The 57,671-nt window shown below is 44.3% G+C and carries 50 protein-coding genes, 5 tRNA genes, 4 rRNA genes and 1 other RNA gene (2 of these 60 running past the window's edge); 39 read left to right on the top strand and 21 right to left on the bottom strand.

What is annotated here, in order from left to right:
• From IX91_RS12850 to luxS, 4 genes are all read left to right on the top strand, one after another.
• Nucleotides 1-1,777: the 3' portion of a M16 family metallopeptidase gene (locus IX91_RS12850; RefSeq protein ID WP_004748155.1), read on the top strand. It extends 1,082 nt beyond the left edge of the window; 1,777 of the gene's 2,859 nt are visible here — the last part of the coding sequence; its start codon lies beyond the left edge, outside the window; the stop codon is at nucleotides 1,775-1,777.
• Nucleotides 1,778-1,885: 108 nt separating this feature from the next.
• Complete coding sequence (gshA, locus tag IX91_RS12845; protein WP_004748157.1) at nucleotides 1,886-3,454, top strand: glutamate--cysteine ligase; 1,569 nt, start codon at nucleotides 1,886-1,888, stop codon at nucleotides 3,452-3,454.
• A gap of 9 nt (nucleotides 3,455-3,463) precedes the next feature.
• Nucleotides 3,464-4,063, top strand: a complete 600-nt coding sequence (locus IX91_RS12840; protein ID WP_038197165.1) for a transglycosylase SLT domain-containing protein — start codon at nucleotides 3,464-3,466, stop codon at nucleotides 4,061-4,063.
• Nucleotides 4,064-4,087: 24 nt separating this feature from the next.
• Nucleotides 4,088-4,606, top strand: coding sequence for an S-ribosylhomocysteine lyase (gene luxS, locus IX91_RS12835; RefSeq protein WP_004748160.1), 519 nt, complete (start codon nucleotides 4,088-4,090; stop codon nucleotides 4,604-4,606).
• 64 nt (nucleotides 4,607-4,670) lie between these two features.
• Here the strand turns inward: luxS and IX91_RS12830 are convergent, their stop codons facing one another.
• Entirely contained in the window at nucleotides 4,671-5,147 is a 477-nt protein-coding gene (locus IX91_RS12830) for an RDD family protein (RefSeq protein WP_004748162.1), read from the bottom strand.
• Nucleotides 5,148-5,270: 123 nt separating this feature from the next.
• The gene (locus IX91_RS25850; RefSeq protein WP_004748164.1) at nucleotides 5,271-6,026 is read right to left on the bottom strand and encodes a substrate-binding periplasmic protein; all 756 of its coding nucleotides are present in this window, start codon (nucleotides 6,024-6,026) and stop codon (nucleotides 5,271-5,273) included.
• A 258-nt stretch (nucleotides 6,027-6,284) separates the two neighbouring features.
• Here IX91_RS25850 and IX91_RS12815 point away from each other — a divergent pair.
• The 4 genes from IX91_RS12815 to IX91_RS12805 all read left to right on the top strand — a co-directional run bounded on the left by IX91_RS12815 (nucleotide 6,285) and on the right by IX91_RS12805 (nucleotide 8,035).
• Nucleotides 6,285-6,369: transfer RNA gene (locus IX91_RS12815), tRNA-Leu, on the top strand.
• 117 nt (nucleotides 6,370-6,486) lie between these two features.
• Nucleotides 6,487-7,098: a tyrosine-type recombinase/integrase gene (locus IX91_RS26830; RefSeq protein ID WP_236642815.1), complete on the top strand. Its 612-nt coding sequence runs from the start codon at nucleotides 6,487-6,489 to the stop codon at nucleotides 7,096-7,098.
• 24 nt (nucleotides 7,099-7,122) lie between these two features.
• Entirely contained in the window at nucleotides 7,123-7,527 is a 405-nt protein-coding gene (locus tag IX91_RS26825; RefSeq protein WP_236642813.1) for a site-specific integrase, read from the top strand.
• The gene (locus tag IX91_RS12805; RefSeq protein WP_100225189.1) at nucleotides 7,493-8,035 is read left to right on the top strand and encodes a helix-turn-helix domain-containing protein; all 543 of its coding nucleotides are present in this window, start codon (nucleotides 7,493-7,495) and stop codon (nucleotides 8,033-8,035) included. Before IX91_RS26825 ends, IX91_RS12805 begins: the two co-directional genes overlap by 35 nt.
• Nucleotides 8,036-8,092: 57 nt before the next feature.
• On the opposite strand, the gene IX91_RS12800 is transcribed toward IX91_RS12805, so the two are convergent.
• The 3 genes from IX91_RS12800 to IX91_RS12790 are packed head-to-tail and all read right to left on the bottom strand — an operon-like array spanning nucleotide 8,093 to nucleotide 10,944.
• Nucleotides 8,093-8,797, bottom strand: a complete 705-nt coding sequence (locus IX91_RS12800) for a hypothetical protein (RefSeq protein WP_004748167.1) — start codon at nucleotides 8,795-8,797, stop codon at nucleotides 8,093-8,095.
• Nucleotides 8,748-9,878, bottom strand: coding sequence for a hypothetical protein (locus IX91_RS12795; protein WP_004748170.1), 1,131 nt, complete (start codon nucleotides 9,876-9,878; stop codon nucleotides 8,748-8,750). The genes IX91_RS12800 and IX91_RS12795 overlap by 50 nt, the downstream gene beginning before the upstream one ends.
• Complete coding sequence (locus IX91_RS12790) at nucleotides 9,871-10,944, bottom strand: hypothetical protein (RefSeq protein ID WP_004748171.1); 1,074 nt, start codon at nucleotides 10,942-10,944, stop codon at nucleotides 9,871-9,873. The genes IX91_RS12795 and IX91_RS12790 overlap by 8 nt, the downstream gene beginning before the upstream one ends.
• Nucleotides 10,945-11,231: 287 nt before the next feature.
• Here IX91_RS12790 and IX91_RS12785 point away from each other — a divergent pair, with 287 nt between their 5' ends.
• Together IX91_RS12785 and IX91_RS12780 are read left to right on the top strand one after the other, a co-directional pair.
• The gene (locus IX91_RS12785; RefSeq protein ID WP_004748173.1) at nucleotides 11,232-11,465 is read left to right on the top strand and encodes a hypothetical protein; all 234 of its coding nucleotides are present in this window, start codon (nucleotides 11,232-11,234) and stop codon (nucleotides 11,463-11,465) included.
• Between the two features lie 299 nt (nucleotides 11,466-11,764).
• Complete coding sequence (locus IX91_RS12780; RefSeq protein ID WP_004748174.1) at nucleotides 11,765-12,340, top strand: YagK/YfjJ domain-containing protein; 576 nt, start codon at nucleotides 11,765-11,767, stop codon at nucleotides 12,338-12,340.
• Between the two features lie 496 nt (nucleotides 12,341-12,836).
• On the opposite strand, the gene IX91_RS12770 is transcribed toward IX91_RS12780, so the two are convergent.
• A complete protein-coding gene (locus IX91_RS12770) occupies nucleotides 12,837-15,338 on the bottom strand; it encodes a hypothetical protein (RefSeq protein ID WP_004748177.1) in 2,502 nt (833 codons plus the stop codon).
• Between the two features lie 978 nt (nucleotides 15,339-16,316).
• Between IX91_RS12770 and IX91_RS12765 the strand changes: the two genes are divergently transcribed.
• From IX91_RS12765 to IX91_RS12720, 10 genes are all read left to right on the top strand, one after another.
• Nucleotides 16,317-16,724 carry a VOC family protein gene (locus tag IX91_RS12765; RefSeq protein ID WP_004748178.1) on the top strand — a complete coding sequence of 136 codons (408 nt, stop codon included), beginning with the start codon at nucleotides 16,317-16,319 and terminating at the stop codon, nucleotides 16,722-16,724.
• A gap of 119 nt (nucleotides 16,725-16,843) precedes the next feature.
• Complete coding sequence (locus IX91_RS12760) at nucleotides 16,844-18,106, top strand: HD-GYP domain-containing protein (RefSeq protein WP_004748180.1); 1,263 nt, start codon at nucleotides 16,844-16,846, stop codon at nucleotides 18,104-18,106.
• A 486-nt stretch (nucleotides 18,107-18,592) separates the two neighbouring features.
• Nucleotides 18,593-20,145: ribosomal RNA gene (locus tag IX91_RS12755) — 16S ribosomal RNA — on the top strand.
• 66 nt (nucleotides 20,146-20,211) lie between these two features.
• Nucleotides 20,212-20,288 (top strand) — tRNA-Ile (locus IX91_RS12750).
• Nucleotides 20,289-20,331: 43 nt separating this feature from the next.
• A tRNA-Ala gene (locus IX91_RS12745) sits at nucleotides 20,332-20,407 on the top strand.
• 294 nt (nucleotides 20,408-20,701) lie between these two features.
• Nucleotides 20,702-23,591, top strand: a 23S ribosomal RNA gene (locus IX91_RS12740).
• Nucleotides 23,592-23,682: 91 nt separating this feature from the next.
• Nucleotides 23,683-23,799: ribosomal RNA gene (gene rrf, locus IX91_RS12735) — 5S ribosomal RNA — on the top strand.
• 65 nt (nucleotides 23,800-23,864) lie between these two features.
• Nucleotides 23,865-23,940: transfer RNA gene (locus IX91_RS12730), tRNA-Thr, on the top strand.
• Nucleotides 23,941-23,997: 57 nt separating this feature from the next.
• A 5S ribosomal RNA gene (gene rrf, locus IX91_RS12725) occupies nucleotides 23,998-24,113 on the top strand.
• The 16S, 23S and 5S rRNA genes sit together here with 4 tRNA genes alongside, the layout of an rRNA operon.
• Nucleotides 24,114-24,143: 30 nt before the next feature.
• Nucleotides 24,144-24,220: transfer RNA gene (locus tag IX91_RS12720), tRNA-Asp, on the top strand.
• Between the two features lie 219 nt (nucleotides 24,221-24,439).
• Here IX91_RS12720 and IX91_RS12715 read toward each other — a convergent pair.
• The 6 genes from IX91_RS12715 to leuA all read right to left on the bottom strand — a co-directional run bounded on the left by IX91_RS12715 (nucleotide 24,440) and on the right by leuA (nucleotide 30,542).
• Nucleotides 24,440-24,661, bottom strand: coding sequence for a hypothetical protein (locus tag IX91_RS12715; protein ID WP_052123153.1), 222 nt, complete (start codon nucleotides 24,659-24,661; stop codon nucleotides 24,440-24,442).
• 16 nt (nucleotides 24,662-24,677) lie between these two features.
• Nucleotides 24,678-25,460: a DUF547 domain-containing protein gene (locus IX91_RS12710; RefSeq protein WP_004743515.1), complete on the bottom strand. Its 783-nt coding sequence runs from the start codon at nucleotides 25,458-25,460 to the stop codon at nucleotides 24,678-24,680.
• A gap of 287 nt (nucleotides 25,461-25,747) precedes the next feature.
• A complete protein-coding gene (gene leuD / locus IX91_RS12705) occupies nucleotides 25,748-26,350 on the bottom strand; it encodes a 3-isopropylmalate dehydratase small subunit (protein ID WP_004743516.1) in 603 nt (200 codons plus the stop codon).
• Nucleotides 26,351-26,361: 11 nt separating this feature from the next.
• Entirely contained in the window at nucleotides 26,362-27,762 is a 1,401-nt protein-coding gene (leuC, locus tag IX91_RS12700) for a 3-isopropylmalate dehydratase large subunit (protein WP_004743517.1), read from the bottom strand.
• Nucleotides 27,763-27,833: 71 nt separating this feature from the next.
• Nucleotides 27,834-28,925, bottom strand: a complete 1,092-nt coding sequence (leuB, locus tag IX91_RS12695; RefSeq protein WP_004743518.1) for a 3-isopropylmalate dehydrogenase — start codon at nucleotides 28,923-28,925, stop codon at nucleotides 27,834-27,836.
• 69 nt (nucleotides 28,926-28,994) lie between these two features.
• Nucleotides 28,995-30,542 (bottom strand): 2-isopropylmalate synthase, encoded by a 1,548-nt coding sequence (gene leuA / locus IX91_RS12690; RefSeq protein ID WP_004743519.1) that lies wholly within the window; start codon nucleotides 30,540-30,542, stop codon nucleotides 28,995-28,997.
• Nucleotides 30,543-31,041: 499 nt separating this feature from the next.
• Here leuA and IX91_RS12685 point away from each other — a divergent pair, with 499 nt between their 5' ends.
• The 6 genes from IX91_RS12685 (at nucleotide 31,042) to ilvN (ending at nucleotide 38,888) form a co-directional block, all read left to right on the top strand.
• Nucleotides 31,042-31,569: a phosphatase PAP2 family protein gene (locus IX91_RS12685; RefSeq protein WP_004749890.1), complete on the top strand. Its 528-nt coding sequence runs from the start codon at nucleotides 31,042-31,044 to the stop codon at nucleotides 31,567-31,569.
• Nucleotides 31,570-31,572: 3 nt separating this feature from the next.
• Complete coding sequence (locus IX91_RS12680; RefSeq protein ID WP_004744067.1) at nucleotides 31,573-32,619, top strand: MJ1255/VC2487 family glycosyltransferase; 1,047 nt, start codon at nucleotides 31,573-31,575, stop codon at nucleotides 32,617-32,619.
• Between the two features lie 398 nt (nucleotides 32,620-33,017).
• The gene (leuO, locus tag IX91_RS12675; protein WP_004744780.1) at nucleotides 33,018-33,977 is read left to right on the top strand and encodes a transcriptional regulator LeuO; all 960 of its coding nucleotides are present in this window, start codon (nucleotides 33,018-33,020) and stop codon (nucleotides 33,975-33,977) included.
• 444 nt (nucleotides 33,978-34,421) lie between these two features.
• Nucleotides 34,422-36,230 carry an AMP-dependent synthetase/ligase gene (locus IX91_RS12670; protein WP_004744779.1) on the top strand — a complete coding sequence of 603 codons (1,809 nt, stop codon included), beginning with the start codon at nucleotides 34,422-34,424 and terminating at the stop codon, nucleotides 36,228-36,230.
• Between the two features lie 437 nt (nucleotides 36,231-36,667).
• Entirely contained in the window at nucleotides 36,668-38,392 is a 1,725-nt protein-coding gene (locus IX91_RS12665; protein ID WP_004744778.1) for an acetolactate synthase 3 large subunit, read from the top strand.
• A 1-nt stretch (nucleotide 38,393) separates the two neighbouring features.
• Nucleotides 38,394-38,888 carry an acetolactate synthase small subunit gene (gene ilvN / locus IX91_RS12660; protein ID WP_004744777.1) on the top strand — a complete coding sequence of 165 codons (495 nt, stop codon included), beginning with the start codon at nucleotides 38,394-38,396 and terminating at the stop codon, nucleotides 38,886-38,888.
• Nucleotides 38,889-38,952: 64 nt separating this feature from the next.
• On the opposite strand, the gene serA is transcribed toward ilvN, so the two are convergent.
• The 5 genes from serA to zapA all read right to left on the bottom strand — a co-directional run bounded on the left by serA (nucleotide 38,953) and on the right by zapA (nucleotide 42,323).
• Complete coding sequence (gene serA / locus IX91_RS12655; RefSeq protein ID WP_004744776.1) at nucleotides 38,953-40,182, bottom strand: phosphoglycerate dehydrogenase; 1,230 nt, start codon at nucleotides 40,180-40,182, stop codon at nucleotides 38,953-38,955.
• Nucleotides 40,183-40,434: 252 nt separating this feature from the next.
• Entirely contained in the window at nucleotides 40,435-41,091 is a 657-nt protein-coding gene (gene rpiA, locus IX91_RS12650) for a ribose-5-phosphate isomerase RpiA (RefSeq protein ID WP_004744775.1), read from the bottom strand.
• Nucleotides 41,092-41,191: 100 nt separating this feature from the next.
• Nucleotides 41,192-41,779: a 5-formyltetrahydrofolate cyclo-ligase gene (locus IX91_RS12645; protein ID WP_004744774.1), complete on the bottom strand. Its 588-nt coding sequence runs from the start codon at nucleotides 41,777-41,779 to the stop codon at nucleotides 41,192-41,194.
• Nucleotides 41,780-41,812: 33 nt separating this feature from the next.
• Nucleotides 41,813-41,995, bottom strand: a non-coding RNA gene (gene ssrS, locus IX91_RS25645) — 6S RNA.
• Between the two features lie 19 nt (nucleotides 41,996-42,014).
• Nucleotides 42,015-42,323 carry a cell division protein ZapA gene (gene zapA / locus IX91_RS12640; protein ID WP_004744772.1) on the bottom strand — a complete coding sequence of 103 codons (309 nt, stop codon included), beginning with the start codon at nucleotides 42,321-42,323 and terminating at the stop codon, nucleotides 42,015-42,017.
• A gap of 236 nt (nucleotides 42,324-42,559) precedes the next feature.
• Here zapA and IX91_RS12635 point away from each other — a divergent pair, with 236 nt between their 5' ends.
• The 3 genes from IX91_RS12635 to IX91_RS12625 are packed head-to-tail and all read left to right on the top strand — an operon-like array spanning nucleotide 42,560 to nucleotide 45,582.
• A complete protein-coding gene (locus IX91_RS12635; RefSeq protein ID WP_004744771.1) occupies nucleotides 42,560-43,138 on the top strand; it encodes a YecA/YgfB family protein in 579 nt (192 codons plus the stop codon).
• A gap of 11 nt (nucleotides 43,139-43,149) precedes the next feature.
• Nucleotides 43,150-44,325 carry a 2-octaprenyl-6-methoxyphenyl hydroxylase gene (gene ubiH / locus IX91_RS12630; RefSeq protein ID WP_004744770.1) on the top strand — a complete coding sequence of 392 codons (1,176 nt, stop codon included), beginning with the start codon at nucleotides 43,150-43,152 and terminating at the stop codon, nucleotides 44,323-44,325.
• Between the two features lie 24 nt (nucleotides 44,326-44,349).
• A complete protein-coding gene (locus IX91_RS12625; protein WP_004744769.1) occupies nucleotides 44,350-45,582 on the top strand; it encodes an FAD-dependent 2-octaprenylphenol hydroxylase in 1,233 nt (410 codons plus the stop codon).
• 39 nt (nucleotides 45,583-45,621) lie between these two features.
• Here the strand turns inward: IX91_RS12625 and IX91_RS12620 are convergent, their stop codons facing one another.
• From IX91_RS12620 to ygfZ, 3 genes are all read right to left on the bottom strand, one after another.
• Nucleotides 45,622-45,828, bottom strand: a complete 207-nt coding sequence (locus IX91_RS12620) for a DUF1107 domain-containing protein (RefSeq protein ID WP_004744768.1) — start codon at nucleotides 45,826-45,828, stop codon at nucleotides 45,622-45,624.
• Nucleotides 45,829-46,470: 642 nt separating this feature from the next.
• Nucleotides 46,471-46,947 (bottom strand): aminoacyl-tRNA deacylase, encoded by a 477-nt coding sequence (locus IX91_RS12615; protein WP_004744767.1) that lies wholly within the window; start codon nucleotides 46,945-46,947, stop codon nucleotides 46,471-46,473.
• Complete coding sequence (gene ygfZ, locus IX91_RS12610) at nucleotides 46,940-47,908, bottom strand: tRNA-modifying protein YgfZ (RefSeq protein ID WP_004744766.1); 969 nt, start codon at nucleotides 47,906-47,908, stop codon at nucleotides 46,940-46,942. The genes IX91_RS12615 and ygfZ overlap by 8 nt, the downstream gene beginning before the upstream one ends.
• A gap of 200 nt (nucleotides 47,909-48,108) precedes the next feature.
• Between ygfZ and IX91_RS12605 the strand changes: the two genes are divergently transcribed.
• Complete coding sequence (locus tag IX91_RS12605) at nucleotides 48,109-48,369, top strand: FAD assembly factor SdhE (protein WP_004744765.1); 261 nt, start codon at nucleotides 48,109-48,111, stop codon at nucleotides 48,367-48,369.
• A 49-nt stretch (nucleotides 48,370-48,418) separates the two neighbouring features.
• Entirely contained in the window at nucleotides 48,419-48,736 is a 318-nt protein-coding gene (locus IX91_RS12600) for a protein YgfX (protein WP_004744764.1), read from the top strand.
• A 10-nt stretch (nucleotides 48,737-48,746) separates the two neighbouring features.
• On the opposite strand, the gene nadB is transcribed toward IX91_RS12600, so the two are convergent.
• Nucleotides 48,747-50,360: an L-aspartate oxidase gene (gene nadB / locus IX91_RS12595; protein WP_004744763.1), complete on the bottom strand. Its 1,614-nt coding sequence runs from the start codon at nucleotides 50,358-50,360 to the stop codon at nucleotides 48,747-48,749.
• A 414-nt stretch (nucleotides 50,361-50,774) separates the two neighbouring features.
• On the opposite strand from nadB, the gene rpoE reads away from it, so the two are divergent.
• The 8 genes from rpoE to era form a co-directional block, all read left to right on the top strand.
• Complete coding sequence (rpoE, locus tag IX91_RS12590; RefSeq protein ID WP_004744762.1) at nucleotides 50,775-51,353, top strand: RNA polymerase sigma factor RpoE; 579 nt, start codon at nucleotides 50,775-50,777, stop codon at nucleotides 51,351-51,353.
• A 25-nt stretch (nucleotides 51,354-51,378) separates the two neighbouring features.
• Complete coding sequence (locus IX91_RS12585) at nucleotides 51,379-51,993, top strand: RseA family anti-sigma factor (RefSeq protein ID WP_004744761.1); 615 nt, start codon at nucleotides 51,379-51,381, stop codon at nucleotides 51,991-51,993.
• The gene (gene rseB, locus IX91_RS12580) at nucleotides 51,990-52,955 is read left to right on the top strand and encodes a sigma-E factor regulatory protein RseB (RefSeq protein ID WP_004744760.1); all 966 of its coding nucleotides are present in this window, start codon (nucleotides 51,990-51,992) and stop codon (nucleotides 52,953-52,955) included. The genes IX91_RS12585 and rseB overlap by 4 nt, the downstream gene beginning before the upstream one ends.
• Nucleotides 52,952-53,422, top strand: a complete 471-nt coding sequence (locus IX91_RS12575; RefSeq protein ID WP_004744759.1) for a SoxR reducing system RseC family protein — start codon at nucleotides 52,952-52,954, stop codon at nucleotides 53,420-53,422. The genes rseB and IX91_RS12575 overlap by 4 nt, the downstream gene beginning before the upstream one ends.
• Before the next feature lie 127 nt (nucleotides 53,423-53,549).
• A complete protein-coding gene (gene lepA, locus IX91_RS12570) occupies nucleotides 53,550-55,343 on the top strand; it encodes a translation elongation factor 4 (RefSeq protein WP_004744758.1) in 1,794 nt (597 codons plus the stop codon).
• A gap of 104 nt (nucleotides 55,344-55,447) precedes the next feature.
• A complete protein-coding gene (lepB, locus tag IX91_RS12565; protein WP_004744757.1) occupies nucleotides 55,448-56,344 on the top strand; it encodes a signal peptidase I in 897 nt (298 codons plus the stop codon).
• 75 nt (nucleotides 56,345-56,419) lie between these two features.
• Nucleotides 56,420-57,097 carry a ribonuclease III gene (rnc, locus tag IX91_RS12560; protein ID WP_004744756.1) on the top strand — a complete coding sequence of 226 codons (678 nt, stop codon included), beginning with the start codon at nucleotides 56,420-56,422 and terminating at the stop codon, nucleotides 57,095-57,097.
• Nucleotides 57,090-57,671 carry the 5' portion of a GTPase Era gene (gene era, locus IX91_RS12555; RefSeq protein WP_004744755.1) on the top strand. 396 nt of this gene lie beyond the right edge of the window, so 582 of the gene's 978 nt are visible here — the first part of the coding sequence; it begins with the start codon at nucleotides 57,090-57,092; the stop codon falls past the right edge of the window. The genes rnc and era overlap by 8 nt, the downstream gene beginning before the upstream one ends.

The raw sequence follows: 57,671 nt of genomic DNA, 5'->3' as shown, positions 1-57,671 counted from the left end.
TGGAGAAAAAGGAGCGCTCAAGCCGCTGTATCAGGAGTTGATGCAAACTTTAGATGAATTTGAAGCGAAAGGTGTCGATGATGCGCGATTAGAGCAGATTACCGGTATGGCAGAAGCTAACGCAGTATTTGCACTGCAAAGTGTTCGTGGCAAGGTAACTCAACTTGCTTCCAACGAAACCTTCTTCGATACGCCTGATCGGATTCAAACCCAACTAGAGCAAATTCGAGCGGTGACGCCAGAGTCTGTCATGGCGGCATACAAAACCTATGTAAACGGTCACCATAAAGTGGCACTCAGTGTCGTTCCGCGTGGAAAAACTGAATTAGCGGCTAAACCGGCTACCTTTGTTACGCCACCGAGAACTCTGCCAGAGTATCAAAAAGTGACCGAAGAGCAGCTAGCTTATCGTCGTGCGACAGATACCTTTGACCGCTCTGTGATGCCTGAAGTCGCTCAAGGGGTGAAAGCTCAAATGCCAGAGCTGTATCACCTTTACTTCGACAATGGCGCAGAGCTACTTGGTACGGTCAGCTCAGAAACGCCAACCGTTCAATTGGATATTAGCTTCCCTGCCGGAGAGCGCTATGTGGTGAAAGGGAAAGAAGGGCTGGCGAATCTAACTGCGGCAATGATGCAAGAGGCGACACTCGACTCTAGCTTGGAAGAGCTCCAAGCTCGGTTAGATACCTTAGGTAGTACAGTTTCTATTGATGCGGGTAACTATACCACTGGCATTTCTGTTTCAAGTCTGGAAAAAAACCTTACCGAAACGCTAAAGATCGTCGAGGAAGTGTTATTCAAACCGGCTTTCCGTCAAGAGGACTTCGACCGCTTGAAGAAACAGATGTTAGAAGGTTTGGTTTATCAGCATCAAAAGCCAAGCTGGATGGCTTCTCAGGCGACGCGACAAGTGCTTTTCGCTGGTTCGATTTATCAACGCTCCAATGATGGTACAGAAGCTTCTGTATCTAGCTTAACCTTAGATGATGTTAAAGATTTCTATAAACGGCATTACACGCCACAAGGTGCGCAAATTGTGGTGGTAGGCGACATCAATAAGCGCCAAGTGAAAAAAGAGCTGGCCTTTATCGACAACTGGCAAGGTGAATTTGCTCCCTTGTTAAGACCGCAATTGGTGAAACCGCTCGATCAGCAGAAGATTTATCTCATCGACAAGCCGAGCGCTCCGCAAAGTGTGGTACGTATGGTTCGTCAAGGATTACCGTTTGATGCGACAGGAGAAGTGTATTTAACTCAGTTAGCTAACTTTAATTTAGCGGGTAACTTCAATAGCCGTGTTAACCAGAATTTGCGTGAAGATAAAGGCTACACTTATGGTGCAAGCGGTTATCTCGCGGCAAACCGAGAAGTCGGTGCGATAATTTTCTCAGCGCAAGTTCGCGCAGACTCAACGGTGCCATCAATTGTCGAAATGCAAAAAGAGCTCGAAGAGTACAGTAAAAATGGCATGACCGAAGATGAAATGAAATTTTTGCGCTTAGCGGTCGGTCAACAAGATGCGTTAAAGTATGAAACGCCTTCACAGAAAACAGGACTACTTAATAGTATTCTGGCGTACAGCTTAGATGAAGATTACCTAAAGCAGAGAAACGAGATCGTAGAAACCGTTAATAAGAAGACCTTAGATGGGCTAGCGAACAAATGGTTTGCCCCTGATGAGTACCAGATTATTGTCGTTGGTGATGCGAAAACGTTAAAACCTCAGCTAGAAAGTTTACAGATTCCGATAGAAGAGCTTGAAATCATCCGCTAGAGTACACATAACATAGTGCATAGCTAAAGGGTGATTTTGGTCACCCTTTATAATTTGTTTAGCCAGTTTGGTATCACAACCGAACTACAGATATAAGCGAACCTCATTTTGACTGAATTTGCTGCGCGACTGGAGCGAGTTGCACAAAACCAAGAAGTATTTAAGAGTTTTGGACGTGGTGTGGAGCGTGAGACGCTGCGATACCACCAAGATGGTCACCTCGCAACAACCCCTCATCCGGTGGAGCTAGGCTCGGCTTATGCCAATAACTGGATAACCACTGACTTTTCTGAGTCGCTGCTGGAGTTTATTACGCCTGTATCAAGCAACATCTCCACCTTAACTGCTCAGCTAGAGGACATTCATCACTTTACTCAAACTAAATTGGGTGAAGAGAAAATGTGGCCACTGTCTATGCCTTGTTACGTTGGCAGTGAAGATGACATCAATCTAGCGCAGTACGGTTCTTCTAACTCTGGAAAAATGAAAACCTTGTATCGTGAAGGTCTCAAGCATCGCTACGGCAGCTTGATGCAAATTATCTCCGGTGTTCATTTCAATTTTTCATTCCCTGAATCTTTTTGGGATCAGTTGTTTGGGGAGCAAAGCGATGAAGACAGACAAGATAGTAAGTCAGAGGCTTATTTCGGTCTGATCCGAAACTACTACCGTTTCGGCTGGTTAATTCCTTACTTTTTTGGTGCTTCTCCGGCTCTGTGTGGTTCATTTATCCAAGGGCGCGAAACCAAACTACCATTTGAAAGTATTGGCGGCACGCTGTACCTGCCTCATGCCACCTCATTACGCCTGAGCGATCTGGGTTACACCAACAGTGCGCAAAGTGCTCTGAAAATTGGGTTCAACAGCCTCGACGAGTATTTAGAAGGGTTGAACAAAGCGATTCGTACCCCTTCACCAGAGTTTGCGGAAATTGGTGTGAAGGTTGAAGGTGAGTATCGTCAACTTAATAGCAATGTACTCCAGATCGAAAATGAGCTTTATGCGCCAATTCGTCCTAAGCGTGTGGCTAAGTCAGGCGAAAAACCATCAGAAGCATTAGCTCGTGGTGGCGTGGAATATATCGAAGTTCGCTCTCTTGATGTAAACCCATATAGCGCAATTGGTATCAATGAGGATCAAGTTCGCTTCTTAGACCTATTTTTAACATGGGCAGCCTTAACAGAATCAGAACCGATGGATCACTGCGAACAGGCTTGTTGGCGCGAGAACTGGAATAAAGTCATCGTAGAAGGCCGTAAACACGGTTTAGAGCTGCAAATCGGTTGTAAAGGTGAGATTTTAACGCTACAAGATTGGGCAAAACGTGTATTTGTTGAGTTGACCCAAATCGCTGAGAAAATGGACGCGGCGAATGGTGGTAACGAATATCAGGCGGTTTGCTATAAACTGCTTTCGTGGATTGATAATCCAGAGCAAACCATTTCTGGTCAGTTACTTGAAGATACCAAGCGCTTTGGTGGTTTAGGTAAAGTTGGTTGTGAATTTGGTAAAGAGTACCGCCAACAGCATCTAGGTCATCAATATCGTCTCTATAGTGAGTCTGAGATGGAGCAAGAAGTAGAGCGTTCTCGTGTTGCTCAGACAGAAGTAGAAGCAGCAGACAAACAGAGCTTTGATGAATTCCTCGAAGAGTATTTCGCTTACTTAAAAGCTTAAGGTAGCAAAGTGATAAGGACGTTAGTTGTCATCCTTAGTTTGGTGGTGTTAGGTGGTTGTGCCACTGCGCCACCAAAAAATCAGACCAACCTGTGCGAAATATTTCGTGAAAAACCAGATTGGTATGACGATGCGCTAGACATGCAAGAAGAGTGGGGAACTCCTATTCAGGTCGCCATGGCGTTTATCAAGCAAGAAAGCAGCTATCGCCATGATGCCAGACCGCCGAAGGACTATATTCTAGGTATCATTCCTTGGGGGCGAGTGAGCAGTGCTTATGGTTATGCGCAGGCTCAAGACCCTGCATGGGAAGATTTTCAGAAGGCAACCAATCATGGTGGTTCGAGAACCGATTTTTCAGACGCGATGATGTTTGTGGGTTGGTATACGGATGCCACGCAAAAGCAGTTGGGCGTATCTAAGTGGGATGCCTATAATCAGTATCTCGCTTATCATGAAGGGCGCGGAGGCTTTAAAAGAAAAAGCTACCAAAGTAAGCCCTCATTGGTGAAAGTTGCTCGTAAAGTGGAGCAGCAAGCAAAGGACTATGGTTGGCAACTCAAGCAGTGCCGACAAGAATTAGAAGACAATAGAAGCTGGTTCTTTTAAGAGCAGTAAACATGGAGAAGTACAATGCCGTTATTAGATAGTTTTACCGTAGACCACACACGCATGAATGCGCCTGCTGTTCGTGTGGCAAAAACCATGACGACACCAAAAGGTGACACCATTACGGTATTTGACCTACGCTTTACCGCGCCAAATAAAGATATCTTGTCAGAGAAAGGAATTCATACTCTAGAGCACCTCTACGCAGGCTTTATGCGTAATCACCTGAATGGTGAAGCTGTAGAAATTATTGATATTTCTCCAATGGGCTGTCGTACAGGTTTTTACATGAGCCTGATTGGTACGCCACAAGAGCAGCAAGTTGCCGAAGCTTGGCTATCTGCAATGCAAGATGTGTTAAAAGTCGAGAGCCAGAACAAAATCCCAGAGCTGAATGAGTACCAATGTGGTACAGCGGCTATGCACTCGTTAGATGAAGCGAAACAGATTGCTGAAGCTATTCTTGCAGCTGGAGTTTCGGTTAACAAAAATGATGAGCTAGCACTGCCAGAAGAGATGCTAAAAGAGCTTAAAATAGACTAGCGATCGATTTAAAGCGAAAGGGAAAGCATTTAGCTTTCCCTTTTTGTATGTTCTTAACTTGACGCTAGTTAGCTTTTGGTAGGACAACTACTTGGGTCTTTGCCCAAATATCATGAAAACCACGTTTTTTAGGGTCGATTGGTACAGTCAAATTAGCTAGGCCAAAACCTGAAGTGCCAATGCGAATCAACGCCTGAGTCACAGTCACTGGAGAGCCATCATTACTGCACATGTGCAATTTCCATGCTCGCATCCCCAACGTTTGGCCTGCGCGAGTCCAGAAAAAGACAAAGAAGTAGATCCAAACAAAGGCTAAGTAAGCAGTATAAACAGGGCTCCAAATTGGATGGTTAGTTAGAAAGTCACTTACATCCTCAAATCCACCAAGGCCAAATAGTCCCATTGCCATCAATGCATGTAAAATTGCGACGACAACACCCGCCGCCATCATTTCTACAGCAATGATAATTAATCCATCATATAAAAGCGCACCAAGGCGGCGAAAAAGCCCTGCTGGTGGCAATGCCTCTGTTGCAGACATAACACTCACTTACTTAAAACAAAATAAGCCGACAGAATATAGTGTCCCTAAAGCGCTGAAAAGAGAGTTTGTCCACAGACTTTTCAATTCGTGAAGTGAGAGCAATGGATAATCATCATAACATCAGTATTTGTCATTTTTCTCTGATATCACCTTATCTCTGATTGCACTGATGACTAGCCATATTTGATTCACTAAGTCCTGATTAGAACGAGCAAAATTCTGGTTAAAGATAAGGAAGTAATCTTTCGTCGTAATCGCTGGCAGAACTTGTTCGATTTCATCAGACCATGGCTTATCTCTAAGGTATTCTTGAGCGATGGTGTTTTGGATCGCAATTGCCTCTATTCGACGTGATCTCAGCATCGCAAAAAGCTGCTCTGTGGTTTTAGCTTCATGCACTTTGATATTGTTTTGTTTGAGTTTACTCGTGATGGAAAAACCAAGATGTGCTGCGATGAAATTGTTTTCAAGTTTTGAGAAATTTGCACCGTCCCACTCTAGAGGTTGTCCTTTAAGCTTATAAAAATAGTACCCAAGTGTTGCGATACGCTTTTCACCATCTGGCATTGTGCCTTTCATCGGGTACTGTGCGAATTGGGCTCTAGTAGAGTTGTAGGAAAATATAAATCCACCATCGACTTCACCGCTCTCGATGTACTCAAGTACTCTTTTCCCTGGTAATCGGAAGTACTTTATTTTTATGTTTAATTGCGTGGCGACTTGATTGAGGATATCTAAAGATAAGCCAGGAGGCTCTGGAGTATTGTTGCCGTTACCAAGTTGATACGGATAAGACTCAATGTCTGAATACGCTAGGGTTATCGTGGTAGAGTAGAGCAAACTAAAAACAAATAATTGGGCATTCAACAATCTCATGGGTTACGCCTCTTGTGAGAATCATACTTGAGGATACTGTGCTTTTCGCCTTTTACAGAAGCTCAATAATACTTACCTTCAGTCATACAGCTGCCTTGAAGAGGAGCTGCTAAATCACCTACTAACGCAACGAACAAGACAAAAATTGCAGAAACGTGGCGAAATTATCAGCAAACAACGGTTATCTAAGGTTTTTCTCCTTGCAGAGCTAAAATGCATACGTATAATGCGAAGCATCAAAGGACAAAGTCCTCAGATGCCGGTGTGGTGAAATTGGTATACACGACGGATTCAAAATCCGTTGCCTTCGGGCGTGGCGGTTCAAGTCCGCCCACCGGTACCATATTTAGAAAGCTCTGCTTATAGCAGGGCTTTCGTCGTATTTGGGCAAAGAAAAACTCTCTCTCACAAAGCTGCGGTTGTATCCATCGTGTGTAATTATGCGTAATAGGTACAATTTATGGCTATTCAAGTTCTACAACGTAAATCCGGTAAAAGATACCGAGTCCATATGATGCGTAACGGAAAGCGCATATCCAAAGTGTTTGATCGAAAGAAAGAGGCGGAGAAGTTTAATGCTCAGCTTATTGCTAACGATGACTTATCCAATTTGCTCACGCAGCACGTTACAGCTGTCTTATCACTTCAAGATGCTTGTAGTGACTATTTAGCCCAACACTCGGGTAAGGATGTCTCAATAGCCCAACGTCTTGCTTGGTGGTGTCAACAGTATGGTGATAAGCCAACAGGCCAAATAACCAAAAGGCACGTGAAAGACTCTTTGAAACAATTAAAGAACATAGGTAGGGCTCCTGCAACTATCAATCGTTATAAAGCTGCTCTTAGTGCGATTTATACCTACCTTGCAGATGAATATGATATCCAACACAATCCGGCACGAGAAGTGAAACAGTTAAAGGAAGACAACGCTAGGACCCGCTTTCTAAGTGATTTAGAGTTAAATAGACTTTTGACAGTGTCCCGTGCTTCCAACTGGGACAGGCTTTACCTTCTGGTTTTAATGGCAGTTACCACGGGTGCTAGAAGAACTGAATTGCTTACCCTTCGTTGATCTGACATCGACTTTAAAGAGCGAGTGGGGCTTCTTAAAGAGACAAAAAACGGTGAGCCTAGAATCTTGCCTCTTACTGATAACGTGCTCGAAGAGCTTATGAAGTTTCGCAGAATAGGGGAGTGTTATGTATTTCCTCACCCTAACCACCAGCATGATTATTTTCGTAACTTCGATAAGCACTGGATTAGAGCCTTGGAAAAGGCGGCTATTGCTAACTTTCGTTTTCATGATTTAAGGCATACAGCAGCCTCAATCTTAGCCAAAAATGGGGCTTCTCTACTTCAGATTGCTGAAGTCTTGGGGCATAAATCAATTCAAATGACTCAAAGGTATGCTCACCTGTGTGTAAAACACAAGGCGGCTTTGATAGATGATGTAATGGGAGGTATTAGTGAGCGAACAAGAAATTCCAGAATCAGTGTATGAAATGGATACTGATGAGATGATTGAATGGTTATCATCAGAAGAAGTAACAGAAGAGACGGAACCATCAATTATTAGTCCAGTTGAGGTCAACGATATTTCTGATGTAAGGCACTTAATCTCTAAGTACGAATCTGCAAGAAGGCAAGGGGAACCAGTTGACCCTGTTTTAGAGGAATACATTTTGGGTAACTTGCATTTACTTTCGTTGGGTCAGCGCGCTTGGAATGTTGGGAGAAGTGGACAAAGTATCTCTTGGGAAGATAAGCGCTGGAGACTATGTGCAATGCAGTTGCTTTGTGAGGCTGGAGCTACTCATTTACACTTATCGGAAATAATAGGCGTCTCTGAACGGACAATATTTAACTGGTTAAATGAGTGGCGCAATGAGCAGTTCTTTGGTCTGAGGGACGTTAAGGAATACATGTTAGAACTTGTTGAACTCCCCTTAGTTAATAAAGATTACAAAGAAGCATGTAAGGTAATTAATAGCATAAGACCTCTTATATAAAACGCCGTTAACTTCCGGATGAGCTAGCCACGTGACGAGCGTAGCTAGCAATTGCTTCTATACGTGGCTATTTATTCTAGCTGCCATATAGTCTTTAAGTATGGATGTAAACATTTGAATGTATTGGTCCCGTATGGCTAATGAACCTGCTTTAGATAGTTCGAATTTTATAGCGGAACCATGGTGCAAAGCCAGAGCTCTTACCCTATCTAGTGTGTAGTGTTTACCCTCAGTAAAGTTGGATATCTCTTTGCTAGCATCAGAACTAGAGGTTATCTCAATGTTCGCTTTACTTGAATTGTTTAGCACCAAGCCACTCATTTTCAATTTCTCAATTTGAATAGAGGTTGCGTTGTGTTGATCTTTGAAGACCCTCAAGAACAAATCAATATCAAGCTTTAAGCCACTAACTACGGCATTGAAATCAAATATCTCCCCCAGCTTTCGGGTTAGAGGTTTCAATGATTTAGGAGGTGCATACACGGAAAGCAAAACTAAACCATCTGCTAGAGATTCAATGCAGAAATCAAAATATGAGTAGGAGACAAGTTCTTGCTCAGTAATGTTACCAAACGGGTCTTCTATCTCCGAATAAGTTTTCTTGCATTCAGTAAATGTAGCTTCTATTCGTCCATCATTGTTACCCACCCCAACAAACCCCAGACTTTCAGATTCGCTATAAGGGTATTGCGTTAGTAGTAAATATATATCATCAAGAGATTTGGGAGTCTTGATCGTTAGCCACTTTATCTTTACTGTCATGTCCTCCACCTCCCTGAGACGTTTCGTTGATATCTGCTACTATTTTTTTAGCAGTCTGTTCAATCAATCGTGTAAATTTAGTTTCTTCATCTTCTGATAATTGAGAATTAGTTTTGTTGTAAACTCCTTTGCCTCGATATCTAATAGCCCCTCGAGAAATGAAAGAAAAGCCACTACAGTTTTTAGGATCACTAAACTGAGCCTCAAAATCAAAGTAGTCTGGGTCTACAAGGTCTTCGGCAACTCGCCATCTAATTTTCCAAATGTAAAACGAACGCTCGTAGAGTGAGTCAAGCTCAGGAGAAATAAGAACGCCTTCTCCTTTCAGAGATACCTTTGTTATGTGGACCCCTTCTTCTGGATCATCTTCGTGATCCATAAAAGCAGATTCAACTTTAGGTTTGTATACATAGACGTCACTTACATCTTTTAGTTTGTACCCTGACATTTCTTTCACTAAAGATGTGAAGAACTTGGTCCTAAGGCTTTCTTTTTCTATGTTCATGAGATTGATATGGGTTCTATCTAGTTCAGTCCCAGGACTTTCTTCTTCGATAAATGAAAGAAGGCTCTCTTCATACTCTTTGATGTGGTCGTTATCAGGGCGTCTAATAGTTAAGCCACTTGGAGCTTTTTCAATTTCTATTGTTGATGTTTTCTGAACTACTTGCTTGAAATCACTTTTATTGTAATCAATCACCTCGTAGGTAACTTCTACTACAAAAGTACCATCACTTTTTTGATAGATGTGGCAAAGGTTGTTTTCTTCTGTGATCTTTTCTTTCAGCTTTTCCGCTGCACTTTCAAGAGTTTGGGTGTCTAGTTCATTTGAGATAAATGAGGATGTTATCTTTTCTCTCCTCGGGGTTGTCCCTAAGGCTGAGGCTATTCTTTGATGATCATAGTAGTCGTGCACGTACTTAGAAAAGTTTTTAGCTAGCTCTTCTCTGTCAGTGTTTTTAGATGTAAGAACACCTCTGGTGAGAAATAGGTCCCTGAGTTCATTGTTTGTAATCTTTGACTGATTTAGAGCATCAAAAAGAGCCTTGTCAGTAACACTATATAGATAGTTTTTAGTCATAGTCACGACTCCATGAGATCTCTTCCGTACAATAGAACTGCTTTACGAGTGGAACAGTAGTTAACTGAATACTATCTAAATACTCCTTGGCTTCTTCGTCATACCCCCAGTCATGAGCGTACTTTTCGACGGCTCTCCTGAAGTTAGTTCGGATAGATTTATCTCTATTAGGGTGTGCGACTCTAATTTGAATACGATTTGAACCATCGAGAATCTGGAATTTAGATAATGTATCTAATAGGTACAAAAATTCTAAGTCTTTTGAACCTTCTCGGTTGTAGTACACGATGAAACCTTCGGGACTAACTTCACACAAGCAACCTTTTCTTTTGTCATATTCTTCGACTGGTCCATGCTTGATTATCAGGAATGGTGAAGCGAGCAATTCTATTGTTGCAGGTAAATTGTGTTTAGTATTGGTTACCTTATGATACGTAAGCTGAGGGTAGTAAAAACCATAATCGTCTTTAGGGAAAGTTGATTCACTAATCAACTCATTCATGTCAGAGACTAATGTCATCATGTAATCTATTAGTCGAGGTTCAATGATGTGAATTTGCTTGTTCTTGGGAAGCTTAATTTTGTCCAACTTTACAGACTTGGGACGTTTGCGATTACCAGAGGGTTTTGGCGGATAAAAGAATTCATAGAAATCTTTTTTTGAAAGATTGTCATGGTTATATACAAACAGCATTCCTCGGACTTCGAAGTTTGAGTTGCATACTCTGTACTTATCTTGCCAGTCGGTACTATTTTGCGCGCAGTCTATGGTGTTTGCCAAAGATGTAAGGGCGCCTTCAATCATTCCTACATTTATTGAAGCTTTAGCGTAGCTTTTAAGATCTGTATTCAGATAGATAGTTTTGTTCAGGTATGGGTCTTTGTAGCTGAACACCACATCGACAGGGTGTGTATGCTTTTGTTGTTTATCTTTGGGTTTATGTTCGTTTTCTTTTCTACAAGGAAAGTCTTGGTCGTATGGACCATATTGACTCCATTTAAATCGTTCAAATAGCTTAGAAGAGACAATCTTTGCGACTTCTTCTATTGGCCCATTTTCAGCCATAAAAACCCCTACTAATGTTGTTGGTATGATTTTAGATATGCGTGATATTACTATTCAACATGTTGCTTTTCATGCTGATTTACTAAGGGGTGAGAAATAGGTCGTATCATTTTTATCGAAATGTAAGTGGAGTCTCTTAGATATGAAAATAGAATGTCTTTCCGTTTTCATAACGATTCAACGGCTATCTTGTTTAATCTACCTCCATCGGAATTGACTGCACTTGTGAGAGAGAAGCTGTCTTTATCTTGTCCCAATCAGCTTAGTTATAGTTAGTGGAGGTATATATGAATCAATCGGAACTAGATCTTAATCAATGGGTAACAATTCAGGAACTTGCCAAACGTTACAGACAGTTTTCACTGTCGCAGCTAAAGCATTTGATTTGGAAGAGAAGAGAGCACCATGGTTTAGCTAGGTGCTATCGCATCATTGGCAAAAAGGGTTACATCAACTTGAACCTTTTCACTATGTGGATGAATGGAGAATTGCCTGAGCAAAATGGGGCGACGGATAAATAATCTCTTGTGATGTTAAGCCATTAGTGGCTTAGCAGAATGTAGTGTGTAATTCGGTGTGTAAATCACTTTGCAGAGAGTCACCAGTCTTTAGCTGGTGGCTTTTTTTAAGCTCTACGACCTAGGACAGTTCAAATTAAACCATTTTTGGACATTTTAAAATGAACTGATTTTAGTTATTGGCAGTGAGTAGAACACTGTGTCTATCTAGCCTTGAGCACCTAGTGGTTAATTGAGGACAGTTTAAAAAACACCGATTTATGACAGGTTTTAATAATATCTAGGATTTATAGTTATCAGGTATGAAAGGTGTTAGTACGAAACAAGTTTGGAAGTTTAAAGGGCATTTCCTTAAGGTTTGTAGTGGTCATCTTGGCTGGCATCCGAAAATAATAAAGATGTTCGCTCAACAGGTAGATTTAGCATTGCAATCGTTGAAGAGTATCGTTGCTATTAGGTTTGAAGTGTTTGTTGCAGAGTTTACTAAGGACAATGCGGTCATTAGTTATTTAAGAAGGACTATAGTAAGACATTTAAGGCGCTCGTTTGAAAACCTAGTAATAGGTTACCTATGGGTAAGAGAACAGGGGGTGGGGCCAAAACAACATTATCATTGGGTACTGTTTGTAGACGGCAAGCGAGTATCGAAGCAAAGGTTGAAGGGAATGCTTAAGGAGTTGTTCAGTCGATTGCCTTTTTATACCCTCAGACTCACTAAGAATGGCAGCTTCTTAGTTAAGAATGTAGGAGATAAGCAGTTTAAAAAGCTGATATACAGGACATCATATCTGGCTAAAACTAGAACTAAAGAAACATGTCCAGAAGGAGTGCACGATTATGGGGTTAGCCGATTAACTAGTAGTATTCGTGAGAGGTGACGCTGAGCAATTGATATCGCCACCAGCCCACAAATCCATATCTAGATGTGCGCGAGAGTGTTTGGAGGTGAGGTTAATATGATTTGTACTTCCACTGTTGGACTAGCCTTGGAAAGCTAACAAGAACAGAACAGGTAATCCAGTCAACCAAACATTGATCAATAGAGTAGAAAACCGATATACAGGGTAGTTAGAGCCATAAATATACCTAATGCTTTTATGCCATTCTTGGAGATCATGTTTCGGTATTCGCCAGCCAAACCTTAACATGAGATATGAATACCAAATGTGTCCAGCAGAGCTCGCGAATACCCATGAGATATTGCTGTCCATAAGAAATTTAGCCCTTTCCTTGAATGAGGAGGGGGCGCTATCGACAATAGCTTGGATCATTTCATACTTTCTTTTTCGAAGTTTAATGGAAAGATAAAGATTCGTGATTAAGTAGGGAAAGCCCCCAGCAACAATTAGTAAAACACCGATTTTGATAATTAGATCAATCAAAAACCATCTCCTCTATAACTTGGCCTGCTTTATTCGAAATGTCTCCACCATACATCCCCCAGATGAAAGAACCACCAGCTACAAGTGCAATTGATAGGCCTCCGGTTACAGGGATGAGAGCAATACTCCAACCAATAGCAAGACCACCAAGCACATTTGTTACACCAGCAGAAGTATTGCGAACAACACTGCGGTTGCAAGTCTCTTCGAACCAACCGCTGGTATTGCAAGTTTGAGCGACGTCCATTGCGTTACCATAAAGGCCTGCACCAATTACAAGCCCATTAGTTACACCTAGGAAGCGACTGAACGACATGGCTTGTTTGTATAGCGCAGTCATTTCAATGCCTGAGATTGCTTTAGAAAAGTCTTTCGCGCGATACAATTGACGTTTGCCTACATTGAGATAGTTGTTGATGTGTTTGGCTTGAATGTTCTTTATGTAACCGGGTTTTCCTACCTCAGACAGTATTGATTTAATCTCATTCTGAAATGCTCTTGCTTCCTTACGCCATGCCTTATAGTCAGGGTTTGAATAAAGACTTTGGCCAGATAAGCCTTTAGTTTTCTCTGCAATATAGCGAGAGTATTCCGCAAATGACTTCATTCTCTTGCCCAGTTTATCGCCTTGAACTTGAGCACCAGCTACAACGGCTCCAGCTCCCGCAATAACATGGTTGAGACTAAATTCACTTAGAGCGCTTGAAGTTGCATCGCCTTGATAGATATCTAAATCTGATGTGGCTGAAACAAGTAATGCATTGGTCGCAGTTTCATGGTGTTTGGCAAACCATTTTTTCTCTTCGCTAGAGAGTTTTAGAAATTCGTCCATTAGCTCATCGGCTTGGTTCATAGCGAATTCTTCATCAGGGTGCTTCTCAACCCAAGGAGATACGACAAGTGGCATACCTTCAATTATCTGGCTGAAACTACGTGTAAGATGCGGATTTGATGATAGAACATGAAGGATAATTTTTTTATCTGTAGATAGATATGTTTCTTGAGCAAAGTCTTCTACGCTCATTTTTTTCTCTGCGAATACTAGATAAACATCATCGACATCTTGGGGTGGAAGAGAGGCCAAATTTACTACTGTTAGGTCATTCGCTAGTATCCCTTCACTATTTATCGGATTAACTGAAGTACCTTGAAAATCTCCCTTATATGTATAGTGAGTGTTTGCTGCATGATTGTAGGTTTTCGGTTTGACGGGTGGTAAGTCACGTTCAACTTTTACTGGAGTGTTTTGTTCAACGGGTTTTTGTACTATCAGAATATCATCTACTTTTAACGACATTGGATCGTCATTGTACTGAGGATTGTATTCCAATAATTGTTTCGCTGACAATTTGTGAATATCCGCAATTCCACTCCAAGACTCGCGTTGGTTAGTTTGTGGATCAATCCTTACAGTATGTGTTTCTGGCTTGTTGTTCGCTTCAACATTTTTGTTTGGTTGAGCTTGCGGCTTTCCAACGATTGGTTGTTTAGGTGCATTAAGTAACTGGTTGATATCGAGTTGTATACCGTGATCGGATAACCAAGTATTACTAAGGTTGTCTATCTCTTCTCGAGTTATTTGCCTCTCAAGATATATAAGATTCTGATTTTCAGCTTCTTTGCCGCCTAATTTCCAAAAAATCAGAATTGCGCTTTGGTAAGTGTTGTAACCTTGTTCGTCATCGAGCTTTTCATGTGTTGAACGTGTGGCATAGAAGGCCCATTTTTTGTCACCTAAAAGTTTGTATTCTTGAACCATCCTGCCTTTGTGGAAATGGTAGTAGTAGCCTTCTGTCGGTAAGCCTAAGCGTTCACCTAACTGGACAGAGGGAATTACAGGTATAAACGCTTCTCTAATGAGTCCTGTCCCGATGGGGTTTACTTGAACGCTTTCTGGAACACTAATTCCCATGAGATTTGAAGCAACTTTTGCAACTAGTTGTTTGGGTTCATCGAACGCTAACTGCGTGGTGTACTTTGTACCGTGATCCGTTGGAGCCGTCTGCCAACGTCCAACTACCGCTTCTTGTTTAGTTTTGGCAATTTGGAATGAACACCCGACTCTTTTTTTAAAAGTCTCATCTGAACTGGCTATTTCGAAGCAGTATTCATATTTCAATTTGGGTGTAACATCAGAAACATCTGGTTTTGCTGGCTCAGGAGTGTAAGTTTCATCAATATTAGGCGCATAAGCAGCACTGCGGTTGACTGTACCACCAGTAGCTCCGCCAGACATTTTACTTCTGGCAATAAAGGCTTTTTGGGCTTCTGGTGATAGTGCCTCTTGGCCTACAGTTGATAGGCTCCAAGATTTACTCATAGAGTCACGACACATTACAGGGTTAGTAGGGTTTTCGGTCAACAAGGCAAGCTCACCACACTTGAGCTTTTGCAAGAAACTCTGGAAGCTCAAACCATGTGGAATCGCTGATTTCAAAGTACGTTCATCTAACCTATCGAAATCGCCTTCAACTTGACCGAACTCATAAGACATCAATTCGGTCAATCGTACGCTTTTATAACTCACCCTAATCCCCAATTCTCACTCAATAGGGCTAAATTGTATCTAATTGTTTGATTTGAATGTTTTTCTTGTTATCTATCTTTTGAGGTAATTTGATGAAATGTGAGTCTGACCCATAACTATTGGTGGTATTAATTATCATTTTGTCTTTATGGGTTGATATTTTTAGGTAAGCCAGCGCTATACAGCCTTTCAATTCAAATTGCTCTGTATTACAACGCATTTTTAAACTGATGAAATTATGTAGGTTGTCATTGAGGGGGGCTCTTCTTTCTAGTTTGAGAAACGTCCGATCCGGACGTTTTCCCGTTTCGTTTTTCTCTTTAGAGATAATGTCCGATCGGACGTTTCAAATGTCCTCTGTGTGTAATTCGTGTGTAAACCATCTTTGATAGTAGTGGTTTGGAATGGATTTGATTTGCTTGAAAGTCAGTAAAGATGGGCATACTATGTCGGTCTCAATCGCAGTGCTGAGATTCAAAATCCGTTGCCTTCGGGCGTGGAGGTTCAAGTCCGCCCACCGGTACCATATTTAGAAAGCTCTGCTTTAGCAGAGCTTTCGTCGTTTTAGTGCTTATGTTTACTGAGCAACCTTGTTTAAGCTCCTTCGCCTAAAAACTATCGTTTCTGAACTGACCTTTCTTCGTCTGAATTCTTGAAAAATCTTTAAGCCTTTTATGTAGCCCTTTCGAAAACTCATTAACACAATCAGCCAGCTTATTTAACTCTAGTCCAACTAATGAAATATCGAAATTGAGTACGCTTTATTAGCCTTTTAGAACTTAGCTGCGCTACTACTACTCTTAATCACGAGAGTAAAACTATTGTTAAAGCGATGGGTCTCTTTATTACTTGGCATTGAGTAACAGTTTTTACTGAAAAAGCTAAAATTTTCTGCTAGTTAGAAAAAGTTTGTCTATCTTTAACATATCAACATGGAGATAGAGAATGTATCAACTTACCCCTTACTTATTTTTTGCTGGTCGTTGTGAAGAAGCGCTCGATTTTTACCACAAGTGTTTTGCAGGTGTCGTGGTCACCAAGCAGTTATTTAAAGATGCTCCTCAACAAATTGAGGGAGCGGACCCTAACTGGGTAATGCATGCGGAGTTTGAAGCATTTGGCATGAAGCTGATGCTCTCTGACGGAATATTAGCTCAAGAGCGCAGTGGGAATAATATCGCGCTTGCTATTGTGATGACTGACCTTGACGAGCAGGCACGTGTTTTTGACAAATTGTCCCACGGTGGGCATATCATGATGCCACTTGCCGACGCGCCTTGGGGCGCCCGCTTTGGCAAAGTTGAAGATAAGTTTGGAGTTCGTTGGATACTTAACTGTGACTTAGTCAGGTAACAAAAAGACACAAACCGACGTGTTATTGATCTCTCATTAACATTCACTCGTGATGAATTCAGGTTTTCAATCATCTAAAATTATAAATTGGTTAGTAAAAGATAAGTTGTATATAGATCGTGGCCAGCATCAAGATAACAGTAGATAGACTACAGCCAGGGTTGCATATTCGACTTCCGGTCAAATGGAATGAGCATCCCTTCTTATTTAACAGTTTCAAGATAAAAGACGAAGACCAGATTCGCATGATTCGCCATTTGGGGATCAAACACGTCTTTATTAACACCTCTCAGAGTGACACCCAGCCACTGCCAGTGGCGGAAGAACAAGCAAGTGAGGGTGTAGAACAAGTTCTGCATGAAGAAATCGATCTTGAGGCGCAAAAACTCTGGAAAGAAAAGCAAGATAGAATTGAAAAACTCAGCGCTTACCGTAGACGTGTCATAAATTGTGAAAAAGAGTTTGAGCGTTCTCTATCGAGAATGAGAGCGGTGATGAACAAGATTCGCAACCGTCCAGAACAAGCTGTTGATGAAGCGAGCCAGTTAGTCAACGACATAGTCGATAAACTGTTGAGTGATGATAACGTCACACTTCATCTTATGAATGGCAAGAGCGAGTTTGAAGATATCTATTTCCATTCTCTCAATGTATCTGTTGTTGCAATGATGATCGCTAAGGCAAAACAGTTAAGTGCGGATCAGATTAAAGAGGTGGCCTTTGCCTCTCTATTTCATGATATGGGGAAAGTAAAAGTACCCACTGCAATATTACGTAAGCCGACACCTTTAACGGAACCTGAGAAAAACTATCTTAAGTTGCATACCAAGTATGGTTTGGAAATCGCGGCCAATATGGATAGCTTTCCCGAAAGTGCCAGAACCGTGATTGCTCAGCACCATGAGCTAAACGATGGGTCAGGTTATCCTGAAGGTCTTAAAGAAGAACAAATAGATGAACTGACTCAAATTGTCTCTGTGGCTAATGCTTATGATAATTTGTGTCATAGCAATATCCCTTCAGAGCAAAAGATTCCATATGTTGCGCTTTCCCACTTATATAAGAACTGTAAGCATCATTATAACAATGAGAACCTGAGTCTCTTAATCAAGTTTATGGGAATCTATCCGCCAGGAACGGTGGTGCAGTTATCGAATGATATGGTTGGTTTGGTGATTTCAGTAAATGCGCAAAACATCCTTCATCCTAATGTACTGATCTATGATCCGTCAGTTCCTAGAACACAAGCCCCGATTATCGACTTGGCAGAGAAAGAGATAAAGATAGTTAATGCCATACTACCGACCAAGTTGCCGGACAAAGTGAGAGAGTATTTAAACCCGCGCTCGCGAATTTCTTATTTCTTCGACTCAGATGACTAGTTACACACAGGGTTTTGTGGATAACACTTGGTTAAGTTGAGTGTAAAATGGGTGTAAATTAGAGCTTGATTGATAAGTGTTCAGTCAGGCTTTTTTTATGAAAAAAATGCATTTTTTTGCTTGCCTTAAAAATGGAACTCCCTATAATGCGCTTCCACTGACACGGCAGACGCCACAAGGCTTCAGCGATAGTCAGAGAGGTGAAAAGCTTCTGAGAAATAAATTTGAAAAAGTGTTTGACTCTTCAAATTAACTCGCTAGAATGCACCTCCGCTTTGAGAGAAAAACTTCTCACAAAGCAAAGCTCTTTAACAATATAGACCTATCAATCTGTGTGGGCACTCGTTGATGATAATCCAATTAGAAACTTCGGTTTCAAATTAGGTTTCAATGATACGAAGTGACCATTGAATCTTCGGATTCAGCACAGTCAATTCAAACATTACTTATGTAATGTTCAGTATTCATTGAGCCGAACAAAATCTTAAATTGAAGAGTTTGATCATGGCTCAGATTGAACGCTGGCGGCAGGCCTAACACATGCAAGTCGAGCGGAAACGAGTTAACTGAACCTTCGGGGAACGTTAACGGCGTCGAGCGGCGGACGGGTGAGTAATGCCTGGGAAATTGCCCTGATGTGGGGGATAACCATTGGAAACGATGGCTAATACCGCATAATAGCTTCGGCTCAAAGAGGGGGACCTTCGGGCCTCTCGCGTCAGGATATGCCCAGGTGGGATTAGCTAGTTGGTGAGGTAAGGGCTCACCAAGGCGACGATCCCTAGCTGGTCTGAGAGGATGATCAGCCACACTGGAACTGAGACACGGTCCAGACTCCTACGGGAGGCAGCAGTGGGGAATATTGCACAATGGGCGCAAGCCTGATGCAGCCATGCCGCGTGTATGAAGAAGGCCTTCGGGTTGTAAAGTACTTTCAGCAGTGAGGAAGGTGGTAGTGTTAATAGCACTATCATTTGACGTTAGCTGCAGAAGAAGCACCGGCTAACTCCGTGCCAGCAGCCGCGGTAATACGGAGGGTGCGAGCGTTAATCGGAATTACTGGGCGTAAAGCGCATGCAGGTGGTTTGTTAAGTCAGATGTGAAAGCCCGGGGCTCAACCTCGGAATTGCATTTGAAACTGGCAGACTAGAGTACTGTAGAGGGGGGTAGAATTTCAGGTGTAGCGGTGAAATGCGTAGAGATCTGAAGGAATACCGGTGGCGAAGGCGGCCCCCTGGACAGATACTGACACTCAGATGCGAAAGCGTGGGGAGCAAACAGGATTAGATACCCTGGTAGTCCACGCCGTAAACGATGTCTACTTGGAGGTTGTGGCCTTGAGCCGTGGCTTTCGGAGCTAACGCGTTAAGTAGACCGCCTGGGGAGTACGGTCGCAAGATTAAAACTCAAATGAATTGACGGGGGCCCGCACAAGCGGTGGAGCATGTGGTTTAATTCGATGCAACGCGAAGAACCTTACCTACTCTTGACATCCAGAGAACTTTCCAGAGATGGATTGGTGCCTTCGGGAACTCTGAGACAGGTGCTGCATGGCTGTCGTCAGCTCGTGTTGTGAAATGTTGGGTTAAGTCCCGCAACGAGCGCAACCCTTATCCTTGTTTGCCAGCGAGTAATGTCGGGAACTCCAGGGAGACTGCCGGTGATAAACCGGAGGAAGGTGGGGACGACGTCAAGTCATCATGGCCCTTACGAGTAGGGCTACACACGTGCTACAATGGCGCATACAGAGGGCGGCCAACTTGCGAAAGTGAGCGAATCCCAAAAAGTGCGTCGTAGTCCGGATTGGAGTCTGCAACTCGACTCCATGAAGTCGGAATCGCTAGTAATCGTGGATCAGAATGCCACGGTGAATACGTTCCCGGGCCTTGTACACACCGCCCGTCACACCATGGGAGTGGGCTGCAAAAGAAGTGGGTAGTTTAACCTTCGGGGGGACGCTCACCACTTTGTGGTTCATGACTGGGGTGAAGTCGTAACAAGGTAGCCCTAGGGGAACCTGGGGCTGGATCACCTCCTTATACGATGATTATTGCGATGAGTGTTCACACAGATTGATATGTTTATACACGTTAAGAGACGATACTGGGTCTGTAGCTCAGGTGGTTAGAGCGTTCGCCTGATAAGCGAGAGGTCGGTGGTTCAAGTCCACTCAGACCCACCAATCTTCCTCCCAGAAGAATTGGCACACAGTATCAACACCTGATGGGGCTATAGCTCAGCTGGGAGAGCGCCTGCCTTGCACGCAGGAGGTCAGCAGTTCGATCCTGCTTAGCTCCACCATCTTTAAGCGCATTTGCGTAAGTGTTCTTAAAAATGGTTTCGAAAGAAATCTAGCTCTTTAACAATTTGGAAAGCTGACGAATAACAACAATCCCCATCTCTTTGAGATGCGTTGTTATTCAAATTAAAAGTTCTCAAATCCTAATTCTATGAATTAGGTACCAACACACATTCAAGTGTTCTTGGAAACATCCTTGCGATGTTTAATATTTGAGTCCGGCAAAATCGTGTCTGCACATGTATAAAAATGCAGACAACTTTGGTTGTTTAAACAGAGACCCTTTGGGGTTGTATGGTTAAGTGACTAAGCGTACACGGTGGATGCCTTGGCAGTCAGAGGCGATGAAAGACGTAGTAACTTGCGATAAGCCCAGATTAGGTAGTAACAACCATTTGAGTCTGGGATTTCTGAATGGGGAAACCCATCTGCATAAGCAGATACTGTTAACTGAATACATAGGTTAACAGGGCGAACCGGGGGAACTGAAACATCTAAGTACCCCGAGGAAAAGAAATCAACCGAGATTCCGAAAGTAGCGGCGAGCGAAATTGGACTAGCCCTTAAGCTTTTAATGAGACAGGTGAATGAGCTGGAAAGCTCAGCGATACAGGGTGATAGCCCCGTAACCGACATCTCATCATCAGTGAAATCGAGTAGGGCGGGACACGTGATATCCTGTCTGAATATGGGGGGACCATCCTCCAAGGCTAAATACTACTGACTGACCGATAGTGAACCAGTACCGTGAGGGAAAGGCGAAAAGAACCCCTGTGAGGGGAGTGAAATAGAACCTGAAACCGTGTACGTACAAGCAGTAGGAGCACCTTCGTGGTGTGACTGCGTACCTTTTGTATAATGGGTCAGCGACTTATATTCAGTAGCAAGGTTAACCATCTAGGGGAGCCGTAGAGAAATCGAGTCTTAACTGGGCGTCGAGTTGCTGGATATAGACCCGAAACCAGGTGATCTAGCCATGGGCAGGTTGAAGGTTGAGTAACATCAACTGGAGGACCGAACCGACTAATGTTGAAAAATTAGCGGATGACTTGTGGCTAGGGGTGAAAGGCCAATCAAACCTGGAGATAGCTGGTTCTCCCCGAAATCTATTTAGGTAGAGCCTCGGACGAATACTACTGGGGGTAGAGCACTGTTAAGGCTAGGGGGTCATCCCGACTTACCAACCCTTTGCAAACTCCGAATACCAGTAAGTACTATCCGGGAGACACACGGCGGGTGCTAACGTCCGTCGTGGAGAGGGAAACAACCCAGACCGCCAGCTAAGGTCCCAAATTATAGCTAAGTGGGAAACGATGTGGGAAGGCTTAGACAGCTAGGATGTTGGCTTAGAAGCAGCCATCATTTAAAGAAAGCGTAATAGCTCACTAGTCGAGTCGGCCTGCGCGGAAGATGTAACGGGGCTAAGCTATAAACCGAAGCTGCGGCAATGCGATTTATCGTATTGGGTAGGGGAGCGTTCTGTAAGCCGTTGAAGGTGGATTGTAAAGTCTGCTGGAGGTATCAGAAGTGCGAATGCTGACATGAGTAACGATAAAGGGGGTGAAAAACCTCCTCGCCGGAAGACCAAGGGTTCCTGTCCAACGTTAATCGGGGCAGGGTAAGTCGACCCCTAAGGCGAGGCCGAAAGGCGTAGTCGATGGGAAACGGGTTAATATTCCCGTACTTCTTACAATTGCGATGGGGGGACGGAGAAGGCTAGGTGGGCCTGGCGACGGTTGTCCAGGTTCAAGTGCGTAGGCTTGAGAGTTAGGTAAATCCGGCTCTCTTTAAGGCTGAGACACGATGTCGAGCTACTACGGTAGTGAAGTCATTGATGCCATGCTTCCAGGAAAAGCCTCTAAGCTTCAGATTGTAAGGAATCGTACCCCAAACCGACACAGGTGGTCGGGTAGAGAATACCAAGGCGCTTGAGAGAACTCGGGTGAAGGAACTAGGCAAAATGGTACCGTAACTTCGGGAGAAGGTACGCTCTTGACGGTGAAGTCCCTTGCGGATGGAGCTATTGAGAGTCGCAGATACCAGGTGGCTGCAACTGTTTATTAAAAACACAGCACTGTGCAAAATCGTAAGATGACGTATACGGTGTGACGCCTGCCCGGTGCCGGAAGGTTAATTGATGGGGTTAGACGTAAGTCGAAGCTCTTGATCGAAGCCCCGGTAAACGGCGGCCGTAACTATAACGGTCCTAAGGTAGCGAAATTCCTTGTCGGGTAAGTTCCGACCTGCACGAATGGCGTAATGATGGCCACGCTGTCTCCACCCGAGACTCAGTGAAATTGAAATCGCTGTGAAGATGCAGTGTACCCGCGGCTAGACGGAAAGACCCCGTGAACCTTTACTACAGCTTGGCACTGAACATTGACCCTACATGTGTAGGATAGGTGGGAGGCTTTGAAACCGGTACGCCAGTATCGGTGGAGCCGTCCTTGAAATACCACCCTTGTAGTGTTGATGTTCTAACTTAGACCCGTTATCCGGGTTGAGGACAGTGCCTGGTGGGTAGTTTGACTGGGGCGGTCTCCTCCCAAAGAGTAACGGAGGAGCACGAAGGTGGGCTAATCACGGTTGGACATCGTGAGGTTAGTGCAATGGCATAAGCCCGCTTGACTGCGAGAATGACAATTCGAGCAGGTGCGAAAGCAGGTCATAGTGATCCGGTGGTTCTGTATGGAAGGGCCATCGCTCAACGGATAAAAGGTACTCCGGGGATAACAGGCTGATACCGCCCAAGAGTTCATATCGACGGCGGTGTTTGGCACCTCGATGTCGGCTCATCACATCCTGGGGCTGAAGTCGGTCCCAAGGGTATGGCTGTTCGCCATTTAAAGTGGTACGCGAGCTGGGTTTAGAACGTCGTGAGACAGTTCGGTCCCTATCTGCCGTGGGCGTTGGAAGATTGAAGGGGGCTGCTCCTAGTACGAGAGGACCGGAGTGGACGAACCTCTGGTGTTCGGGTTGTGTCGCCAGACGCATTGCCCGGTAGCTAAGTTCGGAATCGATAACCGCTGAAAGCATCTAAGCGGGAAGCGAGCCCTGAGATGAGTCTTCCCTGACCCCTTGAGGGTCCTAAAGGGTTGTTCGAGACTAGAACGTTGATAGGCAGGGTGTGTAAGCGTTGTGAGGCGTTGAGCTAACCTGTACTAATTGCCCGTGAGGCTTAACCATACAACACCCAAAGGGTTTTGATGGACTCAAAGCAAGAACTTTGAATGTGTAACTACAGAACTTAAAACAGCTTTCCGAATTAAAGAATTTGCTTGGCGACCATAGCGATTTGGACCCACCTGATTTCCATGCCGAACTCAGAAGTGAAACGAATTAGCGCCGATGGTAGTGTGGGGCTTCCCCATGTGAGAGTAGGACATCGCCAGGCTTTAAATTTATAAAAGAGCCCGTTTGCAAAAACGGGCTTTTTTAGTCCTAAAGGGACATCTTGATGCTGATATAGCTCAGGTGGTAGAGCGCATCCTTGGTAAGGATGAGGTCCCCAGTTCGAGTCTGGGTATCAGCACCATTTACTGTTTGTTTTATGCTTTGTTTAAGAGCCTAAAGCAAAAGGTAAAGAATTTTACTTGGCGACCATAGCGATTTGGACCCACCTGATTCCATGCCGAACTCAGAAGTGAAACGAATTAGCGCCGATGGTAGTGTGGGGCTTCCCCATGTGAGAGTAGGACATCGCCAGGTTCTAATTTAGACTTTAAGTCTAACCAGTGCGGAGCGGTAGTTCAGTTGGTTAGAATACCGGCCTGTCACGCCGGGGGTCGCGGGTTCGAGTCCCGTCCGCTCCGCCACTTATTAAGAAAGCCTAGTCTTACGACTAGGCTTTCGTCGTTTTAGAAGCCCGTTGCTATTGCAACGGGCTTCTTGCGTTTAAGGGAGAGATGGAACGGACTTCGTCCTTCGGGAAAACGGGTGTAGGCTTCGCCCTACGAGAGGTGGCTGTTGAGACTAAGTTGATAGAGCCGATGGTTTGGAAGGTGTTGACAGAACTTGTCCCCTAGAAGACACAATCATCCAGTTTTCCAGTTTTCCAGTTTTCCAGTTTTCCAGTTTTCCAGTTTTCCAGTTTTCCAGTTTTCCAGTTTTCCAGTTTTCCAGTTTTCCAGTTTTCCAGTTTTCCAGTTTTCCAGTTTTCCAGTTTTCCAGTTTTCCAGTTTTCCAGTTTTCCAGTTTTCCAGTTTTCCAGTTTTCCAGTTTTCCAGATTTCCGTAGGGCGAAGCCCGTTCCCGCATCCCTTATCCTCTTCCGCTATTCCTTATCATTCAAATCCCAATCGTACTCATAACTAAACTTACCGTTTAGATTTGCTAACTCTGGGCGGTATTGAGTTAGATGTTGGATCAACTCTTGTTTGTTACCAAAGTCTTCTGCAAACCAATCGTAAATGGAAGAAAGCTGAGTTTTCCCCTTGAGTTGAAGGACGCCTTTATCACTATTAATAAACTCTTTAGCTGCTTGCTCTAAGAGTTGCTTGGTATTATCAGCAGTAAAAGCTTGGGTTTGTAGATTTGGACAACCTAGGCTGGCACAGTTCACCGCATAGTGAGTACGAGGGTCATTCCAAATTGGGCGAAGAATGCGGTGTTCAATATCATTGAGAGTGAGCTTCTTACCGGCGATTGTAACCACTTCATCCCCCCATGGACCAAAACTAAATAATCCACCTAGCTTAGTGATTGACTTCACTGGGTAGTCATCAAGGATTAAATTGACCGTAATCGCATTATAAAGGTTGACCCAGTAGGCGTACTGCTCATTTGAGGAGTACTCTCTAGGATCAATAGCAGCTAGTGTCGCGATATACTGATTTAACTTTTGTTTATCTTGAGGTGAGACATGACCGTATTTGACTAAGGTATTGTCTCCATCTTTGACTAAGTAGCTATCTAGAAAAGATTGCCAGTCCTGATGAGAAATCGCGGTGGTATTACTTTGATTGGATTGTTGCCAAAAAGACCAAAGCTCTGATTTTGGCGCGGCAAGTGAATGAAAAGAGATAAGAGTCAGTAGCAAAGTAATAATACGCATCATCAGGTTAAGTCCTTTGTAAAAGTGTTTTGATACCAATCACACCAATTATCTGATCATTCTTGCTTGTTAAAACCGCTGATAACTGCGTTAAAGATTTTGTAGGTAGAACAACTAGCTAGCTGCAATCTTTGCCTTGTTCTAAGCGGTTTTCCCTATGCAATTTTCTGAGCATCTAATTAATGCGATTGGTATAACTACTAGACCTAGTGAAAAGCAAGTTTGTTTCAGGGCCCAACAAAAAAGGTTAGCCGAGGCCAACCTTTTGCTTATCAGAGTCTTAACTTTGCTTATTTCAGGAAGCTTGGAATATTTGCTTCATAAGCGGCAATTTTGTCTTCGTGCTGAAGAGTCAGGCCAATGTTGTCTAAACCGTTTAGTAGACAGTGGCGACGGAACTCATCAATTTCAAATGAGTACTCTTTACCGTTTGCACGAACTAGGTTCGCTTCTAGGTCGACCTCAACTTCTGCGCCTTCGTTTGCTTCGACGAACTGGAAAATTTCATCGACTTCTTGCTCGGTTAGACGAACAGGAACCATCTGGTTGTTGATCGAGTTACCGTAAAAAATATCAGCAAAGCTTGGCGCGATCATCGCTTTGATGCCGTAATCTGCTAGTGCCCATGGCGCGTGTTCACGTGATGAACCACAACCAAAGTTTTCACGAGCTAGCAGAATAGAAGCCCCTTGATAGCGAGGAGCGTTCATTACAAACTCTGGGTTTGGCTGCTCACCTGCGTCATCAAGGAAACGCCAATCATGGAATAAGTGTTTACCAAAGCCTAGACGAGACACCTTTTGTAGGAACTGCTTAGGAATGATTGCATCGGTATCTACGTTCGCTGCATCTAGAGGAACAACTAAGCCTGTGTGTTGTTTAAAACCTGACATGTATTTGCTCCTTAGTCTAGTTCACGAATATCAACAAAGTGACCAGCAATTGCTGCTGCCGCTGCCATCGCAGGGCTCACTAGGTGGGTACGACCATCACGGCCTTGGCGACCTTCAAAGTTGCGGTTTGAAGTAGACGCACAACGCTCGTGCGGACCTAAGCGGTCATTGTTCATTGCTAGACACATAGAGCAGCCCGGCAGACGCCATTCGAATCCAGCGTCTTTAAAGATCACATCTAAGCCTTCTGCTTCTGCTTGAGCTTTTACTTGCTCAGAGCCTGGAACGATAAGTGCTTGAACGTTATCGGCGACCTTGCGACCTTTAGCCACTTCAGCTGCAGCGCGCATGTCTTCGATACGAGAGTTAGTACAAGAGCCAACGAATACTTTATCTACCTTATAGTCAGATAGCGCTTTGCCTGCTTCTAGACCCATGTAAGCCAGCGCTTTTTCTGCCGATGCTTTTTCTACAGGATCTGCGAAGCTTTCTGGTGCTGGAATTGGCTCATCTACCGCGATGACTTGACCTGGGTTTGTCCCCCAAGTGACTTGAGGTTTGATATCCGCTGCGTTTAGCGTGACGACTGCGTCAAACTCAGCGTCACCGTCAGTTTTTAGCGACGACCAGTATTCAATTGCCGCATCTAGGTCTTGACCCTGAGGTGCGAACTTGCGGCCTTTGATGTATTCGAATGTGGTTTCATCTGGCGCGATTAGACCTGCTTTAGCACCTAACTCGATAGCCATGTTACACACTGTCATACGACCTTCCATCGTAAGATCAGTAATCGCTTCACCACAGAACTCGACTACGTAGCCAGTACCGCCCGCTGCGGTCGTTTCACCGATGATGGCTAGAACGATATCTTTTGCAGTGATGCCCGCTGCTACCTTGCCTTTTACTTCGATCTTCATGGTTTTTGCACGTGCTTGTTTTAGCGTTTGAGTTGCTAGAACGTGCTCAACTTCAGAAGTACCGATACCAAATGCGAGTGAACCAAATGCCCCGTGAGTCGCTGTGTGTGAGTCACCACAAACAATCGTCATGCCTGGTAGAGTGATACCTAGCTCAGGGCCCATAACATGCACAATACCTTGGTATTTGTGGTTGATGTCGTAAAGGGTGACACCAAACTCTTCACAGTTTTTCGATAGCGTTTCCATCTGGATACGTGCCATCTCACCGGATGCATTGATGTCTTTAGTTTGCGTTGAAACGTTGTGGTCCATGGTTGCAAACGTCTTGCTTACCTGACGAACCTGACGACCTTTTTCACGCAAGCCATCGAACGCCTGTGGAGAGGTGACTTCATGAACCAAGTGGCGGTCGATGTATAAAATTGGGTTTTCACCCTCAGCGGCTACGGCAACGTGTGCGTCGTAGACTTTCTCGTATAATGTTTTGCCCATTATCACAATCCTGTGTATAGCTCCTGACAACGGCTTATCAGGAGCGAATAATTATTATCTGTCTGCTTAAATTAAGAATGCAAAATGTACTCTGCGATTTTATCGCCCATTTCTGAGGTCGATAGTGCTGGTTTGTCACCTGATAGGTCACCAGTTAGCTCGCCTGCTGATAGAGCTTTAGACACAGCTGCTTCAATGTCTTGCGCTGCAGCTTCTTCACCTAGGCTGTAACGCAACATTAGCGCTGCTGATAGGATCTGTGCTACTGGGTTAGCAATGTTCTTGCCTGCGATGTCTGGAGCACTGCCGCCTGCTGGTTCGTAGAGGCCGAACTTACTTTCGTTTAGCGATGCTGATGGCAACATGCCCATAGAGCCAGTGATCATGGCACACTCGTCAGAGATGATATCGCCGAAGATATTTGAACAAAGCATCACGTCAAACTGCGCAGGATCTTTGATTAGCTGCATAGTGGCGTTATCGATATACATATGTGATAGCTCTACATCTGGGTAATCCTTATCGATCTCTTCGACCACTTCACGCCATAGAATCGAGCTCTGAAGTACGTTCGCTTTATCGATAGAGCACACTTTCTTACGACGTAAGCGCGCTGATTCGAATGCTATCTTAGCAATGCGCTCAATCTCAAAACGATGGTAGACCTCAGTATCGAACGCTTTCTCGTTTGGCCCTTCACCTTCACGACCTTTTGGCTGACCGAAATAGATACCGCCAGTCAGTTCACGAACCACGACAATATCAAAACCGTTACCAGAGATATCTGCGCGTAGTGGTGAGAAAGCTTCTAGGCCTTGGTGGATTTGAGCAGGACGTAGATTACAAAACAGCTGGAAGTGCTTACGTAGCGGGAGTAGGGCACCACGCTCAGGTTGATCGTTTGGTGGCAGGTGTTCCCATTTAGGACCGCCTACAGAGCCAAAAAGCACGGCATCAGATTCTTCACACGCTTTCACTGTCGATTCTGGTAACGGGCAACCATGATTATCAATCGCAATGCCGCCTACGTCGTGTTCATCACGAGCAAATTCGATAGCGTGCTTCTTCTCGATTGCATCTAGCACTTTATGTGCCTGAGCCATTACTTCTGGGCCAATGCCATCTCCTGGTAAAACGGCAATTTTGTAAGTTTTGTCTGTCATGTTAGTCCTTGAGTATTTTTATTTCTTTTAAGCTCAAGGGACGACTCGCGTCCCTGGAGTCTTTTAAATCTATACGGTTTCGATTTTTTTCTGTTTGATTTCAGCAATCTTATCTGCACGATGAATGCTATTGATTACGTGCAGTAGCGCTTGACCTGATGCTTCAACAATATCGGTTGAAACACCCGTACCATGGTACTTGCGGCCTTTATAGTTGGCGATGATATCGGCTTGACCTAGACCGTCTTCACCTTCCCCTTTAGCCGTTAAATCAAACTTATCTAGCACAATATCATATCCGGTTACTCGATAGATACACTGGTAAAGCGCATCGACCGGACCATTACCCACAGCGGCTTCCGATTGTTCTTCATCACCACACTGAAGTTTGATACTGGTTGTCGCCATGACACTACCTGACTGAACGCTTAGGTAGTTAAGTTTGTAGAAATCATCTTCTTCGCGAAGATTTGAGAAATGCATCAAGGCTTCTAAGTCGTAATCGAAAACTTGACCTTTACGGTCAGCTAGCTTCAAGAAGTCTTCATACAATGCATCTAGGTTGTACTCATCTTCTTTGTAGCCCATGGTATCCATGTGACTTTTCACAGCTGCGCGACCACTACGACTGGTTAGGTTTAGTGCTTGGTTCTTAAGGCCAATAGACTCTGGCGTCATGATTTCGTAGGTGTTCTTGTTCTTTAACATGCCGTCTTGGTGAATACCTGAAGAGTGGCTGAATGCGTTAGCACCTACGATAGCCTTGTTGTCCTGAATCGGCATATTACAAAGTTGACTGACCAACTTACTGGTACGATGGATCTCATCATGTTTAAGGCCGGTATGAACACCCAATAGCTCTTGGCGAGTCTTGATGATCATCGCGATCTCTTCTAACGAACAGTTACCTGCACGTTCACCGATTCCGTTAATGGTTCCTTCGATTTGTCGAGCACCTGCTTGTACTGCGGCAATTGAGTTAGCAACAGACATACCTAAGTCATCATGACAGTGTACTGAGATGATCGCTTTGTCGATGTTCGGTACGCGGTTAAATAGAGTTTGGATGATACCGCCAAATTCGTTAGGGACTGTGTAGCCAACAGTATCAGGGATATTGATGGTGTTTGCGCCAGCGTCAATGGCAGCTTCAACCATACGACACAAATTGTCGATTGGTGTACGGCCTGCATCTTCACACGAAAACTCAACGTCGTCGGTGTATTTACGAGCATGCTTAACCGCTTTAACGCCCATTTCAACTACGTCATCGTAGCTACGGCGAAGCTTGTCTTGGACATGAACTGTGGAAGTAGAGATAAAGGTATGGATACGGAACTGTTCAGCAACTTTTAGCGCTTCAGCTGCGGCATCAATATCTTTCGCAACGGCACGCGAAAGACCACAGATTCGGCTGTTTTTGATGTTGCGCGCAATGGTCTGGACAGATTCAAAATCACCAGGCGATGAAACAGGAAAACCTGCTTCAATCACATCAACGCCGAGCCTTTCAAGTGCGTAGGCAATTTGCAGTTTTTCTTTAACCGTCAAGCTTGCTGACAACGCTTGTTCGCCATCACGCAAAGTGGTGTCGAAAATAATGACTTGATCGTTCATGTTTGCTTCCTTAGTGATTCGATGTTTTTCACATCTGTTAATCGTTTACTTCCGTTACTTAGCAATTAAAAGCTAGGTATAAAAAAACCCGCATCTAAGTGCGGGTTTTGTGTAATTCTGTGTGGTTATTTTTCTTCCACAGCCTACCCGCGCGATTGTGTCACGATAAGGAGGAGGCTCAGCAGGATAGAAAAACGGTTCATCATTGTTAACGGTTCCTTTAAGGGCGTTAAATAATCCACAAATTTAAGTTAACAAATTAGTACCGCACTCAAGAGTCAACGTCAACCCTAAAGTTGTTTTTTTATTCAAGTCAGATCAGTTCAACCTAAAAACACGCAAAATCAGCGCTTTTAAGCCCTCTTTATATTGAAAAGGTGAATATCTTGCTTGGCTAACCATATTAAGTCCGTGTAACCGAACTACCGCAAAACATTCACCGAGGTGTCACTAAATCCACTTAGTGTGATCGCAACACCGTCAATAAAAGGAGTCGGTAATGCGTTCAATCGAACCTATTGCCAAGTTTGATCTGGCGTTCTCTCTATTCTGTCTACAGCACAGATTTAATCATCCTGTCTCACGTATCAGTAAGGCTGTTTCACATACTGGCGATGGGCATCTATACATTGCCTTTGGCGTACTTGCGTACTTGTTTGCAGGGATTGAAGGCAAGTTGTTTTTATTGGCTGGGCTGATGGCATTTGCAATGGAGTTGCCAATCTATTGGTTAGCTAAGAACGTGTTTAAACGTCGCCGTCCACAAGAGTTGTGTGACTTAGTGACTTCGTTTATCACGCCTTCAGATCGTTACAGTCTGCCTTCAGGCCATACTGCTGCTGCTTTTCTTATGGCTTCAATCACAGGTCATTACTTTGCTGATCTGGAAGTCGTCACGCTTATCTGGGCAACCTTGATAGCCAGTTCACGTATTTTGCTTGGAGTGCACTTTCTGACGGACGTTTTGTTAGGGGCTTTGCTTGGTATTGGTTGTGCTCAATTGGCACTAATCATGGTCGGGAGTTGACGAATGAAAATCTTATATGGAGTGCAAGGGACTGGGAACGGGCATATTGCGCGTGCTAGAGCAATGTCGAAATGCTTGGCTGAAGCCGGTATGGAAGTCGATTATCTGTTTACTGGCCGAGAAGAGAGCAAGTACTTTTGTATGGAGCAGTTTGGTGATTTTCAAACTCGACGAGGTTTAACCTTTGCAACAGACAAAGGCAGAGTGAACTACTTTAAAACCTGTATTTCTAACAACTTATGGCAGTTCTGGCGTGATGTCAGTGAACTTGATTTATCTCGCTACGATCTGGTTCTCAACGATTTTGAACCTGTCTCTGCATGGGCGGCGAAAAAACAGAGTGTTCCATCGATCAGTATTAGTCATCAGAATGCGTTCCGATACTCAGTGCCACTAAAAGGGGCCAGTTGGTTGGATAAAAAGGTGATAAAGCACTTTGCTCCCGCGCAGCATCATATCGGTTTGCATTGGTATCATTTCGATCAGCCTATCTTGCCGCCCATTATTCACACTCCAAGCGGTGATACGGTGGAGGAAGCCTTTGTTCTGGTCTACTTACCGTTTGAGAGTATTTCTGATATCACTGAGTTACTACTGAGATTTACCAGTCAACATTTTGTCTGTTATCACCCCGAAGTCATTGAGCCGAAAACAATCGACAACATAGAGTTTATGCCGTTAAGTTTATACTCGTTTCAACTTCACCTTCAGCGCTGCAAAGGGGTGATTGCGAATGGTGGTTTTGAGCTTCCTTCTGAGGCACTCACTCTTGGCAAGAAGCTATTACTAAAACCATTGACGGGGCAGTTTGAACAAGTGAGCAACGTGGCAACTCTGGAAGACTTGGGCTTAGCGACTTGTATGGAGATCTTAGATGCGGCTGTGGTACGAAATTGGCTAGATGAATCGAGCGCTGAGAGTGTCAATTATCCAGACGTAGCAGAAGCCATTGTCGCTTGGATTAAACAGGGTGATTGGGAAGACAAATCTGCCTTGACGGAGAGCTTATGGGAGAAAGTTGACTTCCCTAGCTACGTCACCAATCTATAGCAAACGTTTTACTCATATCGAATAACAGCATCAATTATTGATGCTGTTTTTGTTTCCACCATTCGAATTATAGCTTTGGCTCATGTCTGATACTGAGTTTTAACAGGGGGTATTAATATCAAATTTCTATATATATCTATAAAACAGTGTGCTTTATAACTTTTTATAATCTATTTAACTATTTGTAATTTAATAACTATTCAGGATTATAGGTAAAAAATACTGATTAATTGTCAATCTTATTGCTAATCGCTGAATGATTCGTTGATAGTAATGGTTCGCCGACAAACATCTAACAAATAAATACAACAGATGAGGCGAGAAATGGGTTTTCTATTCCTAACTCAAATTTCAATTTAACGACCATATACGCTGAAGAATTTAAAGAGGCATCCCCAATGATTGATAAGAAAGAGTCTATGAGTGCTATCGCTAGCTACCGCATGGAAAGTACTTTACGTGGAGTAGATCTAAACCTTTTAACTGTGTTTGATGCGGTTATGCAAGAGCAGAACATCACTCGTGCTGCGCATAACTTAGGTATGTCTCAACCAGCAGTTAGTAATGCAGTTGCTCGCCTAAAAGTCATGTTTAACGATGAGCTATTTATGCGTCAGGGTCGTGGTATTCAGCCAACTCAGCGTGCTCGCCAACTATTTGGTCCTGTTCGTCAAGCGCTACAACTAATCCGCAATGAGCTACCTAGCTCAGTGTTCTCTCCAGAAACATCAACGCGTTTATTTAAACTGGCGATCTGTAGCCCATGTGATATGCGTTTTGCTCCAAAGATCATGTCGACTATTCATGAACTAGCGCCAAATGTTCAGCTTCACCTTGATGCTGAGTTTGATCGTCAGCTAGCTGAGCGTATGCGTTACCAAGAGATCGATTTTGTTATTGATTACGCACGTTTTGATGAGCAAGGCTTCTCAAGCACAGAAATCTTCCAAGACGAGTTAGTTGTTGTTGCTTCTAAAGCTCACCCTCGCATTCAAGGTGTAGTGACACCTGACCTATTGGTTCGAGAGCGTCATGCTAAGCTCTCTAAAGTTCATGGTCAGCGCAGCTTCTCTGAACAGGCTTACCGCGACCTAGACGTTCAGGCATACTATGAAGGTACAAGCCTGAGCAATGTGCTTTACGTTGTTGGTCAATCAGAGCTTGTAACGATTGCTCCGCGTTGGATGGTTGAGAACGCAGCAAACAAAGATCAGCTGCAAGTGATCGACTTCCCATTCGAAAATGGCAAGATCAGCGGCTACTTAAGCTGGCACGAATCAAGCGAAAAAGACAAAGGTCACATCTGGCTTCGTGACCAACTGATGATGATTTGTGGTGAAGTTGTCGCACTAGATTAATCATCACATTTTACTGCAATTAAAAACCTTGAATGGCCCCGCCATTCAAGGTTTTTTTCTAGGGTCTATTGGCCTTTTGAGCTGAATTTTGCAGCTGTGTGTGGGGCTTTTATACAAGGCAGAGGCTCTGATGTGTGGTTGCTCTACTCGATAAGCCGATAACGAAGTTGAAAGGCCCCACAAACGCTGCCCGAAGGGTTCGAGCTGGGCGCCCCCGCTAAAACCGTCTTACTCTTTGTTGAGAGTTCTTTTGATTAGAATGACTAGTCGACAAGCCTCTCGCCTCGATTAAAATGCTTTTATCTCGAACAAAATTTGACCGCAAAAGGTCAACCGACCCTACTTTAATTGATAACTTTGACGCTCATCAGTTGCCTTTTCTAAAGTGAAATGTACACTTGTGCGCTGATTAAAGCTTACAGGTGTAAGCTAAAGGTAGTAAAGATGGCCAACCTAGATTTTCATATCGTAAAACGTATTCGAGACCAGATTGCGAAAGGCAATGATCGCATTGCGCTTAAGCATAAAGTAGGCAATGTTTGGAATGGCATTAGCTGGAAGCAGTTTGGTCAGCAAGTGGATGCATTGTCACTTGCTCTATTGGCTCATGGTATCCGAATTCAAGACAAGATCGGTATCTTCTCTAACAATATGCCGCAGTGGACAATCGCAGACTTTGCTGCTCTGCAAGTTCGTGCGGTTACCGTACCTATTTACCCAACCAACACAGCGGCTCAATCTGCTTACATCTTGCAAGATGCTGACGTCCGAGTGCTGTTTGTTGGTGAGCAGCCTCAATTTGACGCTGCCGTGTCTATTTTTGACCAATGTGAGCAGCTTGAACTTATCGTCGCTATGTCTGATGACATCGATGTCGGTGAACATGAGTTTGCCATTAGCTGGCAGCGACTGATTGCCAATGTAGATAAAGTGCATCAGCAAGAGCTTGATATCCGTTTAGAACAAGCGAATCTGGATGACCTTCTTACTTTGATTTACACCTCAGGTACCACAGGTCAGCCGAAAGGCGTGATGGTAGATTACGCGAATATTGGTGCTCAGCTTGAAGGACATGATCAGCGTTTAAGCTTATCGCAGAGCGATGTTTCTCTCTGTTTCTTACCTCTTTCTCATGTTTTTGAACGTGCTTGGACTTTCTACGCACTATATAAAGGGGCGACCAACTGCTATCTGCAAGATACCATGCAGGTACGTGATGCCTTGAGTGAAGTACGCCCAACTGTGATGTGTGCGGTTCCGCGCTTTTACGAAAAGATTTTCTCTGCCATTCATGAAAAAGTTGCCAAAGCGCCATTTATTCGCAAAGTCTTGTTTACCTGGGCAGTTAACATGGGCGCTAAGATGGCTGTGTGTCATCAAGAAGGACGTAAGCCTTCAATCGCACTCAAGAAGTCTCATGCTTTAGCGGATAAGTTAGTACTATCGAAATTACGAGCACTACTTGGTGGACAAATCAACTTCATGCCTTGTGGTGGTGCGAAGCTAGACGAAACCATAGGTCGTTTTTTCCATGCTATCGGGATTAACGTCAAGCTTGGTTATGGCATGACAGAAACGACTGCGACGGTATCGTGTTGGGATGATAAGTGCTTTAACCCAGATTCGATCGGTATGGCGATGCCAGGTGCTCAGGTAAAGATTGGCGAAAATAATGAAATCTTAGTTCGCGGCCCTATGGTTATGCGTGGCTATTACAAGATGCCGGAAGAGACAGCTAAGACATTCGATGAGCATGGCTTCTTAAAGACCGGTGACGCAGGTCATATCGATGAAAATGGTAACCTGTTTATTACCGATCGAATTAAAGAACTGATGAAAACATCGGGTGGTAAATACATCGCGCCGCAGATGATTGAAGGTGCGATTGGTAAAGATCACTTTATCGAACAGATCGCTGTTATTGCAGACACGCGCAAGTTTGTTTCGGCTCTTATTGTTCCTTGCTACGACTCTTTGGAAGAGTATGCCAAAGAGCTAAACATTAAATACCACGATCGCGTTGAGCTAATTAAGCACCACCAAGTGGTGGAGATGCTAGAAAAACGCGTCAACGAACTACAGCAAGAACTGGCTAAATTTGAGCAGGTGAAGAAATTTAAACTCCTACCAAAGGCTTTCTCAATGGATGCTGGTGAGTTAACACCGACACAAAAACTGCGTCGCAAAGTGATTAACGACAAATATCAGGATGAAATTGAAGAAATGTACAGCGATAAGGTAGAGAAGAAGTAACTTTCTCGCTAGTAAATTTCGCAACTGTTTAAAAATCCCTCAGAGAGATTATTTGCTTTCTGAGGGATTTTTTTATCCTGCTTTTCAGCTTACTTACCACGACGATTCGCTGAATATTGAAAAGTTAATCTAAAATTATTAACCGAATTTATTTGTGTTTATGGTTTAACTATCTAGTTTTGGCTTTCTTATTAGCCGGTTTCTGTAACTTGATGTTGACAAATAGCATATTGTTTAAAGTGAGATGGAAATCGCATTAGACCCATTGATAATAAAACGTTACATTTGTTGCGTGACCTTGCTTTATGTTACCTATGAGCAAGACATAGCCGAAAAAGTGGAAGTATTTCGATTTAGGCTACGAATAAGACCTAACTATGAAAAACCAGTCCATCACATTGACCTTATGTGGCGGAAAACTGGTTAAGGAGAAAAATATGGCAGCAATGTTGTCCGGTGCAGAGATGGTTGTGCAATCTCTGATCGAAGAAAACGTTGAACAGATCTTTGGTTACCCAGGAGGCTCTGTTCTTGATATTTACGATGCGCTTCACGCTAAAACCGACCAAATCAAACACGTTCTAGTACGTCATGAGCAAGCCGCTACGCATATGGCTGATGGTTATGCACGTGCGACTGGCAACCCTGGCGTGGTGCTAGTCTGTTCCGGCCCTGGTGCAACTAATACCATCACAGGTATTGCGACCGCATACATGGACTCAATCCCAATGATCGTTATCTCAGGTAACGTACCAAACAACATGATTGGTAACGACGCCTTCCAAGAGTGTGACATCGTTGGTGTATCTCGCCCAGTGGTTAAACACAGTTTCCTTGTTAAGAAAGCAGAAGATATTCCTGAAACAGTGAAGAAAGCTTTCTATATTGCCACTACTGGTAGACCTGGCCCAGTTTTGATCGACTTACCTAAAGATGTCATGAATCCTCAGGTAAAACTGCCATATGAATACCCGCAGTCACTGTCGATGCGCTCATACAAACCGACAACTACAGGTCACAAAGGCCAGATCAAAAAAGGTCTTAAGACGCTTTTAGAAGCGAAGAAGCCAGTACTCTATGTGGGTGGTGGTGCCGTCATTTCTGAAGCTGAGCAGCATCTTACTAAACTGGCCGAAGCGCTAAACTTGCCAGTAGTTAGTACTTTAATGGGGCTTGGCGCGTTCCCAGGCACACATAAGAATTCTTTAGGCATGTTAGGTATGCACGGTGTGTATGAAGCTAACATGGCTATGCATAATGCAGATCTGATTTTTGGTGTCGGTGTTCGCTTTGATGACCGAACCACTAACAACCTAGAAAAGTACTGTCCTGATGCCAAGGTGATGCATATTGATATCGATCCTTCTTCGATTTCAAAGAACGTAAAAGCCGATCTTCCAATCGTAGGTTCGGCTGAGAAAGTCCTTGAGAGCATGGTTAACTTGCTAGAAGAGCAGGGCAGCACCAATGATCAAGAAGCGTTGAATCGCTGGTGGGATGAAATTCAAGTTTGGCGTGAACGTCAATGCTTGTCTTACGAAACGTCTCCGGAGCGTATTAAACCGCAGCAAGTTATTGAAACACTGCACAAACTGACCAATGGTGATGCTTACGTTGCCTCTGATGTAGGGCAGCACCAGATGTTTGCTGCGCTGTACTATCCATTCAACAAACCGCGTCATTGGATCAACTCTGGTGGTCTTGGCACTATGGGCTTTGGTCTACCTGCGGGAATGGGCGTGAAATTCGCTAAACCAGACGAAGAAGTTGTTGTTGTTACCGGTGACGGTAGTATCCAGATGAACATTCAGGAACTATCGACGGCAATGCAATACGATATTCCGGTTAAGATTATTAACTTGAACAACCGCTTCCTAGGCATGGTAAAGCAGTGGCAAGACATTATTTACCAAGGCCGACACTCTAACTCTTACATGAGTTCTGTTCCTGATTTTGCAGCTATCGCAGAAGCATATGGACATGTGGGGATTCGCATTGAGTCACCAGATCAGCTTGAGGCTGGTTTGAAGCAAGCGCTAGATATGAAAGATCGATTGGTGTTTGTAGATATCAATGTTGATGAAACAGAGCATGTATATCCAATGCAGATCAAAGGCGAAGGCATGGACAAAATGTGGTTAAGCAAGACGGAGAGAACTTAATATGAGACACATTATTTCACTACTAATGGAAAACCAACCCGGTGCACTTTCTCGCGTTGTTGGCCTTTTCTCTCAGCGCGCTTACAACATTGAATCTTTGACCGTTTCACCAACCGATGATGAAACCTTATCGCGCCTGAACATTACCACTATTTCAGACGATATGGAGCTAGAGCAGATCCAGAAGCAATTAAACAAGCTGATTGATGTGCTTAAAGTTCAAGAGGTCTCAGAGCTTGATCATATTGAACGTGAATTGATGATGGTAAAAGTGAAGGCGAGTGGTTTCTCTCGTGCGGAAGTTAAACGTACAGCCGATATTTTCCGTGGACAGATTGTTGATGTCACAGCCTCTCAGTACACAGTACAAATGGCGGGTACTAGCGAGAAACTTGATGCCTTTATTCAGGCACTGTCGGAAGTGACAGAAGTGATTGAAGTAGCGCGAAGCGGCGTTGTGGGCATTGCTCGTGGTGAGCGTGCTCTAAAACCTTAACTTGTTAAAAACCTAACAAAAAACCACCGACAAGTCGGTGGTTTTTTCGATCTTAACAGCGGGATTAGTGCAGGATACGTGCGCGGATAGTCCCTTCGATGCTCTTAAGTTTCTTAAGTGCTTCTTCTGAGCGCTCTGTTTCTACATCAATAACCACATAACCGAAATCTGTGGCCGTTTGCAGGTACTGACCGGCGATGTTAATCCCTTCTTCAGCAAAAATGGTGTTAATTTGCGTCAGGATACCCGGACGGTTTTGGTGAATGTGTAGTAAGCGTGAACAGTCGCGGTGCTCTGGCAGTGACACTTCAGGGAAGTTAACACTTGATAGGGTAGAACCGTTGTCTGAGTACTTAGCTAGCTTGCCAGCCACTTCAACACCAATGTTTTCTTGCGCTTCTTGAGTTGAGCCGCCAACGTGAGGCGTTAAGATAACATTGTCAAACTTCTGCAGTGGTGATTGAAATGGGTCTGCGTTGGTTTTTGGCTCTGTTGGGAACACGTCAATTGCCGCGCCAGCAAGGTGACTGGCTTCTAGGCTGTGGCATAGCGCTTCAATATCTACCACCGTACCGCGAGCAGCGTTAATGAAGATTGAACCTGGCTTCATTCGAGCAAACTCTTCAGCGCCCATCATGTTCTTAGTTCCAGCCGTTTCCGGAACATGAAGCGAAATAACATCACACTTATTCAGCAGTTCACTCATAGTATGAACTTGAGTAGCGTTACCGAGTGATAACTTGTTTTCAATATCGTAGAAGTAAACACGCATACCAAGGTTCTCAGCGATAATGCCTAGCTGAGTACCGATATGACCGTAACCAATAATACCTAAGCGCTTGCCGCGAGCTTCGTATGAGTTGTCGGCACTTTTCTTCCAAATGCCACGGTGCGCTAAAGCGTTCTTCTCTGGGATACCACGTAGTAGCAATAGGACTTGACCAAGAACCAGCTCTGCCACACTGCGCGTGTTTGAGAATGGTGCGTTAAACACTGGAATACCGCGAGTCGCCGCTGCTTTAAGATCAACTTGGTTGGTACCAATACAGAAACAGCCAATCGCAACCAGTTTCTCTGCTGCGTCAATCACTTGCTGGGATAGATTAGTGCGCGAGCGAATACCGATAAAGTGAACGTCTTTCACCGCTTCAAGTAACTCTTCCTCAGGAAGTGAGCCTTTGTGGTATTCAATATTGGTGTAGCCAGCAGCCTGAAGAACTTCTACAGATGATGGGTGTAGACCTTCAAGCAAGAGGATTTTAATTTTATCTTTTTCCAGTGAAACTTTGGCCATTGTCTTCTTCCTTAAAGTGGGGAAATTTGGGCTTAACGGGCGCACATTAAGCAAAAGCAGGTAAAGCAAACGTTTTTGTAGACGTCATGTAGCACGCAAACGTTTTCCTTGTGCGTCTTCTGACCATTAAGTTAACAAAAAAAATACACTTTGGGTAAGAAAATTACGGAATAAGGCATAATTTTTATAGAGTAAAATGAAAAAACGGCGCCAATAGGCACCGTTTGTAATGAAATGACAAAAATGAAGCGCTTATTCTTCGATTTTTGCACCTTCTGGCGTGCCAGTAATTACTACGTCTGCACCACGGTGGGCAAATAGACCAACGGTAACTACGCCAGCGATGGCATTGATTTTATCTTCAAGAACTTTTGGAGCAGTAATCTGCATGCCGTAAACATCAAGAATCACATTGCCGTTGTCTGTGATAACACCTTCACGGTAAGCGGGATCGCCACCTAGCTTAACTAACTCGCGAGCCACGTATGAGCGTGCCATTGGAATCACTTCAACAGGTAGAGGGAAGTTACCCAGTACATCAACCGCTTTAGTGTTGTCGACGATACAAACAAATTTGTCTGAAATAGCAGCAACGATTTTCTCACGCGTTAGGGCAGCGCCGCCGCCTTTGATCATATCGCGAGTCGCGTTGATTTCGTCAGCACCGTCAACATAGATATCTAGGCCCGCGACTTCATTACAGTCGAAAACCTTAATCTCTAACTCTTCAAGTTTCTTCGTTGACGCTTCAGAGCTTGAAACCGCACCTTTAATCTCTTCTTTCATGGTTGCTAGTGCATCGATGAAGTGATTTACCGTCGAGCCCGTACCAACACCTACAATGCTGCCTTTTTCGACATACTTAAGTGCTGCCCAACCAGCTTCTTTCTTCATTTCATCTTGAGTCATTGCTCATCTCCTAAAGGCGGTAGTAAAAACGATTGCGGCGCGATTATAGCCCTATCTCTAGCAGACTTGAAGCCAAGCTAACGGATTCTAGCGAACAGGGTTAATCCCATTGCCAAATCTTGGTTGGAGTCACAATTTTGGGTAAGGGGATATCCCAAGACTCGATAGGCAGTTTCTCAACGTGTTGGCAATCATGCGCTAGGCCAATAGGCATAGGACCTTGACCCGTTTTAAACCAAGGTTCTAATGTACGGTCGTAGTAGCCGCCACCCATGCCAAGGCGATGGCCTGTCGAGTCAAAGCCGACCAATGGCGTGCAAATGATGTCGAGAGACTTTGCTGGCAGGATTGTGGTTTGATCAAGCTTAGGTTCAGCAATTGAATAACGATTGAGCACCATTGGTGTCGATTTATCATAGTGCAAAAACAGCAGATGGCCTTTGGAAAAAGGATGAATGACGGGCAGGTAAGTCTTTTTACCTTGCTGCCATAGCCACTCAATGAGGGGCATGGTTTCAAGTTCACCGTCGGTCGTAAGGTACAAGGCAATATGTTGCGCTTGCGCGAGCTCCGGTAGCTGTGAAAATTGTCGCACCAAGTCTAAACCGGCGAGATGTTGCACATCACTGGATAATTGGTTGCGTTTTTGGCGGATGCTTTTACGGAAGTCTTGTCTGGAAAGCGTCATGACGTTACCCATGGTTGCAGGGTATCGTGAAAGGGATACCCCAGAGTGCCGTTGGAGAAATGGACCCTTGAACCAGCTGGTTCAAGGCGGATCAGCAGAGATAACCGTAGGCTTCTCGGTACAAGCCGAGCTTGCTCAATAGCTATCAAGTACTAACCCTTAGGTATTGCTTATCGGCTCAGGGACTTAATCCCCTAACGAACACTCCAGGGTAAATTCTTGACGGTGTAAAGGTTTATTGCTGTCCTGGCTTTACTTTACTAATCGCGCTGTCTAGAGATGCCGAAAGGAGTTCCATTCGCTCAAACATGGCATCTTGTTCCTGCTTAGAATTACTATCACGAGCCTCAAGCTCATGACAAAAGTTTAACGCAACAAAGGTCAAAAGTTGAACTTCATTAGTAATCTTGGTTTTGGCTGACATGTCTTGTAAACGTTCTTCAAGACGCTCTGCGGCTTTAATCAATGACTCTTCTTGCCCTGCCGGACAATTTACCCGAGTGAGTTTGCCTAAGATTTCAACTTCTACCGCTTGATTACTCATATCGACTCTATATCTGTTGCCTAAGGTGATAAAGCAGATAATCACCGAGGGAGAAACTATAGAAAAACGCCCATTAAGATTCAAGCTTTTCAGAACAGCGATAAGCAAATCAGGGCGCAATAACACAGTAATTGGGCAATTTGTGTAAAAGCTGCCCACAATTGCTAATCGCTCGTTTTCGCTCGCGATGGTAAGTGATACGATTGAGGATATTTAGACATATTTAGGCTAATCCAATGAGCGAAACAAAACTACCTGATTACTTAGCATTTGCCACTGAGCTTCAGTCTGCTGGGCTTGCAGTGAATCCTGCCGAGTTGCACGGATTATTAACTGGAATGTTAAGTGGTGGCTTAAGCTTGACTGGTAAAAGTTGGCAACCGATGGTTTTTGATTATGTAAGCGAAGGTATGGGCTGGCCAAGTAAAGCATTGCAACTGGCACAAGCTACTTTGGATGCAAGCATTGCTGAATTAACGGGCTCTGGTATGGATCTCGAAATGCTACTACCAGACGAAGAAGCTAGCGCTTCCCTGTTTGATATTGCCGATGGTCTCGCAGAGTGGGTGAACCATTTTATTTCAGGTTTAGGTTTGGTGAATGCTGAACTTAAGAAAGCGTCAAGCGATGTTAAAGAAGCGCTCGCGGATTTAGAAGAAATCGCTAAGCTTGGCATTGACGAAGATGACGATCTAGAAGAGCAGGCTCAACTACTAGAGCAAGTCATTGAGCATGTTAAAGCGTGTGTATTAACTATCCATGCTGAATTTGGGCAAAAGAAAGCTGACCCTCAGCAAGCACCAACGATTCACTAAAAGGATTCTTCATGAAGCAGTTTGATGTGGTGATTGCGGGTGGTGCGATGGCGGGAATGACGCTGGCCCTTGCAATCAATAAGCTTGCTCCGCAACCTTTGTCTGTTGCTGTCATTGAGCCGTTTCAAGTCGATCACGCGGCTCATCCGGGTTTTGACTCACGCTCGATTGCACTGTCCTACGGTACGGTTGCGATTTTAAAGCAGCTTGGCTTGTGGCAAGAGATTGCGAAAGTGGCAACGCCCATTGAACATATTCATGTTTCTGATCGCTCTCACACGGGTATGACGGACGTTACTACTGAAGAAGTGGGCGTTGATGCGTTAGGCTACGTCGTAGAACTTGCTGATGTGGGTCGTATTTACCATCAGCAAGTCGAGCAAGATAATAATATTTCAGTCCTACACGCCGCGGTTGAGCAGGTCGAGCGCAGTGAAGACAAGGTCTCTATCACGTTAAGTGATGGCAATCTTGTTGAAGGAAAACTTTTGGTTGCCGCTGATGGTGCGATTTCTACTTGTTGTGAGCAAATCGGTATAGAGCTTAGCGAGCATGACTTTGAACAGATTGCTGTGATCGCCAATATTAGTGCTCAGGCACCTCATAATGGGCGAGCATTCGAGCGCTTTACTGAGTCAGGGCCAGTGGCGTTATTGCCCATGTCGCAAGGGCGGATGTCCTTGGTTTGGTGTGTACGACCTGAGAAAGCACAACAGATCATCAACTATAACGACGAGCAGTTTCTGTCAGAACTACAGCAGGCTTTTGGTTGGCGACTCGGCAAATTACAAAAAGTGGGTCAACGAGCGAGTTATCCTTTGCTATTGCGCTACAGAGAGCAAAATGTCTCGCACCGCTTTGCCATTGTTGGTAATGCGGCTCAAACGCTACATCCGATTGCTGGCCAAGGGTTTAACTTGGGAATTCGTGACGTCGCGACGTTAGCAGAAAGTATTGCTCAATCCAGTGACGATCCTGGAAGCTATTGCACTCTGAAGCAGTTTAAGAATGCTCGTCGTGATGATCGTCATGCAACCATCGCAATGACCTCAGCCTTAGTGCATATTTTCTCCAACGATTACCTATCACTGCGCGTTGGGCGAAATCTTGGGTTGTTCGGTATGGATAACCTGCCCATGCTTAAGACTCCTTTGTTAAGAAGAACATTAGGTTTAGTGGCTCGCTAGAGACGCTAAAAAGGATACAAAATTATGATGCAAAGTGTAGATATCGCCATCGTTGGCGGTGGAATGGTGGGTTTGGCGCTCGCAGCAGCGTTTAAAGACACTGAATTACGTATTGCTGTGATTGAAAGTCGTGCGCCTGAAAGCGAGATCAATGATTTTCCAGATGTGCGAGTGTCAGCGCTGAGCCGTTCGAGTGAAACGGTGTTAAGAAACCTAGGTGCATGGCAAGGTATTATTCAACGTAGAGCAGCACCTTATCAGGCGATGGAAGTGTGGGAGCAAGACAGCTTTGCTCGTATCGAATTTGAAGCTCAGCAGTTAGCGCAGCCCGATCTCGGTCATATCGTTGAAAACCGTGTTATCCAGCTTGCTCTACTTGAACAAGTTAAGCAGCAAAGCAATGTGACTCTGTTTATGCCAGAGAAGTGTGCTTCGATGGCGATAGGGGAGAGCGAAGCTTGGTTAACTTTAGAAAGTGGCCAGGCTTTGACCGCTAAGCTGGTGGTAGGTGCTGATGGGGCCAACTCTTGGGTTCGCAAGCAGCAAGATATTCCGTTAACCCATTGGGATTACGGCCACAGTGCCATTGTCGCCAATATCCGTACTAAAGAAGATCATCAACGCGTCGCAAGACAAATTTTTACCCCGCAAGGGCCATTAGCCTTTTTGCCATTAGGTGAAGATAATCTCAGTTCGATAGTCTGGTCGACCGATCCAAGCCGAGCTGAAAGACTTGTGAGCATGTCTTCAGGGGAGTTCAACAAAGCGCTGACGGCTGAATTCGATAATCGTTTGGGGCTATGTAAAGTTGAAGGGGAGCGTTTTGCTTTCCCGCTAAAGATGCGTTATGCGCGTGATTTTGTTGCAGAGCGCGTGGCTTTAGTTGGCGATGCGGCGCACACCATTCACCCTCTTGCGGGACAAGGGGTAAATCTCGGTTTGCTGGATGCTGCAAGTTTAGCCCAAGAAGTGCTCCAGCTTTGGCAAGCGGGAGAAGATATTGGCTCTAAGCGCAATCTACGTAGTTATGAGCGTTGGCGTAAGTCTGAAGCTGCCAAAATGATTGCCGCAATGCAAGGGTTTAAAGACCTTTTTGAAGGAAGTAACCCAGCGAAGAAACTGATCCGTGGTATTGGGATGAAACTTGCCGGTCAGTTACCGGGAGCCAAGGATGAGATCATGAAACGAGCACTTGGTTTGAAGGGGAATTTACCTCAATTGGCCCAGCAATCAAGGCACAAATCTCAAACGGTATAAATGCAAAGGGTTGGCAATCGCCAACCCTTCTTGATTCTATTATGCGTAAGCGCAGCGGAGTTTCATCACTTCCTGATTAATTTCTTTTACCGCTTGAAAGTGCTTACGTTCAGCCTTTTCTGGCAAGATCAGCTTGCCATTATCAAATTCAAACTTACCAACCCCGTAAATGTAGATCCTTCCCTTAAATAGCCGACTAATGTGTTTAGCAATCATACCTGGTGTATAGCGCTTAAACAGTCTCATACAGTTATCCTTATGTTTAGCAAGCACTGCAAATTATACGTTTTTCCCACCCTGAAAATTGTGATTATGATGGTGGAAAATGCAGATGAAACTGGCGTGTTTGGATATTTGTGTTGCTGTAGACAAAACCACGGATAAATATCCAATTTATTGTGATAATTACCTCACTTATCTTCTGACAGCGGAACTCGTATAAGAGTTCCATCGCGAAATATTAAGCCTTAGTTATATGACACACTTAAGAATAGTTTAACTTTCAGAGTGGGTGTAAAAGAATTGTAAAATTTTATCAAAAAAAAGCCCGCTTCATGGCGGGCGAATAGTCACAGATGCATTACACAAAAAGTGGATGTCCTGAAACAATCAGTGGATTCACTTTTTTAGTTGGAGAAGGATTCACATACCTTTCGAGCCACATACCAACTCATTGAAAGATTGTGTCGCTCAGCATGTATAAGCAACTGAGCGAACTTTAACCAACAGAGACAGCATACTTCAAAAATATTATTATGACTACTTATGCTTTATTGGTGAATAATAATTTAATTAAGAAAAGGCTAATGATGCGATAACGGTCATAGTTTGATGAAATCGATTGCAACAAGAGGAACTGGTTTCTACCCACTAATGGGTAGAAGCCGTTTAGTCGCGGCAGATATTGCCAATAATAGGCTGGCTGAGTTGAAGAAGATCGTCACAACTCAAGGCGATGCCAGCCATATTTGAGCCACTGCTTATCGTGATTTCAGGCTCTGCCAAAAGTTGCTGGTCGAATACAATTACCATTGGTGTGCGCAGTAACAAAGGGACAACGGTGCCAATCTTGTACCCAGTCAAGCTCGCCACCTCTTCCATAGATACACAGGTCATCCGGCGCCATTCTAGGAGCGCGCGGACTTTCTTCGGGTCGACCGCTTTGTTTCCTGGGGCGCAGGCAATCGCGTAGCGGTTACTCATATCACGCAGCACAATAGATTTAACCATCTGCTCTGGTCTAATCCCTCGCTGCTTTGCCGCATCTTCTATGGTTGTCGCAGGAGTCTGGTGCGGCAGCAGGCGAAACTTAACCTGCTGCGCTTCTAGATATTGCGTAATGTGGGTTGAGATAGGATCAGTCATTATCTTCTAGCGAGTATGGCAGTGCCACAAATGTCCATTCGCTGTTAGGTTGCTCTTTTAAGCGCAGTTGAGTGTCTGCGTCTAGGTTGTTAGGCAAGACAACCAGTGCCAACGCTTTATTGTCGCTGTAGCGGTAGCTAGCAATAATTTTGCCCGCGCTACGCCAGTTTTCACCGACTGCTCGCTCTAGCTCTGCGTTAGCGTCAATTGCCGCTTCAGCATCGCCCTTAACGATAAACAGTGCACGCTTGTTGATGCCGCGATATTTAGCGCGAGCAACGGTCTCTTGGCCTGTATAACAACCTTTGGTAAAGCTAATTCCCCCAAGCGCTTGAATGTTTAGAGCTTGTGGAATGTGTTCATTTTGCTGTTCAGCATTGAGCAGTGGTAAACCTGCTTGAATATCGTGTAACGTCCAAAGATCTTCGGACACTTTCTCCGCTTGAAGAGTCGCGACCAATTGCTCGGCGCTAGATTCTTCCATTAAGAGTAGCCAGCGCTGTTGGTCAATTTTAACCGCAGTGCCACCGTCAATAGAGCGCACATCACCAGTTTGGGATGAAAGAGAGTCAACAAAGCTTGTTGCAGAATCGCCCATTAGCCCTAGCGCGATATCTTCTGTTTGCTTGATTTCTACCTTAGAAAAAATCGCATACTTTTTCAGCTCGGTTAGCTCTTTATCGATAATAGAGGAAGGCTGAAACATGGCATAGCCACCGTTGTGGTGAAACAGTCGAAATGCACTCCATACCTTACCTTTAGCGTCACAGTGGGCACCAAAGGTAGAGTCTTGCTCATCTAATGTCACTACGTCACAAGTCACTTGGCCTTGAAGGTAGGATTTTTTGTCATCGCCAAACATTGTAATCGCACTCCATGATGGGAGTAACGCAACTGAAAGTTGAGGAAGTGCATCACTTGACGCTAGTTGTAGGGGAGCAAACTCTTTCTGCCAGTCCATGATTGATACCTAATAGAAACTTGATAACTGTATGTTAGCGCTGAATCCTACTGATAAACAACCTTTAGAGTTGTAGGCGAATTTTTCATGTCTTGGTATGGAAAATCATGACCTTGCTCGGGAGTGTGACTAGCGCCCTAGTTGTGAGCGAAATTGCTTGTTACACTCGGCGCAAACAACCGATTAGGTGAGGAATTAGAATGTATACCGCAGAAGAAAAAGCGCGTATCAAATGGGCATGTCGTCGAGGAATGCTAGAACTCGATGTTGTTATCATGCCTTTTTTTGAGGAATGTTTTGACGCCCTAAAAGATAATGAGCAACAGGACTTTGTGTCTTTGTTAGAGTGTGATGATCCAGACTTGTTCACATGGATTATGGGTCATGGCCGTAGTGAGAATCTAGGTCATGCGTCTATGGTGGATAAGATTGTCGCACACAACCTCAGTAAAGTGCGCTAGGTTCTACCTTAGCCCCTCTTATACTGCAATGATGACCAGCATCTTAGTTATGATGCTGGTCTTTTTGATTGTGGTTCTATCATCTATTCCACTCGTCGCCTCTCTAGCCTTGATAGCTATGCTTGTGAAGAGTGCGCTAGTCGATGACGTTTTGCTTCCGTCAATGCAGGGCGAAGTAGAATTTACCTCTCCGTCGACGTATAAAACGGCGCAAGGGAATGAGCGAATTCGCAGTGTTAATTTTATCGGTGTGGCTTTTGGTTTACTTATCACTCGCCAAGATAAGACGCGCTTCATTTTATGGCGTGATAGCATGCCTGAAGAAGATTATCGGCATTTAGTCGTGATACTAAAAAGGGAGCATTAAGCTCCCTCTATTATTTTTGTTTTTCCGGTAGCAGTATGGTTGGACCGCTATCTTCAGCAAGCTCTGGGTAGTCTAGCGTATAGTGTAGACCACGGCTTTCCTTACGCTCCATTGCGCAACGGACCATTAATTCTGCAACTTGCAGTAGGTTACGCAACTCAAGCAGGTTATTGGAAACCTTAAAGTTACTGTAGTACTCGTGAGTCTCTTGCTGGAGTAGTTGGATACGACGTAGTGCTCGCTCAAGGCGCTTATCCGTTCTTACGATACCCATGTAATCCCACATAAACAGACGTAACTCGTGCCAGTTGTGTTGGATAACGACCTCTTCATCTGAGCAGCTAACTTGGCTTTCATCCCATGCAGGAAGTGCTGGTGGAAGCGTTGCTTGCTCTATGTTGGCAATGATGTCATTGGCTGCTGCCCAAGCGTAAACAACACACTCTAGTAGTGAGTTTGACGCCATACGGTTCGCCCCGTGCAGGCCGGTATAGCTCACCTCACCAATAGCGTAAAGTTGTGATAGATCGGTTTGCCCTGTTTGATCAACCATAACGCCACCACAGGTATAGTGTGCAGCGGGAACAACAGGGATAGGTTCTTTGGTCATATCGATGCCAAGATCGAGTAGACGCATATTAATTGTTGGGAAGTGCTTTTCGATAAAGTCAGCCGGTTTATGACTGATATCGAGGTACATGCAGTCTGCACCTAAACGCTTCATTTCGAAGTCAATCGCGCGTGCTACAACATCACGTGGCGCAAGCTCTTCACGCTCATCAAAATCGGGCATAAAGCGCGAGCCATCAGGACGACGTAAATAGGCACCTTCACCACGCAGTGCTTCAGTTAGTAAGAAGTTACGCGCTTCAGGGTGGTATAAGCAGGTCGGGTGGAACTGGTTAAATTCTAGGTTGGCTACGCGACAGCCTGCGCGCCAAGCCATCGCAATACCATCACCAGAAGATACATCTGGATTTGACGTATATTGATAGACTTTAGAAGCCCCGCCAGTAGCAAGAACAACAAATTTAGCTCTAACGGTTTCTACATGCTCTTGATTGCGGTTCCAGATGTAGGCACCAACGATTTTTTTCTCGTCGCCACCGACTTTATCTTCAGTAATCAGATCGAGCGCATTATGACGCTCTAAAACGGTAATATTGGGGTGATTATGAACATTGTCTTGCAGCGAGGTTTGCATTGCCATGCCTGTTGCATCAGCCGCATGTAGAATACGACGATGACTGTGCCCACCTTCGCGAGTCAAGTGATAGCGAGGTGCTTCATCAGTGTCGTTTTCTTCGCGATCGAATGGAACCCCGCCATCGATAAGCCATTGGACACATTCTTTGGCATTTTTAGCAATGAACTCGACAGTCTCTTGCTCACAGATGCCAGCACCGGCTACTAAGGTATCTTGAACATGAGATTCTATACTGTCCGACTCGTCGAAAACAGCGGCTATACCACCTTGCGCATAGTAAGTTGCCCCTTCGCTACGCGGACCTTTACTCAGTACGATAACTTTACCGTACTCTGCAACACGTAACGCTAAAGAGAGTCCAGCTGCGCCACTACCCACCACTAACACATCACATTGATGTTCACGGTTTGCGTTCATAAAACTTTTAAATTCCCGAGTTAATTTGTACCTGTGCCACTTTCATCCCGAAAAACCGTTTTGGTTTGGCACGGTAGCAGAGCGATCCCGCTCTAAAATATTTCAATGAATTGCAACGTTGACTCTGAAAACAAAAGAGTCAACTCACTATAGTACCACTGTGAGAGTGGCTTTGCATAAATGCAATTCTTCGTAAATAGCATTGCTTTTCTCTACCTTGATCCTCACAATCTGAGACAAGAAGTAGATTGGTGCTTCATTGCGCAAAAATAGTTTGAAGAATTTTTGAACTTATATTTGTTTGCTAGGTCACAATAGTGCTCAAGTAAGCAGTGGTGTCAAGACTACATTTTGCATAATTAATGCTCATGTCTGAGAAGATAAGGGCGAATAACGATAGGAGTACCCGCTCGAATGAACGAGCAGCTGACCGATCAAGTATTAATTGAGCGAGTTCAGAATGGGGATAAGCAAGCATTCAATTTGTTGGTAACTAAGTACCAAAACAAAGTCTGCAACCTTATTTCTCGCTATGTGAATAATCCTGGTGATGTTCCCGATGTAGCGCAAGAAGCATTTATAAAGGCGTACCGAGCGATACCAAGCTTTCGTGGTGAAAGTGCCTTCTATACTTGGTTATATCGGATTGCCGTTAATACTGCAAAAAACCACCTTGTTGCCCAAGGGCGCAGACCGCCAGCACAAGATGTGGATACTGATGATGCTGAATATTACGAAACAGGAAGTGCATTAAAAGAAATTTCGAACCCTGAGAACTTAACGTTGTCCAATGAATTGAAACGTGTTGTTTTCAGTGCAATCGAAGCACTGCCTGATGATTTAAAAACCGCGATGACGTTGCGCGAGCTCGATGGCTTAAGCTACGAAGAAATAGCAGCGGTTATGGATTGCCCTGTAGGAACGGTACGTTCGCGTATCTTCCGTGCTCGTGAAGCGGTTGAGAAGAAAATTCAACCCCTTTTGCAACGCTAGACCAGTAACATTAATGGTGAAAATAATGGCTGACAAAGAGAAACTTTCAGCACTCATGGATGGAGAGTTGGTTGATAAAGCTCTAATTACTGAATTAGAGAAAGACCAAGATAGCCTACAGACTTGGCAAAATTACCATTTAATTGGTGATGTAATGCGAGGTGAAGCACCGGAAAAACCGGAGTGGAATATAGCTGAAAGCGTAGCGTTAGCGCTCGACAATGAACCTGCGCACTCTACGGTAACTCAGTTGGAACAACACCGCTTGCAAGAGTCTCAACCGACGCCTTCGCAAGCACGCCGTCAACTACCCGCTTGGTTGAACCAATTTGGTCAAGTGGCGATGGCTGCCTGTGTTTCTTTAGCAGTAATTTTAGGTGTTCAGCAGTATGGCGGTTCAGACGCGACAACTTCACCTGAAACAGAAACATTACCTGTTCTCCAAACAATTCCATTTTCTGGTAGCGCAGAGCCTGTAAGCTTGACGCGCTCTTCGGTTGAACAACCAGCAAGTGAGATCAATGTTCAGGAGCAACGTCGCCGCATTAATGCGATGTTACAAGATTACGAATTACAACTACGCTTAAACAGTGAGAAAACCATTGAATATAGCGATAATCCTGAAACGGTAGTTGAATGAAAAAATTTCTGATCAGTGCGCTGACACTGTTCAGTTTGAATACACCAATAGCCTTTGCAGAAGACAACGCTGCAGAGGCTTTGTTGCATCAAATGAACGAGGCCAGTCAGCAACTTAGTTATGAACTGTCTTACATACTGATAAAGAAAAACAGTATTGAACCTCTGCTGTATCGTCACGCCAAAGCAGACGATCAACAACTCGCACATCTTGTCTATCTAAGTGGTCCAATACGTGAAGTGATTCGTCGCGGTGACGAAGTGAGTTACATTGAACCTGGAGTTGAGCCTTTTACCATTGAGTCTGGCAATATGGTCGCGCCGACGATACCGCTACTCAACTCTGATGTAGGCCAACTAAGTGATTTCTATGATTTTATCCAAGTAGGTCGTGCTCGTGAAGCGGGCGCAGCTTGTCAGGTTTTACGTGTCGTACCAAAAGATGGTCAGCGTTACTCTTACGTGCTTTGGGTAGACGAGAAGAGCAAATTGCCTTTACGCGCTGATCTTGTCGATCGTGACGGTGAGATCTTAGAGCAGTACAGAACAATCTCTTACAGCGTAAACGATCGAATCAGTCAGATCCTTGGTGGATTGAATCAGGTTAAACTGCCTGAAGTCCTATCTCTGCCAAAAGGCCAGATCACTAACCCTTTCTGGACTGTGGGTTGGATCCCTAATGGGTTCGAACCTAAAGAGCTTAATCGCTATCGTATGACCAATACAGAGCGTATGGTTGAGAGCCAAATGTACAGCGATGGACTGTTCAGTTTCTCGGTATATGTCTCAGACAGTGATAACTTGTCTCTTAAAGGGCAGCTTGTTCGTCAAGGTCGCCGTACCTTACATAGCTTCGTCCGTGGAGACAGAGAGATTTCTGTGATTGGTGATATTCCGCCAGCAACCGCAAAGCGTATCGCTCAGTCTGTCACTTTTAATACTAGTGAGAGTGCCACACAATGATGACTGCATTAGCCACAGTATCAAGCGTTAAGCCTGTTTCGTCAGGCTTTGATGTTGAGTTGAGCTGCGAGCAACAAACCAGTTGTAGTAGTTGCTCATCACAAAAGAGCTGTGGTACTGGCATTGTATCTAAAGCGGTAGGTAACAAATCTTTACACTGGCATTTGATTACCCAAAAGCTAGTTAAAACAGGCCAAGTTGTCGAAATTGGTCTGCCAGAAAAGAGCTTACTGCAATCTGCCGCTGTGGTTTACTTGGTACCTTTGTTTGCCATGATTGTGGGCGCATTGGTGGCCCAGTGGTGGTTGGCACCACTCCTTTCATTAGGGGAAGGGCTAGTTATTTTCTTCTCTGCGCTCGCAACCACAGCAGGCATTTTCCTCGCAAAACGATTATCTGCGAAATTAGAGCAGCAATCTTCGCAACAAGTCATACTATTAAGGGTGTTGGGCGAACCAATTAGCTAGTGCGAAGTGGCTAGAAATTGGGTAGAATCTGCCAACTTGATTGAAATGCCGTCGCTACTGTTGAATTGAATCAATGGTTAGAGCGGCTTTCTTGTCCTTATTTAAAAGAGTTTAGTCACACCAAATCATGAAGCACATTCGCAACTTTTCGATTATCGCCCACATCGACCATGGTAAGTCGACCCTATCAGACCGTTTGATCCAAGTATGTGGTGGATTGAGCGACCGTGAAATGGCCGCACAGGTTCTGGACTCCATGGATCTAGAGCGTGAGCGTGGTATCACCATTAAATCTCAGAGTGTGACTCTAAACTACACCGCTAAAGATGGTGAAACATACCAGCTTAACTTCATCGATACCCCAGGACACGTTGACTTCGCTTACGAAGTATCACGTTCTCTTGCAGCTTGTGAAGGTGCACTACTGGTGGTTGATGCAGGCCAAGGTGTAGAAGCGCAAACTCTTGCTAACTGTTATACCGCGATCGAAATGGATCTAGAGGTAGTGCCAATCTTGAACAAGATTGACCTTCCTGCAGCTGATCCAGAGCGTGTCGCAGAAGAGATCGAAGAAATCGTTGGTATCGACGCGATGGAAGCGACTCGTTGTAGTGCGAAAACCGGTATCGGTGTTGATGATGTTCTAGAGAACATTGTATCTGCGATTCCTGCACCAGAAGGTGATCCAGAAGCACCACTACAAGCACTAATTATTGACTCTTGGTTCGATAACTACCTAGGTGTTGTTTCATTGGTTCGTATCAAAAATGGCGAACTGAAGAAGAACGACAAGATCAAGGTAATGAGCACAGGTCAGGTTTGGGGTGTTGACCGTCTTGGTATCTTCACACCTAAGCAAGTTGATACTGAAATTCTACGTACAGGTGAAGTAGGTTGGGTTGTTTGTGGTATCAAAGACATCCTAGGTGCACCAGTCGGTGATACGCTAACACTAGCGAAACATGGCTGTGAACAAGCGCTGCCAGGTTTTAAGAAAGTGAAACCACAGGTTTACGCTGGCCTATTCCCAGTATCATCTGATGATTACGAAAACTTCCGTGATGCGCTTGGTAAGCTTAGCCTTAACGATGCTTCTCTGTTCTATGAGCCAGAAAACTCAGCTGCTCTTGGCTTTGGTTTCCGTTGTGGTTTCCTTGGCATGCTACACATGGAGATCATCCAAGAACGTCTAGAGCGTGAATACGATTTAGATCTGATCACAACGGCACCAACAGTAGTTTACGAAGTTGAAGAAACAAACGGCAACTTACTTTATGTTGATAGCCCAGCGAAGCTTCCTGCGGTTAACGACATTGAAGAAATTCGCGAACCAATTGCTCGTTGTAACATTCTTGTGCCTTCTGAGTACTTAGGTAATGTAATCACGCTTTGTGTTGAAAAGCGTGGTGTTCAGGTTGATATGGTTTACCACGGCAATCAAGTCGCGGTGACTTACGATATTCCGATGGCTGAAGTGGTTCTCGACTTCTTTGACCGTCTAAAATCAACCTCTCGCGGTTATGCATCGCTAGATTACAACTTCCAACGTTTTGAAGCATCGAACATGGTTCGAGTTGATGTTCTACTAAATGGTGACACGGTTGATGCGCTTGCAATGATCACTCATAAAGATCAATCGCAAACTCGTGGTCGTCAGCTAGTAGAGAAGATGAAAGAGTTCATCCCTCGTCAAATGTTTGATATCGCGATTCAGGCTGCGATTGGTAACCACATCATCGCACGCTCGACAGTTAAGCAGTTGCGTAAGAACGTAATCGCGAAGTGTTACGGTGGTGACGTGAGCCGTAAGAAGAAGCTACTGAAGAAGCAGAAAGAAGGTAAGAAACGTATGAAGCAGATCGGTAACGTAGAGCTGCCTCAAGAAGCGTTCTTAGCTATTCTACATGTCGGAAAGGACTAGAGTTGAACCACTCTGATTCTGGTCTGTCATAAGACGTTAGATAATAAAATAAGTGAAAGGGTTTCGGCTCTTTCACTTTCGTATTTTTGAGATAAGGGAAGTCAATGGCGAATACATTTTCACTCATCCTAGTGATCGTTACTTTGGTAACGGGTGTTGTCTGGGTTCTAGAAAAGCTAGTTTTTGCGAAAAAGCGTCAAGAAAAACTGGCTGAAGTTGAAGCTCAAACAAATGGCTTAGATGCTGCAGTACTAGAAAAAGTGAAGACGCAACCATGGTGGATTGAAAATAGTGTTTCTATTTTTCCCGTGATTGCCGCAGTACTTGTGCTACGTTCATTCATCTATGAACCATTTCAGATCCCATCAGGCTCTATGATGCCAACGCTGCTAGTCGGTGACTTCATCCTTGTTGAAAAGTATGCCTATGGTTTGAAAGATCCGGTATGGCGCACTCAACTAGTTGAAACGGGTAAGCCAGAGCGCGGTGATGTCGTGGTGTTTAAATACCCACCTCAGCCAAGCATTGATTACATTAAGCGTGTAGTTGGTCTTCCGGGCGATACTGTGCGTTACAACAGTAAAAAAGAAATCTGCATTCAGTCTCAAGGCGATACCAGTTGTAAGCCAGTGAAACTATCCAATGTAGAAGAGAGCCAGTTCATTCAAAATGGCATCCCACTGATTCAGTTGGATGAACAATTGAGTGAACAAGGTCACCAAATTTTGGTTAACCCACTACGTCGCGATCGCGTTGAACTGTATCAACCACGTAATGGCGTTAATGAGTGGGTGGTACCTGAAGGCCAGTACTTTGTGATGGGTGATAACCGTGACAACAGTGCTGACAGCCGCTACTGGGGCTTTGTTCCAGAAGCAAACCTAGTGGGTAAGGCGGTAGGTATTTGGATCAGCTTTGAATTTGAGCGTGGTGCAGATAGCGTTTTACCTTCTTGGATTCCAACTGGTGTTAGGTTTAACCGCATCGGTGGTATTAACTAAATTCTCGTCATATTTGGGGTAGCCTAGCTGTTACTCCAACTTTTCAGAGAGTTGTAATTAAATTATTGAGAGAGCATGAATTCTCCTACTGCAAAACTAGAGAAAAAACTCGGCTATCAATTTAACGATGCTGAGCTAATCAGTTTAGCGCTGACTCACCGCAGTGCTAATGGAAAACATAACGAGCGTCTTGAGTTTCTGGGCGATTCAATTTTAAGTTTTGTCATTGCTGATGATCTTTATCACCGTTTCCCTAAAGTGAATGAAGGGGACATGAGCCGCATGCGTGCCACATTAGTACGTGGCAATACACTGGCGGAACTAGGTCGTGAATTCGAACTAGGAGATCACTTAAAATTAGGTCCAGGTGAATTAAAAAGTGGCGGTTTCCGTCGTGATTCAATTCTTGCCGATGCTGTGGAAGCGATTATTGGTGCCATCTACCTTGATAGCGATATCGAAGTAGTACGCGGCATTATTCTTAGCTGGTACAAAACGCGTCTTGATGCTATCAAGCCGGGTGTTTCACAAAAAGACCCGAAAACGCGTCTTCAAGAGTTCCTTCAAGGGCGAAGAAAACCGCTACCTGCTTACACAGTGACTAATATTAAAGGTGAAGCACACAACCAAGAGTTTACGGTTTCGTGCGAAGTGGCAGGTATTGGACAGCCTGTTATTGGTAAAGGCACCAGCCGCCGCAAGGCAGAACAAGCGGCTGCTGAATTAGCACTAGAGCAATTGACCAATGACTGATTCAACTGACAACAATGAATTTGATATCGATGCGTTTTTCTCATCGAGTGACGAGCAAACAAGTTCGCCAGAAAACCAACACTGTGGTTTTGTGGCGATCGTTGGTCGTCCGAACGTAGGTAAATCAACACTTCTTAACCGTATTCTTGGCCAGAAGATTTCGATTACTTCTCGTAAACCTCAGACAACTCGTCACCGCATTATGGGTGTTGATACGGAAGGGGATTACCAAGCGATTTTTGTTGATACTCCAGGCCTGCACATTGAAGAGAAACGTGCAATTAACCGCTTGATGAACCGTGCGGCTAACTCATCACTCAGTGATGTAAACCTTGTATTCTTCCTAGTGGACGGTACGCATTGGACTGCTGATGATGAAATGGTTCTGACTAAGCTGCAGAAGTCCAACTTCCCTGTCGTACTTTGTGTCAATAAGGTCGATGTTGTTCAAGACCGCAACGAAGTCATGATGCACATGCAAGAGGTGTCGAGAAAAATGGACTTTGTTGATGTTGTGCCTATCTCGGCTAAACACGGCAAGAACATTGACGTTTTGCGTAAGCATGTACGTGAC

The sequence above is a fragment of the Vibrio tubiashii ATCC 19109 genome (genome assembly GCF_000772105.1).
GTDB lineage: Bacteria > Pseudomonadota > Gammaproteobacteria > Enterobacterales > Vibrionaceae > Vibrio > Vibrio tubiashii.
Note: the sequence above shows the minus strand (reverse complement) of the source record. Positions and strands in the feature narration are given on the sequence as shown.

What these genes read in the sequence shown, in the direction of transcription:
- IX91_RS12585 (WP_004744761.1), top strand. Translation starts at nt 51,379, where the DNA reads ATGGCTGACAAAGAGAAACTTTCAGCACTCATGGATGGAGAGTTGGTT.
- IX91_RS12785 (WP_004748173.1), top strand. Translation starts at nt 11,232, where the DNA reads ATGAATCAATCGGAACTAGATCTTAATCAATGGGTAACAATTCAGGAA.
- leuD (WP_004743516.1), bottom strand. Translation starts at nt 26,350, where the DNA reads ATGTCAGGTTTTAAACAACACACAGGCTTAGTTGTTCCTCTAGATGCA.
- zapA (WP_004744772.1), bottom strand. Translation starts at nt 42,323, where the DNA reads ATGAGTAATCAAGCGGTAGAAGTTGAAATCTTAGGCAAACTCACTCGG.
- IX91_RS12620 (WP_004744768.1), bottom strand. Translation starts at nt 45,828, where the DNA reads ATGAGACTGTTTAAGCGCTATACACCAGGTATGATTGCTAAACACATT.
- rseB (WP_004744760.1), top strand. Translation starts at nt 51,990, where the DNA reads ATGAAAAAATTTCTGATCAGTGCGCTGACACTGTTCAGTTTGAATACA.
- IX91_RS12830 (WP_004748162.1), bottom strand. Translation starts at nt 5,147, where the DNA reads ATGTCTGCAACAGAGGCATTGCCACCAGCAGGGCTTTTTCGCCGCCTT.
- serA (WP_004744776.1), bottom strand. Translation starts at nt 40,182, where the DNA reads ATGGCCAAAGTTTCACTGGAAAAAGATAAAATTAAAATCCTCTTGCTT.
- IX91_RS12680 (WP_004744067.1), top strand. Translation starts at nt 31,573, where the DNA reads ATGAAAATCTTATATGGAGTGCAAGGGACTGGGAACGGGCATATTGCG.
- IX91_RS12605 (WP_004744765.1), top strand. Translation starts at nt 48,109, where the DNA reads ATGTATACCGCAGAAGAAAAAGCGCGTATCAAATGGGCATGTCGTCGA.
- rpoE (WP_004744762.1), top strand. Translation starts at nt 50,775, where the DNA reads ATGAACGAGCAGCTGACCGATCAAGTATTAATTGAGCGAGTTCAGAAT.
- ubiH (WP_004744770.1), top strand. Translation starts at nt 43,150, where the DNA reads ATGAAGCAGTTTGATGTGGTGATTGCGGGTGGTGCGATGGCGGGAATG.
- nadB (WP_004744763.1), bottom strand. Translation starts at nt 50,360, where the DNA reads ATGAACGCAAACCGTGAACATCAATGTGATGTGTTAGTGGTGGGTAGT.
- IX91_RS26830 (WP_236642815.1), top strand. Translation starts at nt 6,487, where the DNA reads ATGGCTATTCAAGTTCTACAACGTAAATCCGGTAAAAGATACCGAGTC.
- IX91_RS12790 (WP_004748171.1), bottom strand. Translation starts at nt 10,944, where the DNA reads ATGGCTGAAAATGGGCCAATAGAAGAAGTCGCAAAGATTGTCTCTTCT.
- IX91_RS12780 (WP_004748174.1), top strand. Translation starts at nt 11,765, where the DNA reads ATGAAAGGTGTTAGTACGAAACAAGTTTGGAAGTTTAAAGGGCATTTC.
- ilvN (WP_004744777.1), top strand. Translation starts at nt 38,394, where the DNA reads ATGAGACACATTATTTCACTACTAATGGAAAACCAACCCGGTGCACTT.
- leuC (WP_004743517.1), bottom strand. Translation starts at nt 27,762, where the DNA reads ATGGGCAAAACATTATACGAGAAAGTCTACGACGCACACGTTGCCGTA.
- lepA (WP_004744758.1), top strand. Translation starts at nt 53,550, where the DNA reads ATGAAGCACATTCGCAACTTTTCGATTATCGCCCACATCGACCATGGT.
- IX91_RS12800 (WP_004748167.1), bottom strand. Translation starts at nt 8,797, where the DNA reads ATGACAGTAAAGATAAAGTGGCTAACGATCAAGACTCCCAAATCTCTT.
- IX91_RS12795 (WP_004748170.1), bottom strand. Translation starts at nt 9,878, where the DNA reads ATGACTAAAAACTATCTATATAGTGTTACTGACAAGGCTCTTTTTGAT.
- IX91_RS12715 (WP_052123153.1), bottom strand. Translation starts at nt 24,661, where the DNA reads ATGCGGGAACGGGCTTCGCCCTACGGAAATCTGGAAAACTGGAAAACT.
- IX91_RS12635 (WP_004744771.1), top strand. Translation starts at nt 42,560, where the DNA reads ATGAGCGAAACAAAACTACCTGATTACTTAGCATTTGCCACTGAGCTT.
- IX91_RS12575 (WP_004744759.1), top strand. Translation starts at nt 52,952, where the DNA reads ATGATGACTGCATTAGCCACAGTATCAAGCGTTAAGCCTGTTTCGTCA.
- lepB (WP_004744757.1), top strand. Translation starts at nt 55,448, where the DNA reads ATGGCGAATACATTTTCACTCATCCTAGTGATCGTTACTTTGGTAACG.
- IX91_RS12645 (WP_004744774.1), bottom strand. Translation starts at nt 41,779, where the DNA reads ATGACGCTTTCCAGACAAGACTTCCGTAAAAGCATCCGCCAAAAACGC.
- rnc (WP_004744756.1), top strand. Translation starts at nt 56,420, where the DNA reads ATGAATTCTCCTACTGCAAAACTAGAGAAAAAACTCGGCTATCAATTT.
- leuA (WP_004743519.1), bottom strand. Translation starts at nt 30,542, where the DNA reads ATGAACGATCAAGTCATTATTTTCGACACCACTTTGCGTGATGGCGAA.
- leuO (WP_004744780.1), top strand. Translation starts at nt 33,018, where the DNA reads ATGATTGATAAGAAAGAGTCTATGAGTGCTATCGCTAGCTACCGCATG.
- leuB (WP_004743518.1), bottom strand. Translation starts at nt 28,925, where the DNA reads ATGACAGACAAAACTTACAAAATTGCCGTTTTACCAGGAGATGGCATT.
- IX91_RS12710 (WP_004743515.1), bottom strand. Translation starts at nt 25,460, where the DNA reads ATGATGCGTATTATTACTTTGCTACTGACTCTTATCTCTTTTCATTCA.
- rpiA (WP_004744775.1), bottom strand. Translation starts at nt 41,091, where the DNA reads ATGACTCAAGATGAAATGAAGAAAGAAGCTGGTTGGGCAGCACTTAAG.
- IX91_RS12765 (WP_004748178.1), top strand. Translation starts at nt 16,317, where the DNA reads ATGTATCAACTTACCCCTTACTTATTTTTTGCTGGTCGTTGTGAAGAA.
- IX91_RS12670 (WP_004744779.1), top strand. Translation starts at nt 34,422, where the DNA reads ATGGCCAACCTAGATTTTCATATCGTAAAACGTATTCGAGACCAGATT.
- IX91_RS12600 (WP_004744764.1), top strand. Translation starts at nt 48,419, where the DNA reads ATGATGCTGGTCTTTTTGATTGTGGTTCTATCATCTATTCCACTCGTC.
- ygfZ (WP_004744766.1), bottom strand. Translation starts at nt 47,908, where the DNA reads ATGGACTGGCAGAAAGAGTTTGCTCCCCTACAACTAGCGTCAAGTGAT.
- IX91_RS12625 (WP_004744769.1), top strand. Translation starts at nt 44,350, where the DNA reads ATGATGCAAAGTGTAGATATCGCCATCGTTGGCGGTGGAATGGTGGGT.
- luxS (WP_004748160.1), top strand. Translation starts at nt 4,088, where the DNA reads ATGCCGTTATTAGATAGTTTTACCGTAGACCACACACGCATGAATGCG.
- IX91_RS12665 (WP_004744778.1), top strand. Translation starts at nt 36,668, where the DNA reads ATGGCAGCAATGTTGTCCGGTGCAGAGATGGTTGTGCAATCTCTGATC.
- IX91_RS12685 (WP_004749890.1), top strand. Translation starts at nt 31,042, where the DNA reads ATGCGTTCAATCGAACCTATTGCCAAGTTTGATCTGGCGTTCTCTCTA.
- IX91_RS12770 (WP_004748177.1), bottom strand. Translation starts at nt 15,338, where the DNA reads ATGTCTTATGAGTTCGGTCAAGTTGAAGGCGATTTCGATAGGTTAGAT.
- IX91_RS12615 (WP_004744767.1), bottom strand. Translation starts at nt 46,947, where the DNA reads ATGACTGATCCTATCTCAACCCACATTACGCAATATCTAGAAGCGCAG.
- IX91_RS25850 (WP_004748164.1), bottom strand. Translation starts at nt 6,026, where the DNA reads ATGAGATTGTTGAATGCCCAATTATTTGTTTTTAGTTTGCTCTACTCT.